50 protein-coding genes and 1 tRNA gene (1 of these 51 only partly in view) are annotated in these 57,671 nt (G+C 45.0%); 30 read left to right on the forward strand and 21 right to left on the reverse strand.

Annotation, left to right across the window (positions count from 1 at the left end; genetic code table 11):
* From DN53_RS14820 to rimP, 9 genes are all read right to left on the reverse strand, one after another.
* Positions 1 to 436 carry the 5' portion of a hypothetical protein gene (locus DN53_RS14820; protein WP_129655482.1) on the reverse strand. The gene continues 260 nt to the left of window position 1, outside the view, so 436 of the gene's 696 nt are visible here — the first part of the coding sequence; its start codon is at positions 434 to 436; its stop codon lies beyond the left edge, outside the window.
* A gap of 12 nt (positions 437 to 448) precedes the next feature.
* Positions 449 to 880, reverse strand: coding sequence for a hypothetical protein (locus DN53_RS14825; RefSeq protein ID WP_129655484.1), 432 nt, complete (start codon positions 878 to 880; stop codon positions 449 to 451).
* Positions 881 to 895: 15 nt separating this feature from the next.
* Positions 896 to 1,318, reverse strand: coding sequence for a hypothetical protein (locus tag DN53_RS14830; RefSeq protein ID WP_129655486.1), 423 nt, complete (start codon positions 1,316 to 1,318; stop codon positions 896 to 898).
* Positions 1,319 to 1,332: 14 nt separating this feature from the next.
* On the reverse strand, positions 1,333 to 1,764 hold the full coding sequence (locus tag DN53_RS14835) for a hypothetical protein (RefSeq protein ID WP_129655488.1): 432 nt from the start codon (positions 1,762 to 1,764) through the stop codon (positions 1,333 to 1,335).
* Between the two features lie 15 nt (positions 1,765 to 1,779).
* Positions 1,780 to 2,211 (reverse strand): hypothetical protein, encoded by a 432-nt coding sequence (locus DN53_RS14840; protein ID WP_129655490.1) that lies wholly within the window; start codon positions 2,209 to 2,211, stop codon positions 1,780 to 1,782.
* Complete coding sequence (locus DN53_RS14845) at positions 2,202 to 4,082, reverse strand: hypothetical protein (RefSeq protein ID WP_129655492.1); 1,881 nt, start codon at positions 4,080 to 4,082, stop codon at positions 2,202 to 2,204. The genes DN53_RS14840 and DN53_RS14845 overlap by 10 nt, the downstream gene beginning before the upstream one ends.
* A gap of 239 nt (positions 4,083 to 4,321) precedes the next feature.
* Complete coding sequence (infB, locus tag DN53_RS14850) at positions 4,322 to 7,030, reverse strand: translation initiation factor IF-2 (RefSeq protein ID WP_129655494.1); 2,709 nt, start codon at positions 7,028 to 7,030, stop codon at positions 4,322 to 4,324.
* A gap of 42 nt (positions 7,031 to 7,072) precedes the next feature.
* Positions 7,073 to 8,305: a transcription termination factor NusA gene (gene nusA, locus DN53_RS14855; protein WP_129655496.1), complete on the reverse strand. Its 1,233-nt coding sequence runs from the start codon at positions 8,303 to 8,305 to the stop codon at positions 7,073 to 7,075.
* 13 nt (positions 8,306 to 8,318) lie between these two features.
* Positions 8,319 to 8,780: a ribosome assembly cofactor RimP gene (gene rimP, locus DN53_RS14860; protein ID WP_129655498.1), complete on the reverse strand. Its 462-nt coding sequence runs from the start codon at positions 8,778 to 8,780 to the stop codon at positions 8,319 to 8,321.
* A 410-nt stretch (positions 8,781 to 9,190) separates the two neighbouring features.
* Between rimP and DN53_RS14865 the strand changes: the two genes are divergently transcribed.
* The 5 genes from DN53_RS14865 (at position 9,191) to DN53_RS14885 (ending at position 19,110) form a co-directional block, all read left to right on the forward strand.
* A complete protein-coding gene (locus DN53_RS14865) occupies positions 9,191 to 12,613 on the forward strand; it encodes a PA14 domain-containing protein (RefSeq protein ID WP_129655500.1) in 3,423 nt (1,140 codons plus the stop codon).
* 92 nt (positions 12,614 to 12,705) lie between these two features.
* A complete protein-coding gene (locus DN53_RS14870) occupies positions 12,706 to 13,803 on the forward strand; it encodes an adenylate/guanylate cyclase domain-containing protein (protein WP_242502163.1) in 1,098 nt (365 codons plus the stop codon).
* A gap of 271 nt (positions 13,804 to 14,074) precedes the next feature.
* Complete coding sequence (locus DN53_RS14875) at positions 14,075 to 14,533, forward strand: (2Fe-2S)-binding protein (protein WP_129655502.1); 459 nt, start codon at positions 14,075 to 14,077, stop codon at positions 14,531 to 14,533.
* A 26-nt stretch (positions 14,534 to 14,559) separates the two neighbouring features.
* On the forward strand, positions 14,560 to 16,821 hold the full coding sequence (locus DN53_RS14880) for a xanthine dehydrogenase family protein molybdopterin-binding subunit (protein WP_129655504.1): 2,262 nt from the start codon (positions 14,560 to 14,562) through the stop codon (positions 16,819 to 16,821).
* A gap of 33 nt (positions 16,822 to 16,854) precedes the next feature.
* Entirely contained in the window at positions 16,855 to 19,110 is a 2,256-nt protein-coding gene (locus DN53_RS14885; protein WP_129655506.1) for a xanthine dehydrogenase family protein molybdopterin-binding subunit, read from the forward strand.
* Positions 19,111 to 19,238: 128 nt separating this feature from the next.
* On the opposite strand, the gene DN53_RS14890 is transcribed toward DN53_RS14885, so the two are convergent.
* From DN53_RS14890 to DN53_RS14905, 4 genes are read right to left on the reverse strand one after another with little or no spacing between them, the layout of a single operon-like run.
* Positions 19,239 to 19,964, reverse strand: coding sequence for a LytR/AlgR family response regulator transcription factor (locus tag DN53_RS14890; RefSeq protein WP_129655508.1), 726 nt, complete (start codon positions 19,962 to 19,964; stop codon positions 19,239 to 19,241).
* A 14-nt stretch (positions 19,965 to 19,978) separates the two neighbouring features.
* Positions 19,979 to 20,986 carry a sensor histidine kinase gene (locus DN53_RS14895; RefSeq protein WP_242502164.1) on the reverse strand — a complete coding sequence of 336 codons (1,008 nt, stop codon included), beginning with the start codon at positions 20,984 to 20,986 and terminating at the stop codon, positions 19,979 to 19,981.
* A gap of 37 nt (positions 20,987 to 21,023) precedes the next feature.
* Complete coding sequence (locus tag DN53_RS14900; protein WP_165357451.1) at positions 21,024 to 21,389, reverse strand: DUF4907 domain-containing protein; 366 nt, start codon at positions 21,387 to 21,389, stop codon at positions 21,024 to 21,026.
* A gap of 50 nt (positions 21,390 to 21,439) precedes the next feature.
* On the reverse strand, positions 21,440 to 22,435 hold the full coding sequence (locus DN53_RS14905; protein WP_129655514.1) for a Kelch repeat-containing protein: 996 nt from the start codon (positions 22,433 to 22,435) through the stop codon (positions 21,440 to 21,442).
* A 223-nt stretch (positions 22,436 to 22,658) separates the two neighbouring features.
* Between DN53_RS14905 and DN53_RS14910 the strand changes: the two genes are divergently transcribed.
* Positions 22,659 to 23,990, forward strand: a complete 1,332-nt coding sequence (locus tag DN53_RS14910; protein WP_129655516.1) for a DUF4270 family protein — start codon at positions 22,659 to 22,661, stop codon at positions 23,988 to 23,990.
* Positions 23,980 to 25,227, forward strand: coding sequence for a BamG family beta-barrel-assembly machinery protein (locus DN53_RS14915; protein ID WP_242502165.1), 1,248 nt, complete (start codon positions 23,980 to 23,982; stop codon positions 25,225 to 25,227). The genes DN53_RS14910 and DN53_RS14915 overlap by 11 nt, the downstream gene beginning before the upstream one ends.
* 56 nt (positions 25,228 to 25,283) lie before the next feature.
* Here the strand turns inward: DN53_RS14915 and DN53_RS14920 are convergent.
* Positions 25,284 to 25,355, reverse strand: a tRNA-Gln gene (locus tag DN53_RS14920).
* Between the two features lie 192 nt (positions 25,356 to 25,547).
* On the opposite strand from DN53_RS14920, the gene DN53_RS14925 reads away from it, so the two are divergent.
* On the forward strand, positions 25,548 to 28,880 hold the full coding sequence (locus DN53_RS14925; RefSeq protein WP_129655520.1) for a glycosyltransferase family 117 protein: 3,333 nt from the start codon (positions 25,548 to 25,550) through the stop codon (positions 28,878 to 28,880).
* 37 nt (positions 28,881 to 28,917) lie between these two features.
* Here DN53_RS14925 and DN53_RS14930 read toward each other — a convergent pair whose 3' ends face one another.
* The 4 genes from DN53_RS14930 to DN53_RS14945 form a co-directional block, all read right to left on the reverse strand.
* A complete protein-coding gene (locus DN53_RS14930; protein ID WP_129655522.1) occupies positions 28,918 to 29,214 on the reverse strand; it encodes a thioredoxin family protein in 297 nt (98 codons plus the stop codon).
* Positions 29,215 to 29,349: 135 nt separating this feature from the next.
* Positions 29,350 to 30,141: a glycoside hydrolase family 16 protein gene (locus DN53_RS14935; protein WP_129655524.1), complete on the reverse strand. Its 792-nt coding sequence runs from the start codon at positions 30,139 to 30,141 to the stop codon at positions 29,350 to 29,352.
* 103 nt (positions 30,142 to 30,244) lie between these two features.
* Entirely contained in the window at positions 30,245 to 31,477 is a 1,233-nt protein-coding gene (locus tag DN53_RS14940; protein WP_129655526.1) for a metallophosphoesterase, read from the reverse strand.
* A 54-nt stretch (positions 31,478 to 31,531) separates the two neighbouring features.
* Positions 31,532 to 32,251: a copper homeostasis protein CutC gene (locus DN53_RS14945; protein ID WP_129655528.1), complete on the reverse strand. Its 720-nt coding sequence runs from the start codon at positions 32,249 to 32,251 to the stop codon at positions 31,532 to 31,534.
* A 38-nt stretch (positions 32,252 to 32,289) separates the two neighbouring features.
* Between DN53_RS14945 and DN53_RS14950 the strand changes: the two genes are divergently transcribed.
* From DN53_RS14950 to DN53_RS15005, 12 genes are all read left to right on the forward strand, one after another.
* Positions 32,290 to 33,285 (forward strand): isoaspartyl peptidase/L-asparaginase family protein, encoded by a 996-nt coding sequence (locus DN53_RS14950; RefSeq protein WP_129655530.1) that lies wholly within the window; start codon positions 32,290 to 32,292, stop codon positions 33,283 to 33,285.
* Between the two features lie 190 nt (positions 33,286 to 33,475).
* On the forward strand, positions 33,476 to 36,310 hold the full coding sequence (gene polA / locus DN53_RS14955) for a DNA polymerase I (RefSeq protein ID WP_129655532.1): 2,835 nt from the start codon (positions 33,476 to 33,478) through the stop codon (positions 36,308 to 36,310).
* Positions 36,311 to 36,399: 89 nt separating this feature from the next.
* Positions 36,400 to 37,575, forward strand: coding sequence for an XRE family transcriptional regulator (locus DN53_RS14960; RefSeq protein WP_129655534.1), 1,176 nt, complete (start codon positions 36,400 to 36,402; stop codon positions 37,573 to 37,575).
* Positions 37,575 to 38,084, forward strand: a complete 510-nt coding sequence (locus DN53_RS14965) for a DUF4411 family protein (protein WP_129655536.1) — start codon at positions 37,575 to 37,577, stop codon at positions 38,082 to 38,084. Before DN53_RS14960 ends, DN53_RS14965 begins: the two co-directional genes overlap by 1 nt.
* A 51-nt stretch (positions 38,085 to 38,135) precedes the next feature.
* Positions 38,136 to 38,759: a JAB domain-containing protein gene (locus DN53_RS14970; RefSeq protein ID WP_129655538.1), complete on the forward strand. Its 624-nt coding sequence runs from the start codon at positions 38,136 to 38,138 to the stop codon at positions 38,757 to 38,759.
* Between the two features lie 410 nt (positions 38,760 to 39,169).
* Complete coding sequence (locus DN53_RS14975; protein ID WP_129655540.1) at positions 39,170 to 39,922, forward strand: hypothetical protein; 753 nt, start codon at positions 39,170 to 39,172, stop codon at positions 39,920 to 39,922.
* Positions 39,903 to 40,184 carry a thioredoxin domain-containing protein gene (locus tag DN53_RS14980; protein ID WP_129655541.1) on the forward strand — a complete coding sequence of 94 codons (282 nt, stop codon included), beginning with the start codon at positions 39,903 to 39,905 and terminating at the stop codon, positions 40,182 to 40,184. The genes DN53_RS14975 and DN53_RS14980 overlap by 20 nt, the downstream gene beginning before the upstream one ends.
* A 204-nt stretch (positions 40,185 to 40,388) precedes the next feature.
* Positions 40,389 to 40,715, forward strand: a complete 327-nt coding sequence (locus tag DN53_RS14985; protein WP_129655543.1) for a DMT family transporter — start codon at positions 40,389 to 40,391, stop codon at positions 40,713 to 40,715.
* Between the two features lie 144 nt (positions 40,716 to 40,859).
* A complete protein-coding gene (locus DN53_RS14990) occupies positions 40,860 to 41,453 on the forward strand; it encodes an SET domain-containing protein (protein ID WP_129655545.1) in 594 nt (197 codons plus the stop codon).
* Positions 41,454 to 41,564: 111 nt separating this feature from the next.
* Positions 41,565 to 42,227 carry a DUF2306 domain-containing protein gene (locus DN53_RS14995; protein WP_129655547.1) on the forward strand — a complete coding sequence of 221 codons (663 nt, stop codon included), beginning with the start codon at positions 41,565 to 41,567 and terminating at the stop codon, positions 42,225 to 42,227.
* Between the two features lie 40 nt (positions 42,228 to 42,267).
* On the forward strand, positions 42,268 to 42,825 hold the full coding sequence (locus DN53_RS15000) for a Crp/Fnr family transcriptional regulator (protein WP_129655549.1): 558 nt from the start codon (positions 42,268 to 42,270) through the stop codon (positions 42,823 to 42,825).
* A gap of 68 nt (positions 42,826 to 42,893) precedes the next feature.
* Positions 42,894 to 43,640 (forward strand): SDR family oxidoreductase, encoded by a 747-nt coding sequence (locus tag DN53_RS15005; RefSeq protein ID WP_129655551.1) that lies wholly within the window; start codon positions 42,894 to 42,896, stop codon positions 43,638 to 43,640.
* A gap of 74 nt (positions 43,641 to 43,714) precedes the next feature.
* On the opposite strand, the gene DN53_RS15010 is transcribed toward DN53_RS15005, so the two are convergent.
* On the reverse strand, positions 43,715 to 44,278 hold the full coding sequence (locus DN53_RS15010) for a hypothetical protein (protein WP_129655553.1): 564 nt from the start codon (positions 44,276 to 44,278) through the stop codon (positions 43,715 to 43,717).
* A 176-nt stretch (positions 44,279 to 44,454) separates the two neighbouring features.
* Between DN53_RS15010 and DN53_RS15015 the strand changes: the two genes are divergently transcribed.
* A complete protein-coding gene (locus tag DN53_RS15015; protein WP_129655555.1) occupies positions 44,455 to 45,186 on the forward strand; it encodes a sulfite exporter TauE/SafE family protein in 732 nt (243 codons plus the stop codon).
* 2 nt (positions 45,187 to 45,188) lie between these two features.
* Here DN53_RS15015 and DN53_RS15020 read toward each other — a convergent pair whose 3' ends face one another.
* Positions 45,189 to 45,635 carry a MarR family winged helix-turn-helix transcriptional regulator gene (locus DN53_RS15020; RefSeq protein ID WP_129655557.1) on the reverse strand — a complete coding sequence of 149 codons (447 nt, stop codon included), beginning with the start codon at positions 45,633 to 45,635 and terminating at the stop codon, positions 45,189 to 45,191.
* A gap of 177 nt (positions 45,636 to 45,812) precedes the next feature.
* On the opposite strand from DN53_RS15020, the gene hppD reads away from it, so the two are divergent.
* The 5 genes from hppD to hisC all read left to right on the forward strand — a co-directional run bounded on the left by hppD (position 45,813) and on the right by hisC (position 51,496).
* The gene (hppD, locus tag DN53_RS15025) at positions 45,813 to 46,946 is read left to right on the forward strand and encodes a 4-hydroxyphenylpyruvate dioxygenase (protein WP_129655559.1); all 1,134 of its coding nucleotides are present in this window, start codon (positions 45,813 to 45,815) and stop codon (positions 46,944 to 46,946) included.
* Positions 46,947 to 47,032: 86 nt separating this feature from the next.
* Positions 47,033 to 48,190: a homogentisate 1,2-dioxygenase gene (locus DN53_RS15030; RefSeq protein WP_129655561.1), complete on the forward strand. Its 1,158-nt coding sequence runs from the start codon at positions 47,033 to 47,035 to the stop codon at positions 48,188 to 48,190.
* A 115-nt stretch (positions 48,191 to 48,305) separates the two neighbouring features.
* Positions 48,306 to 49,526, forward strand: a complete 1,221-nt coding sequence (gene fahA, locus DN53_RS15035) for a fumarylacetoacetase (protein WP_129655563.1) — start codon at positions 48,306 to 48,308, stop codon at positions 49,524 to 49,526.
* On the forward strand, positions 49,523 to 50,392 hold the full coding sequence (locus DN53_RS15040; RefSeq protein WP_129655564.1) for a flavin reductase family protein: 870 nt from the start codon (positions 49,523 to 49,525) through the stop codon (positions 50,390 to 50,392). The genes fahA and DN53_RS15040 overlap by 4 nt, the downstream gene beginning before the upstream one ends.
* A gap of 3 nt (positions 50,393 to 50,395) precedes the next feature.
* Positions 50,396 to 51,496 (forward strand): histidinol-phosphate transaminase, encoded by a 1,101-nt coding sequence (gene hisC, locus DN53_RS15045; protein WP_129655566.1) that lies wholly within the window; start codon positions 50,396 to 50,398, stop codon positions 51,494 to 51,496.
* Positions 51,497 to 51,696: 200 nt separating this feature from the next.
* Here hisC and DN53_RS15050 read toward each other — a convergent pair whose 3' ends face one another.
* The gene (locus tag DN53_RS15050) at positions 51,697 to 54,348 is read right to left on the reverse strand and encodes a DUF5916 domain-containing protein (protein ID WP_242502166.1); all 2,652 of its coding nucleotides are present in this window, start codon (positions 54,346 to 54,348) and stop codon (positions 51,697 to 51,699) included.
* Positions 54,349 to 54,590: 242 nt separating this feature from the next.
* Between DN53_RS15050 and rplM the strand changes: the two genes are divergently transcribed.
* From rplM to tsf, 4 genes are all read left to right on the forward strand, one after another.
* Positions 54,591 to 55,046, forward strand: a complete 456-nt coding sequence (rplM, locus tag DN53_RS15055) for a 50S ribosomal protein L13 (protein ID WP_129655568.1) — start codon at positions 54,591 to 54,593, stop codon at positions 55,044 to 55,046.
* Positions 55,046 to 55,432: a 30S ribosomal protein S9 gene (rpsI, locus tag DN53_RS15060; protein WP_116217179.1), complete on the forward strand. Its 387-nt coding sequence runs from the start codon at positions 55,046 to 55,048 to the stop codon at positions 55,430 to 55,432. The genes rplM and rpsI overlap by 1 nt, the downstream gene beginning before the upstream one ends.
* A 207-nt stretch (positions 55,433 to 55,639) precedes the next feature.
* A complete protein-coding gene (gene rpsB, locus DN53_RS15065; RefSeq protein WP_129655570.1) occupies positions 55,640 to 56,695 on the forward strand; it encodes a 30S ribosomal protein S2 in 1,056 nt (351 codons plus the stop codon).
* Positions 56,696 to 56,779: 84 nt separating this feature from the next.
* The gene (gene tsf / locus DN53_RS15070) at positions 56,780 to 57,604 is read left to right on the forward strand and encodes a translation elongation factor Ts (RefSeq protein ID WP_129655572.1); all 825 of its coding nucleotides are present in this window, start codon (positions 56,780 to 56,782) and stop codon (positions 57,602 to 57,604) included.
* Positions 57,605 to 57,671: the final 67 nt, after the last annotated feature.

Genomic DNA, 57,671 nt, shown 5'->3' on the forward strand with positions numbered 1-57,671 from the left:
CAAATCTTACATTTCCTATTCCCTGAACATAGACAGAATCGTAATAGAGTGTCTCTGTATGAATCAGGTAAAAGGGTTGCGCGGAGAAATAGACCTGGGTCCTGCTGCCCAATTGTAGCAAATACTGTAGCTCCGGGGTAAGCTCATATAATCTGTAATAATCCCCCTCCATCCGAAGGGCTATAATATTATTGCCATATCCAAGATCGGCACCTATGGCCCAACGCTCATTTAGTTGGTGACGATAGCCAAGCCGCCAACGTGTCAGATTAGAAGGACCAGTGCTAAAATATACGGAGTAACTGGTATAGGCAGGGGACAACAAATCAAACGTAATGGCCTTGAACGGCTTTTTAATTTCAAGAGTTGTTTGTTCTTGCGCCTTTAAAGAGAACCAAAAGACAAAACAACCCATAGCAATACATATTCTTTTCATAGGTTACCGTATTTATTCTGGCAATTCAAAAGCATCCTCCAAAAGTTCGGGGGTCAGCACATATTCATAGGTTCGGGGAGCAATTTCGGTAAAGATGGTCCCTTCAAGTTTTGTAAATAACCCCATACCCCCCTCAAAACACAAACCAGTATCACCTGAACCACCATAACACTGATACCCTTTATTGATCTGAGGAAAAAAAATAAAAACATAATCCTCACAAATCCCTACCGCTGTGCCCGATATTGAAGTATATCCACAAGAAAAAGACTGGCCATTTTGAAGTTCTTCAACTCTTTCAGGAGAATCTCCTGTTATAACAACAGTGGCGCCTGTTTCATTTATTAAAATGAAGGTATAGAAATAAACTTCTTCCTCACCATCCAGTCCACTACCACATGAAACTATGATAAAAAGACCTAAAAATGTTGCTGTTTTCCTCATCCTATCTTTGTTCTACTACTTTGGCAGTTCAAAAGCATTTTCAAAGTCTTGTTGGGTAACGATAAACTCATAAATATTTCCATTTGCTTTGAATCCGCCGTTTGGCAACAACGGATTTCTTTTATTGGAAAAATTGAAATCACCTGAGTTATTCTTAGTTGAAATATAACCTTTGCCGTTGTTGAATTTTATTGCTACTGAATCTATCCCACAGTAATTAACAAACATTCCTCTGAAGTTTTCGTCAACATAGCTGCATATCGGACTATTCTCATCATTGTTCAAATCAACTTGGTATACCATTACATCATTATTGAAAGATTCAATTTTCAAAACTTGACTAGAGTCATTATTTAAACCGACAAACAAATTTGTTTTAACAGGCTCATCGGTACATGAAACAAAAAAGGCCCAACATACCAAGACTATCTTTTTCATAGCATCGTGTCGAATCAAGGCAACTCAAAAGCTCCCTCTAAAAGTTCGGAGGTCAGTACATATTCATAGGTTCGGGGAGCAATTTCAGTGAAAATGGTATTACCAATCCTTGTGAACACTCTTGCGTCCTCAACAAAACAAAATCCCTCTATTTGCGAAGCCTTTCCGAAACAACGATAACCCTTAACTTTTTCAATATCTACTATTTCTAAAAAGCTTGAGCAAAAACCGCCAGCATCGCTAACCGACCCTACATATGCACAGGTAAATATCTCACCTGTCGCCACCACTTCATTTCTTGGCCCAAAATCTCCGGTAATACTTAAATCTTGACCAGTCTCATTTCTCAAAATAAAAGTATATGTAAACATTTTCTCTTCTCCATCCAGACCACTGCCGCATGAAACTGCAGTTAATAGAGCAAAAAATGTTGCTGTTTTTCTCATCCTATCTTTGTTCTACTACTTTGGCAGTTCAAAAGCGTTTTCGAAATCCTGTTGAGTGATTGAAAATTCATACTCGTTACCTACATTTTGGAAGCCATTTCCTTGAATAAATATGGATTTATTGTCCAAAAAACGGTATTCGTTTAGATTGTTGCCTAAGCGTATATCAATGTACCCTTTTGAATTATTGAATTCCACTACCACAGAATCTTTTTGGCATCCGGCAAGTCCAATAAAGAATTCTGAAGTGTAGGTGCAAATATTTTTAGCTTCACCCTGACTCAGACTTTTTTGAACCTGTAGTTTACCTTGACTAAAACACCGTATTTCAAATGTTTTATCAGTGCTATTTTTGATACTTACTGAGAATTGAATTAAATCTGGTTCGTCTGTACATGCATTAAGCATTACAATCAGCATCAATGATAATAATAGTCTTATTTGCATTTTTTGGGATTGTTATTGTTAAGAACTCCTTTCACATAACCAAAGAGTTCATTTAAATACTGTTCACTTGAATTATGATAGTAACTCTTAAGATTACTTCTCCAACAATCTAGGGTTCTACAATTATCCAATGCTTTTTGTATTTGTTGTAGATTATAGTTTTTAACTCGATCTGTCGGGTAGATATTCGAAAAAACTTCATTTTGGTCTAGGTTATCTATCAAATCTGCTACAATTGGAGTGTATTCTGTCATTTCATCCACCGTATTTCTTTGTCTTTGATAATTCCACCCTATATTGTCGTTAGTGGGATTAATATAGGTTGAGCTTAGACGTTTATACCTATCATTCGTCACAATGGTCTCTACCCCTTCGGCCCAGCTTTCACGCAGCATCAACCGCTCGCAGTTCTTGCTATGCAATACACTGAACATCCCCGGGTCCAGTTCGCGGTGGCCCGCATGGGTAAGCTCATGTACGGTGGTAGCATAAATACCATCTGTGCCCCGGTAGATGCAATTCTTGTTCTCATCCTTACCATTTCTCGTTACCCTAATGTCCGATGTTGGCAAAAGGGTCAATATATCGGACCTGTGCTCAGAACTGCCACAAAGGTCATATTTTGCACTGATCCTACATTTCCTTGGCTTCTTCAGTCCATATGTAGGTACCACCCTAGTATAATAATCATAGGCGGCGTTGTGCACCAATGCATAAAACTGGCCCCTGCCCGAAGAAAAATGTTGGCTCCATGACTGCTTTTTATAGGTTCTTGTCCCCCGGTGCCTTGCCTCCATAAAAACAGTCCCCGCCATAACCTTGAATTTCCATGGACTGTTAAAATACACGGCATACTTTACCCGTTTGGTGCTGGTGCTACTGGTACGGAACTCGCCTTTGTGGTTGGTACGCACACGTTTGATCACTACCAAACCCCATTTGCGCACCTTCACCTCGGCACCCACAACACCCACCGTCTTTTTCACCACATCTTCCCGAACGGTAATGGTTCCCTTGGGGTTCCATTTGTTCCGGTTGGCCAAGGTCTCCTGCTCCAATAGGGCATCTATGGAGTTCAGGTCCAAGATCAGTTGTTTTTGCTCGTACCCCAATTGGGCGGCTTGATCATAACTGTACAGGGTGGCCGTAGTATCGTTGGGCAGGTAAAACCGCAATACGGCCAGCTCGTCCTCGTCCAGGTTGTTGGTCAACTTCAGTGCCTCGAGTTCCAAGTATTCAAAAACCTCCCCATTTTCATCAACATTGAGAATGTCCTTGGTGGTCTTGTTCACAGGCTGTTTCACCGCTACTTCACCCTCCACCGGCTCCTCTTTGGACTGTTCCGGGGCAAAATAATGGGTGTCCAACAGTTCTTTGTGTACGTTTTCGGGAACGGGATGGTCGTAGGGTACCACGGCATAGAGGTAAGCGAGGTCTCCCGGGTTTTCATCCCCCTCTAGGTCCGGGTCGTCGTAATAATCCCCTTCCTCCACCACCTTTAGGTGCAAGGGTATGTTGGACACTTGGAGGATGGTATCATTGACCAACCGATCGTGTTCCAGACTGTCCTTGGGCAAAAAACGATAATAGTAGTGGGATGGGAGTATCTCAATATCATCCCCATCTTTAAAGGTCTTTGCCAGCTTACTGGTCTTGGAGTTCTTCTTTAGATTGAAGATAAGATTGTCAAAGGCCGTTTGCATATTGGCGACCGTATAGGGGATCTCCAAGGTATCTCCCATAATGACCTTGGCATTGTCCGTATCCACCGTTTGGTCTTTTTCTTGAAGCGGGGGATTCTCTTTTTCGCAGGATTGGACCATGATTCCCAATACGATCACGATCAGGGTTGGAATGTAGTTTTTGTTCATAGGTCAATGGATTTAGGGCGAAGTGATTTCATCCATCAAAAAGTACTTTCATTCCTTGAAAGAAATTATTTATAATTGATGGGTGGCCCTTACCAATTGACGGATGGGTATTTTCAATTGATGGATTGGAGAATTGTGGGTATCCGGATGCCGTGCTCCTTGCACCGAACTGAACGGCCCCAAATGAAAAAATCCCGTACAAGACGGGATTTTTTATTTATCTATTTATCGGTAAACCTCTAGAGTTTTTTCTTCACGGCCACCTCTTGGAAGGCTTCTACAATATCACCCTCCCGGATATCATTGTAGTTTTTGATCTGCAGACCACAATCGTAGCCTTTGGAAACTTCCTTCACATCGTCCTTGAATCGTTTCAAGGATGCCAGTTCGCCTGTAAAGACGACCACTCCGTCACGGATAAGTCTAATCTGTGAGTTTCTGAAGATCTTTCCACTGGTGACCATACAACCTGCAATGGTCCCGATCTTGGAAATCTTGAAGGTTTCCCTGATCTCGGCGTTTCCGGTCACCTCTTCTTTCATCACTGGTGAAAGCATACCCTCCATGGCGTCTTTCAGATCATTGATGGCATCATAGATGATGGAATAGGTCCTGATATCGATTTCTTCTTTCTCCGCCACGATACGGGCGTTGCCCATTGGCCTAACGTTGAATCCAATAATGATCGCATCAGAGGCACTGGCCAACAACACATCGGATTCCGTGATGGCACCCACACCTTTGTGGATGATATTCACTTGGATCTCGTCCGTTGACAGTTTTTGGAAGGAATCCGTCAAGGCCTCCACAGAACCATCCACATCCCCTTTAAGGATAATGTTGAGCTCTTTGAAATCACCCAATGCGATTCGTCTTCCAATTTCGTCCAAGGTAATGTGTCGCTGTGTCCTAACGGATTGCTCACGCTGCAACTGGGAACGTTTGGCCGCAATTTGCTTTGCTTCCCGTTCATCTTCCAACACATTGAATCGGTCCCCTGCCTGCGGCGCCCCATCCAATCCCAAGATTGAAATAGGTGTGGCAGGTCCAGCCTTTTTCACATTTTTACCACGTTCATCCTGCATGGCCCTTACTTTACCACTACAGGTTCCGGCCAATACATAATCCCCGATCTTTAAGGTACCGGTTTGGACCAAAATGGTGGAAACATATCCTCGTCCTTTGTCCAAAAAGGCCTCCACTACGGTACCTGAGGCCAATCTATCCGGATTGGCTTTGAGTTCCAGCAATTCTGCTTCCAACAATACTTTTTCCAACAACTCCTTGACACCCTGACCTGTTTTGGCCGATATATCATGGGATTGGATCTTACCTCCCCAATCTTCCACCAAAAGGTTCATTTGGGCAAGGCCTTCTTTGATCTTATCTGGGTTGGCGGTAGGTTTATCCACTTTGTTTATGGCAAACACAATGGGCACCCCAGCCGCTTGGGCATGGCTAATGGCCTCCTTGGTCTGTGGCATGATATCGTCATCCGCAGCAATTACAATGATGGCAATATCGGTAACCTGGGCTCCACGTGCCCGCATTGCGGTAAACGCCTCGTGACCCGGTGTATCCAAAAAGGTGATCCGTTGTCCGTTTTCCAGTGTTACCCCGTAAGCACCAATGTGCTGGGTGATACCCCCACTTTCACCGGCAATCACGTTTTCTTCCCTGACATAATCCAACAACGAGGTTTTACCGTGGTCCACGTGACCCATTACGGTAACAATGGGAGCTCTTGGCACCATATCTTCCGGTGCATCTTCCACCTCCTCAATGGTCTCCTCGATTTCCGCAGTGACAAACTCCACTTCGTACCCAAATTCATCGGCAACGATGGAAAGGGTCTCGGCATCCAAACGCTGGTTCATGGTCACCATGATCCCCAAGGACATACAAGCGGAGATGATCTTGGTGGTGGACACATCCATCATGGTGGCCACCTCGTTCACGGTAACAAACTCCGTTACCTTGAGAATCTTGCTCTCCAGTTCTTGTTGTTCGAGGTCCTTTTCAGTCTGTTGACGGTGTTGGTCCCTTTTCTCCCTTCTATATTTGGCACCTTTGCCCTTGCTGGATTTCCCTTGGAGTTTTTCCAAGGTTTCCCGCACTTGTTTTTGTACTTCTTCCTCGGTAGGCTCCACTTTGGGAACAGCTCCTCTTGGAGCACCTCTTCTACCGGGTCCATTACCCCTATTCGGACGTCCTCCGCCAGATTGGGAATCGTTTTTTACAATCCGTTTCCTTCGCTTTCTTCTATCGGCACTGTTATCAGATCCGTTGGCATCGGATTTTTTCTGATCTTCCTTCTTCTTTTTGGGCTTGTTGAATTGCGAAAGGTCTATCTTATCTCCCGTAATTTTGGGGCCGGATAGTTTCTTGTATTGGGTCTTAATGGTACCGGACTCCGCTGGCGCTTCTTCCTTCTCCTCTTTTACCTCTACCTTTTTGACCTCCTTGACCTCTTTGACAGGAGCGGTCTCCTCTTTTTTGGGAGCTTCCACTTCCACTTTGGGCGCTTCCGCCACCACTTTGGTTTCCTCTTCCTTTTCCTTTTCTTTGGGCGTTTCCGGCTTTTGGTCCAAATCTATCTTGCCCACGGTCTTTGGACCTGCAAGTTCCGCTTTGGCCTTGATCACCTGCTGTTCTGCCTCTCTTTTCTCCCTAGCCAGTCTGCGTTCTTCCTGTTCCTGTTCCATCTGGACCCTGATGGCTTCCTTCTCCTTGCGCTTTTCTTCACCGACCTCCTTGGAAGCTACCTTTTTACTCTTATCCGTTTGGAACTCATCCAACAGTACTTGATACACTTCGTCCGTGATCTTTGTAGTGGGACGCGCCTCTACCTCATGACCTTTTGAGGAAAGGTAGTCCACTGCTCGATCAAGCGAAATGTTCAATTCCCTGAGAACTTTGTTAAGTCGTATTGTTGGGTTTCCTGCCATAAATTGTTTTGCTTGCCCTAAAATTCGCTGCTAATATATAGTTTAATCTTCAAATTCTTCCCTGAGGATACGAACGACTTCCTGTACAGTTTCCTCTTCCAGGTCGGTTCGCTTCACCAAGTCACTTACATCTTGTTCCAAAACGCTTCGGGCGGTATCCAATCCAATTTTCTTGAATTCCTCTATCACCCAGCTTTCTATCTCATCCGAGAATTCGGTCAATTCCACATCTTCCTCAACTCCTTCACGGAACACATCAATCTCATAACCAGTCAATTGACCCGCCAATCGAATGTTATGACCTCCTCTACCGATAGCTTTGGACACTTCCTCAGGCTTTAAGTAAACCTGAGCTGTCTTTTTCTCATCGTTCAACTTAACGGACGATACCCTTGCCGGGCTCAATGCCCTAGTGACCATCAATTGTGCATTGTTGGTCCAGTTGATCACATCAATATTTTCATTGCCCAATTCACGGACAATTCCATGGATTCGACTACCTTTCATTCCCACACAAGCTCCTACGGGATCAATCCTATCGTCATACGAATCCACAGCAACTTTTGCTTTTTCGCCCGGGATACGAACGGCTTTTTTAATGGTGATCAAACCATCGAACACTTCTGGGATTTCCTGGAAGAACAATTGCTCCAAGAAAATAGGTGAGGTCCGTGACATAATGATGGTAGGCTTGTTTCCTTTCAATTCCACGCTCTCGATGATACCCCTTACGTTATCGCCCTTGCGGAAAAAGTCAGATGGAATCTGCTTTTCCTTTGGAAGAATGATCTCGTTCCCTTCATCATCCAACAAAATAATGGCCTTGTGACGAATGTGGTGTACCTCAGCGGTGTAAATCTCACCCTCCAAGTCTTTAAATTGCTTGTAGATGGTGGTATTATCGTGCTCATGGATCTTGGAGATAAGGTTTTGGCGCAAGGCCAAAATGGCCCTTCTCCCAAGGTCGATCAACTTTACTTCTTCGGAAACATCTTCCCCAACCTCAAAATCGGGCTCGATTTTTCTAGCTTCCGTAAGGGAGATTTCCTCGTTGGGGTCTTCCACTTCACCGTCCTCTACCACAACTCGGTTTCTCCAAATCTCCAAATCCCCTTTATCTGGGTTGATGATGATATCAAAGTTATCATCGGAACCAAATTTTTTCTTGAGTGCATTTCGGAACACATCTTCCAAAATGGCCATAAGGGTCACCCTGTCAATAAACTTATCGTCCTTAAACTCCGAAAAGGATTCGATGAGCGCTAGGTTTTCCATTTTTAAACTACAATTAAAATTTTAAAATAACTTTTGCTTCCTGTATGTCAGAAAATGCAATTTCCTGCTTTTTCTGTACGGTAACTTTTCCTTTACCCACGGGTTTGGGCTCACGTGCCTTCCACTCCAAGGTAATACTATTTTCCGAGGTCTGGACCAAGGTGCCTTCCAACTCTTCACCACCTGTCCTGACCTTTATTTTTCTACCAATATTCTTTGTATACTGACGTGGCAACCGTAATGGGGATGTAGCTCCCGCCGAGGTGACCTCCAAAGAAAAATCCTCTTCTTCACGATCCAAGTTGTGCTCTATGGCACGACTCACATTCATGCAATCCTGAAGATCGACCCCGTTATCTCCGTCCAAAACCACCCTTATGGTGTTATCCCCTCCTACGGTAAAATCAATCAAAAACAAAGATGGATGTTCCTCCAAAGCCTTGTTCAACAACGATTCCACTTTTTCTTTCAACATGAGCACATCAAATAAAGGTTGTCCCTTTCCAAAAACTGAAGCGGCAATACTAGGTTTTCTTGGTGATCAAAAAGGATTTTGCCAATAAAAGAGGGGACTCTAAGTCCCCTCATGAATACTTTTATATCCGTTCAGCTGCGCAAATATACGATAATTATATCAGTATGTGCAAACTAAGGTCACAAAACTGTTTTTGCGATTTGAATCCAAGAAAGCATCCCGTCCCACACCCTATTTGCTTCCTCTACCTTTCCAAACAAAAAGATGTCCAGAATCCCTCCATTATCCGGGAATAGGCGGCCAGAATCATATATATCCCCAATAAACATCCGTATTCCCCCATTTCACAACAAATATTTTCAACAGAACTTCCCGCGGTTAGTTTTGCACTCTTAAACACAAAAGTGGTAATGGGCTTGATCATACATGGCAGACAGACAGCAAAAAGAAAATCACTAAGGAACTATCTTGTCCTTATCCTTTTCTTGCAGTGCAGTTTATCCCTATTCTCCCAAACCACCATTTGGAACGAGAACTTCAGTTATGGCAATGGTACTGAAACCGGAACTGCCACAGGTCCTTCCGCTTCAGACTGGAGCACTAATAGAGGGGGAAGGCTATCCGTTCGAAACAATACACTAAGGGGAAGAAATTTGGACTCAGAAGGTACCTGGCAAACTGATCCGATTGATATCACGGGATACGGTTTCATTAGTTTCAGCATGGAAACCTGGGTGGATGATGAAGATGAAATGGACAATGGCAATGATTATTTCAGAGGAGCATACCGTATTGACGGAGGATCTTGGCAGCAATTCGTAAATGCCTCTGGATCGGATTCGGACCCACTGGACCCTTCTTATACGGTAAACCTATCCACTACCGGGAATTCCACCCTCGAAATCAGGGTACAAATGCTCAACCATGACAATGATGAGCAATATTATATTGATGATGTTTCGGTTGTTGGATATTCTGGAATATGCAACGGCGAGCTTGATTTTGAATTTTATGATAGTGTCCCATCAGGTTACACCACAGACAATATCCCAACTTCCGGAGCCTTGGGAACAGGCGTGTTCTCCAGTTTTGATGTGGATGCCCTCCAAAATCAGGAAGACCCGGGGGATGCGGAAACTTTCAGTATCCGATATTCAGGGTATATCCAAATCAGCACTGCAGGTTCTTATACTTTTTACACCTCATCAGACGACGGTTCCAAGCTGTTCATTGATGGAACCCAAGTGGTGGACAACGATGGCCTACACGGCACGCAAGAAAGGTCGGGCTCCATATCCCTCACTGCTGGCTTGCATCCCATCACTGTCCTGTTTTTTGAAAACAGCGGTGGAGAGACCCTGACGGTTCAATACCAAGGCCCTTCCATTTCCAAACAAAACGTACCTTTTTCCATATTGTATTCCAATTGCAGTGTAGCCATAGCAGATTTGGACGGCGATGGCATTGAGGACAGTGTTGACGTTGATGACGACAACGATGGTATATTGGATACTGATGAATGTGGCGGGTTGAGTGTAAATTATGCCATATCAGCTACCAATATCAGACACTTTAGCAATGACTCCAACGCCCAAGGAAATCCCGGGACAACATATGCCTCCAACTCGGCCACCACATATCCCGGAGCAAGCTCCATCCTACTTCTTCAGTTCCCAACCGCATTGCCGGTAGGCACCAATGTAAGTGTATTTTTAGGGGCAGATCCCGCAGTGACCGATACAGATATGCAATTACAACGTTCGGATGCCGCAGGAAACAGCAATGGCTGGATTGCCAATGCCGACAATACTGCACCGGGCTCCATACGGGAAGTTACCTTTACCGTAAACACAAATCCCTTGGAGTACCTTCGCATTGAGGCCTACCAAATTGGAGCAAGAATCTATGGGGCCAGCTACAATGGGACTGTGGATTGTACAACCGTTGATACCGATGGGGACGGCATCCCCAATTACCAAGATCTTGACAGCGACGGTGACGGAATCCCCGATAATGTGGAAGCCCAAACCTCCTCTGGATATACCGCGCCCACTGGTAACGATTCGGACAATGATGGACTGGACAACGCCTATGAAACCAGCGGAATTTCCTACGTGGACACCGACGGGGATGGCACACCGGATTTTTTGGATACGGACAGTGACAATGACGGAACAAATGACACCACGGAAGCCGCCCTTTCCCTCTCAGGAACGGATAGCGACAATGATGGTCTGGATGATAGTATAGACACCTCAACCGATTACAGTGACCCAGGTGGAACCATTGATGACCCCACAACAACCAGTGGAGGTAGCATTATGCTGCCAGATTCCGATGGGGACACTGCATCCGGTGGTGATTTGGATTTTAGGGACGATACCAATGATGGCAATCAACCCCCATCCATTACTGCCTCTGGAGACCAGATCTTCTGCCCTGGCAGTCCAATGGCCATTGTTGAAAGTGTATCCATTTCAGACCCGGACACCGCTACTTTGGATGCGGTCTACATACAGATCACTTCCAATTATGACAACTCGGGCGACCTCTTGAGCTTAACGGGCACACATCCCAATATTACCGCCAGTTGGAGCTCTTCGGAAGGAAGACTGACCTTGACCGGTCCGGCCACACTGGCTGAGTTTGAAACCGCAGTGGCAGCCGTTACTTTTCAAACCACCGCAACCGTTGCCTCTGGGGATACCCGAAGTTTCTCCATCGTATTGAACGAGGCCAATTACCTGGCCTCTACCGGACACTATTACGAATATGTACCCGCATTGGGCATTACTTGGACCTCTGCCAGGGATGCCGCCGCCCTGCGAACATTCTATGGGCTCCAAGGATATTTGGCCACCATTTCCATTCAGGATGAATCTGACCTTTTGGGATCCCAAGCTCCCGGAGCCGGATGGATCGGAGCCAGTGATGCTGCCTTGGAAGGGGATTGGTACTGGGTAACAGGCCCTGAAGCCGGAACTTTGTTCTGGAGAGGAAACTCCTCCGGAACGGCTTATGCCTATGAATTTTGGAATGGCGGTGAACCGAACAATTCAGGCGACGAAGATTATGCACATATCACCGCCCCAGGAGTCGGCCTTCCCGGTTCTTGGAATGACCTCTCCAACACAGGAGCTGCAAGCGGGGATTATCAACCCAAAGGATATTTAGTGGAATATGGAGGCATGCCCGGCGACCCGGCCGCACCCAACATAGCTGCCACGTCCACCATTACCGTGGACAATGTTGCGCCAACAGCCAGTAATCCAGCACCCTTATCAGTGTATTGCACAGATGACATTCCCGTACCCGATGTCACCGTTGTCAACGACGAAGCCGATAACTGCGACCCAAACCCTACCGTAACTTTTATCAGTGATGTGAGTGATGGCGGGTCCAATCCAGAAATCATTACTCGTACGTATAGGATAACCGATGCTTCCGGCAATTCTCTGGACGTACAACAGACCATCACCGTTTCACCATTCGCTATTTCAAGTCAACCCACTGACCAAAATGTGGTTGCAGGAAATGCTGCCAACTTCTCCGTAACCGCTAGCAATGTGGACACCTACCAATGGGAAGTGAGCACCGACGGGGGCAGCAATTTTGTATCCCTTACCGATGGTTCGGAATATACCGGGACCCAAACAGCCAATCTTTCCGTTATCGGAGCAGGCACGGACAAAAACGGGTACATCTTCCGCGTATGGGTTTCCAACTCCTCGGGGTCTTGCAATGCCCTTGCTTCGGATGAAGCCACCCTAACGGTAAAAGTGGGGACCGTAATCACCAATCGTAGGGTTACTTACCGAGTGAACAAAGATTAACCCTGAACTAAAAAAACCACCCCATTTTGGACCAAACCCTTGGCTAAGACCCAATAGGTTTTTTCATTCCAAATTCCTGTTACCTTTACGGCATGAGGCTTTTTCAAAATCCGAAGACTGTATTCTATTTTAAGCGGATTCTTCCTTTTGGCATCATTTGGTTGGTACTCAGTTGGTTTATTTTGCTCATTGAATCCATGGCCACCGAATATAAAAATGTCCGTCCCGAAACGGACATTACGGTTACCTGGGATGTTTTTCTATTCGCCTCCCTTGCGGTTTTTATAGTAGGTTTGGCCGTAGGGACCCTAGAGGTGTTTTGGTTGGGCAAACTATTTAAATCCAAAGGTTTTGGACAAAAGATTCTATATAAAATGGGATTTTACCTCTTGTTCATGTTGGTCATCAACCTGATTGCCTATCCCATTGCGGCGAGTCTTGAGCTCAATACTTCATTGGGAAATCCTGAAGTATGGCAAAAATTTTCAAATTATGTGGTCAGTCGAACTTTTTTAAGCACCTTGATCTCATTGGCCTTTAGCATTTTTGTCTCGTTGCTATATTCAGGCATCAGTGAACATCTGGGACATGATGTACTGATTAACTTTTTCTCGGGCAAGTACCATCAACCTAAAGAGGAGTCCCGCATTTTCATGTTTCTGGACATGAAATCCTCCACATCCTTGGCAGAGCAATTGGGACATCAACAATACTTCCGCTTTTTAAGGGACTACTACAACCAACTTTCCAACGCAATCATTGCACACCATGGTGAAGTGTACCAATACATTGGAGATGAAATTGTAATTACCTGGAAACAGGACAAGGGCTTAACCCAACAAAATTGCGTGCAGTGTTTTTACAGCATGAAAGAAGCCCTTGAAAAAAAATCAGCTTTTTTCATTAAAACCTATGGTGTGACCCCCTCATTTAGGGCTGGACTTCATATGGGCCATGTGACCACCGGGGAAATCGGGGCCCTCAAAAAAGAAATATTTTTTACAGGGGATGTCCTGAACGTTACTGCCCGAATACAAAAATTATGCAAATCACTTGATCAGGAACTCCTTCTCTCCGGGGAATTAAAAACCCTATTGGAGCCAACAGCCCCATTTGGATTTGAAGCCTTGGGAACCATGGAACTGGAAGGTCGGAAAGCACAAGTGTCGATTTTTGCTCCCTTGATGTAAAAACATACCTTATAAAGATGAATTGATTCTTTATGGATTTTATCTTCTATCCGCCATCTGCTCTTTTTACAATATCGTTAACACCCCTGCGGGCCATTCGTTAAATCTCACAAAAGTGCACCAAAAAGTGACGGACCTTTCTGGTGGTGGCCAAAGAGACCCATCACCCACCATAAAATCCCCAAAAGAGTGTTAAATCCTTTGAATGTGTTTGAATTTTGTAAGCCTTTTTCCATCAAATAGTGATATTTTCATGCCAAGCATTACAATTATGGCAAAACTGAATTTAAAAATCAACGGAGAAGTAAAAGAGGTAGACGTAGATCCATCCACACCCATACTGTGGGTATTGCGGGATCATTTGAACCTTGTAGGGACCAAATATGGCTGTGGCATTGCACAATGCGGGGCCTGTACCGTTCATTTGGACGGCACGGCCACCCGATCTTGTATGCTTACCGTATCCATGGTGGGGAATTCTGAAATCACCACCATCGAAGGACTATCCGAAAATGGTGACCATCCCGTACAAAAGGCATGGTTGGATGTGGACGTGCCCCAATGCGGCTATTGCCAAGCAGGCCAGATCATGACTGCGGCAGCCTTGTTGGACAAGAACCCCAACCCAAGCGACGAAGAAATAGAAATGGCCATGAATGGAAACATTTGTAGATGTGGAACTTATTTGCGGATTAAAAAGGCCGTGAAAATAGCGTCCGAAAACAGCTAGGTCAAACCAATACTAAAACAAAAATCATGAACCAGATAGACAAACATATCGGGCGAAGAGCCTTTATACGAAATACCGGCCTTGCCGGTGGAGGATTGATTATTGGGTTTAGTTGGCTGAACTCCTGCAAACCCAAAAACATTTCCACTGAGCAAGCTCTTGAAATGCCCAAAGAGTGGTTTGAAATCAATGCATATATCAAAATAGGTGATAATGGGGTGGCCACCATTTTCTGCCCAAACCCCGAATTTGGTCAAGGCGTCATGACCGCTATGCCCATGATCGTTGCCGAGGAACTGGACATCTCCTGGAAAGATGTTTTGGTGAAACAGGCTCCGTTCAACACTGAATTATACGAACGGCAATTCACTGGAGGAAGCCAAGGTATTCGCCGTAGTTGGGAAGGCCTTCGCATGGCCGGGGCAACCGCCAAACAAATGCTAAAGCAAGCTGCTGCGGAAGCATGGCAAGTCCCTGTTTCCGAGATTTTGGTTTCCGATGGGGTATTGAGTCATGAAGCCACCGGAAAAACCGCTGGGTTTGGTGAAATGGCCGCTGCCGCATCAAACATGGAGGTTCCCGAAAATGTGGAAACCAAGGCCGTAAAAGATTTTAAGATCATCAGTCACTCAAAGAAAAATGTAGAGGGCAAACAGATTGTGACCGGTGAGCCCATGTTCGGCTTGGATTATCAATACGAAGGCACCTTGATCGCCATGGTGGAACATCCACCTGCCTTTGGCCTGAAACTGAAATCATTTGATGATTCCGAAGTGCGCAACATGCCCGGTATTGTGGATGTATTCCAAATCAATACCTACGACGACAATTTTGTCCGAAATTTTTTCGACACCAACGCATTTCCAGATTTGGTGGCCATTGTGGGCAAAACCACTTGGGAGGTCATGAACGCCAAAAAGAAACTCAAGGCAGAATGGGAGCCCATCACTGAGAAAAAACTCACCTTCGACCGTTTTGGAAGTATCAGTGAGGTGACCGTTCCCAGCGGATTGGAAAGTACCAAAAAGCATGACGAGCTCATGGAGAAGATGGCTTCCCAACCTGGGGAAATTGCCAGAAAGGATGGAGACCCGGAATCCGCGTTCAAAAATGCAGCTAAGGTATTGGAAAGGTCCTATAGCTGCCCGTTTTTGGCACACAACTGTATGGAACCCATGAACTTCTTTGCCCATGTGACCGAGGAAGGCATCAAACTGGCAGGTCCATCACAGGCCCCCAGTATCATTGAATCCACTTTGGCATCCCGTTTGGATGTACCCGCGGAAAAAATTGAGATAGAAATGACGCGAATGGGAGGCGGTTTTGGACGTAGGGCCTATGGCCATTATGCCATTGAGGCTGCCCTGATCTCTAAACAGGCCAAGACGCCCATCAAGTTGGTGTACAGCAGGGAAGATGATATGACTTTTGGAATTTATCGTCCATCCTACCAAGCCACCTACCGCGCCGCATTGGATGAAAACAACAACCTGATAGCCTTCCACGTAAAATCTGGAGGCGTTCCTGAAAGTCCGCTCTTCGCCAACCGTTTTCCAGCGGGGGCGGTCGATAATTATTTAGCGGAACAATGGGTCATCAATTCAAACATTACCATTGGTGCGTTCCGAGCACCCCGATCCAATTTTACTGCTGGCGTAGAACAGGCCTTCTTGGATGAAGTGGCCGAGGCAGCAGGCAAAGACCCTATCGATTTTAGGTTGGAATTGCTCAAACGGGTCAAGGAAAACCCAGTGGGGGAAGAAAATGATTATGACCCGGACCGTATTGCCGGCGTATTGAAGCTGGTCAAGGAAAAATCCAATTGGGGACAAACCCCACCAGGAGTCCATCGAGGTGTTTCCGCATATTTCTGCCATAATAGCTATGCCGCCCATGTAGTGGATGTGGTGATGGATGGGGACCAACCACGGGTTGAAAAGGTGACATGCGCCATTGATTGCGGCATTGTCATAAATCCGGATGCAGCTTCCCTTATGGCCGAAGGAGCTATTGTTGATGGCATTGGAAATGCCATGTACGGCAACATGTCCTTTACCGATGGAAAGCCGGACCATTCCAATTTTGACACCTATAAAATGATACGACAAAATGAGGCCCCAAAAGAAATTGAGGTTCATTTCGTGCAAAACGAAATTGATCCGACCGGATTGGGCGAACCACCATTTCCGCCCGTATTTGGAGCTTTGGCCAATGCGCTGTACAAAGCCACTGGCAGAAGATTTACCAAACAACCTTTTAGCACCGACAAACCACCTTTGGTGGGTTAACCATAAAAAACATACGTCCCAAGGGCATACTAAATGACATCCATAAAAACCAAAATCGGAAGACGAGCGTTTATCAAAAATACCAGCCTGGCCAGTGGTGGACTTGTTCTGGGCTTTAGCTGGCTGAATTCCTGCAAGCCAAAAGTAGGCTTGGACATGGCAGCCAAAGAACTGCCCAAAGAATGGTTTGAACTGAACGGCTACTTAAAAATTGGAGAAAACGGATTGGTCACCATCCTGTCCCCCAACCCCGAAGCAGGTCAGAATGTAAAGACGTCCATGCCCATGATCATTGCCGATGAATTGGATGTGGACTGGAAAGATGTCATGGTTGAACAAGCCCCGTTGGACACAGGAGCCTTTACGCGACAATTTATTGGCGGAAGTCAAGCTTTACGTCAAGGATGGACCGGCTTACGGATGGCAGGAGCATCGGCACGGCAAATGCTGAAAGAGGCAGCAGCCCAAGCCTGGAAGGTGCCTGCGGACGAAATAAAAACTTCCGGAGGAATGCTGAGCCATGAAGGTTCCGGCAATTCTGCAACCTACGGTGACATGGCCTCCGTGGCCGCATCAATGCAGGTCCCCGAAGAAGTACAGCTCAAGGAGAAGAACGATTTCACCATCATTGGCACCTCCCAAAAGAATGTGGACGGCATGAATATCGTGACCGGCAAACCACTTTTTGGCATCGACACCCATCAAGAAGGTATGCTCATCGCCATGATCGTGCATCCACCGGCCTTTGGATTACAACTTAAATCCATAGACGACTCAGAGGTTAGGTCTATGCCGGGCATCCGGGATGTCTTTAAAGTCAAAGTATTCAATGATGATTATATCAAGACCTTCTTTGATACCCGCACTTATAATGAAGTAGCGGTAATCGTAGGAGATTCCACTTGGCAGGTAATGCAAGCCAAAAAAGCCTTGAAAATAGAATGTGAACCCATCCAAAGCGCAACAGAAACCAGGGATAGATTTGGAACTACTTGGGAGCAACATACCCCAAAGGGTCTTGAAAACACGGAGGACCATTATGCCCAGATGCGTAGTAGGGCCGAAAAAGGAGGGGAAGTCCGTCGTAGGGATGGAAATCCGGAACAAGCTTTCGCAACGGCCACCAAAGTGATTGAACGCACTTATACCGCCCCGTTTTTGGCACACAACTGTATGGAGCCCATGAACTTTTTTGCGAATGTGAAAGACGGCAAAGCAGAATTGATAGGCCCTCTGCAAAAACCGGAATTTACGGAGCAGACCCTTTCGGCCCGCACAGGCATTCCCTTGGAGAACATAGATATTAAAATGACACGCTTGGGCGGTGGTTACGGTAGGCGTTCCTATGCCCATTGGCTCGTGGAAGCCGCTCTGATTTCACAAAGGATGGAAGCCCCCATAAAACTGATCTATACCCGTGAGGATGATATGACAGATGGCATCTATAGGCCAACCTACCATGCCAAACTGAGGGCTGCGTTGGATGCCAACAACAACCTTATCGCCTACCATGTAAATGCCGGAGGTGTTCCCGAATGTCCGCTTTATGAAAACCGATTCCCAGCTGGGGCGGTAGATCATTATTTGGCAGAGGGCTGGACCATTGACAGCAACATTACCGTAGGCTCCTTTAGGGCTCCAAGTTCCAATTTCATGGCCTGCGCCGAACAATCCTTTTTGGACGAGGTAGCCGAAGTCGCCGGAAAAGACCCCATTGATTTTCGACTGGAACTGTTAGATAGGGCTATCAATAAACCTATGGAAGGCGTGACCAATGATTATGACCCGGCACGCTATGCCGGAGTTTTAAAGCTGGTCAAGGAAAAATCCGAATGGGGAAATCAAGATGCAAAGACAAGTCGTGGTGTGGCCGCCTATTTTTGCCATAATTCCTACGCAGCCCAAGTCTTGGATATGGTCATGGAGGAAGGGAAACCCAAAGTACAGAAAGTGACCTGTGCGGTTGACTGCGGCATAGTGGTGAATCCCGATGCAGCTACAAATTTGGCGGAAGGTGGTATTGTGGACGGGATTGGAAATGCACTTTTTGGCGAACTTACCTTCAAAGAGGGCATGCCAACCAAAAAGAATTTCGACACCTACCGAATGATCCGCATGCAAGAAGCCCCAAAGGAAATCGAGGTACATTTTGTAAAGAGCGATATAGACCCGACCGGATTGGGAGAGCCCACTTTTCCACCCATATTCCCAGCCTTGGCCAACGCCATCTATCAAGCAACAGGAAAACGTCTCTATAAACAACCTTTTTTTAAGAACGGAGCCATATAGTTTTAAAGCTATGGCAAGATGGATTGGGGAGAGCTAAAAGAGCTAGCATCTCTTTTCTCGACCACAAAATCACCAAAGCTTAAGCTTGAAAGGGTTTATGTTTTCCCATACTGGAGAAATCCCCTCAATTATAAATTCAAGATGTCGAAGAAATTGGCCTTGTAGCTTTCCCCTATCGGAATTCGGACATCATTGATCACGATTCTGTTCCTCTGCACCGTTTTGATGCATGAAATATTGACCACAAAGGATTTATGTACTCTTAAAAACTGGTGGGCCGGCAGCTTTTCCATAATCTCCTTGAAACTCATCAAGGTCAGTATGGCCTTATTGGTACCCTGCACATGTATTTTAAGGTAATCTTTAAGTCCTTGGATATATTGCAAATCATTAAGATTGATCTTCACACTTTCATACTCCGCCTTTACAAAGATGTATTCCGAGGATTTTGTTCCTTCCCCGTGGGACGGAAAAACATTCTGGGGCTCAACGGGTCTTTTGTAGCCCATAACTTCCTTGGCCCTTGAAATTGCCTTGATAAACCGATTGTAGGGTATGGGCTTTACCAGATAATCAATGGCATTCAAATTGAAGCCTTCAACCGCATATTGCGAATAGGCCGTGGTGAAAATGAACATAGGGGTATTGTCCAAAGAGGAAATGAAATCAATTCCGTTGATCTGGGGCATTTCGATATCACAGAAAATAAGGTCCACCTTTTTTTCCTTGATTATGGAAATAGCTTCCAGGGGATTGGTAAACGTACCTTCCAGTTCCACAAAGTCCAGCTTCTGGCAATATTCCATCAACAAATCTATTGCCAATGGTTCATCATCAATTATGATACATTTCATTCTTTACCAATTTACTATTCTTTAGGCCACAAGTCAAGAATAAGGGTCACTTCATAATTTTGGCCATCATTGACTATTTCCAGGGTATGCCTATTTGGATACAACAGGTTCAACCTATTTTTCACATTCTCCAGACCCACTCCCGAGCTACCCTGTTCTGCCCTGTGCGCACCTATTCTATTCCTGACCTTAAACACAATGGACTCATTTTCTATCTGAAGGTTTATTTCAACATGTGTTTTTCCTTTAAAATCCGTTCCGTACTTGAATGCATTTTCAATAAAGGAAATAAAGAGCAAAGGGGGCAACTCTTTCCCTTTTTCATCCCCGGACATCCGCAGCTTCACGTTGACACTATCGGACAAGCGCAACCTTTGTAGCTGAACATAATTTTTAATATAGTCCATTTCTTTGCCCAAGGGTACACTTTCCTTGTCGGCTTCATACAACATATATCGCATGAGCTCGGAAAGGGTGATGATCGCTTCGGAAGTTATACTGGAATTTTTTACTGAAAGTGAATAAATGGCATTCAGCGAATTAAATAGAAAATGGGGATTAAGCTGTGTTTTAAGGACCTGTAACTCCGAATGGACCTTTTCGTTTTCCACTTGGACCCTAAGCCCTTCGTTCCTTCTCCACTCCATATACAACCGAAGGAGTCCACTCACAAAAATCGGCGCACTCAAATTGAGCATAGTGAAAATCTGACGCACCCAAAAATCGGAAGCCCTTCCCCTATCTTCAATAAATCGGGCAGGACCGCGAGGTCCAAAATCAAAACTTAAATTAATGATAAGCCCAATACCCAAGACAATGGCCAAACAAGCAACAATGTAGTAGGCCGTATGCCTTTTCAACAAAATCCGGGGTACGAGCAGATAATAGTTTATGTAAAAAAGCGCCACCACAAAGGTAAGTCGCAAAGGAAGGTCCGGTGGAATCAATCGGAACTGAAACAGAAATGGCATTAAAAAAAGTCCGTACAACAGTATCCATAATGATAAATGGATAATGAACATTCTTATTTTTGGTCGCCCTGAAACCATACGATATTAGCTAAGGCCTTAAAATTACAACATCCAAGGCTTTAATGTCTTCCAGGGAAAGCTCAGGGGATTGTCTCTCCGCAATCTTTTCAACAACCAGTCCCGCCACGGAAGTGGCATCTTCTGGATTTTGAAATGGGACGTTTCCCCTGAGCACTGGAATACACTCTTGTTGGATAAGCAGTCTATCACCATAAAATATTTGATAGCCATACCCATTGCCAACTTTAATAACTTCTGTCCGAAATTGGGTTTTGTCTTCCTCTTCACTGCTCTCCTTAAAAAGGAAACCCAAACCAATAATCGTGGCGCCAATGAACATCAATAATACCATCATCATGGTTTTTGCCATAGTATTGGAACCCAATCCCTTCATTCCCGAAAAATTTTTCTTGGACAAACTTCCATTATCACTTCCCATCCGGATCAATCCTCGTCATCATATTCCTCAAATGGCAAGAACTCGTCCAAATCATCCAGATAAAGGGTTCCATTTCTACCCATCCCTACAAAAGCTCTGGTGGAATTGGAAAAGGCAATGGCATCTTGCCGAGTGGAGCCTTCAAAACTGGTCTTGGATTCCCAGGTATCGGAAGACGCATCGTACTCCCAAACGCTGATGGTGGCACCACTTCGTTCCCCACAGGCAATGTAACCATAGCCATTCAATTCAAAACCAACAGCATTGCTTCTAGTGATCGTATATTCATCCTCCTCGTCCAAATCTGTTTTTTTGGTCCAATCTTCGGTATCCGGGTCAAATGCCCAAAAGTCGTCCAGATATACCCCATTGGAAACCCCGGTCCCCATATATACAGTTCCATTTACCGTGAATGTAGTGGCAGCCCTTCTTTTGTCGCCACCAAATCCTTCCAGCTCGGTCCAGGTATCCGTAGAAGGATCATATTTCCAGAAATCCTTTCTATCGTTCTCTCCATCATATCCGGTACCAAAATATCCAAAGCCGTTGGCCGAAAATGCCACCGCACTCCTCCGCTTTATACCGGGAAGCGAATCAATTTGTGTCCAGCTATTGGTCGTTGGGTCATAAGAATAAAAATCACTCAGTTCGTCTACACCATCATAGCCAGAACCGATATAGCCTTTGCCTTCAATATCGAATCCTACCGCAGCATTTCTGGGCACCCCTGGAAAATCCGCTTTTTGGGACCAATAATCGCCTTCAATATCATAGGCCCAAAACGAGTTGAGATAGTCATCCCCGTCATAGCCAACTCCCATATACCCCATATTATCAATTACAAATGAGGCTGCCCCACTTCTTGGGCTTCCATCAAATACGGATCGATCTATCCAATTCCCCAAGTCCTCAACATCCTCATCGTTGGAACAACTTAAAAGAAACATCCCAGAAAGGATCACAACAAACGCTTTACTTGTCACTTGTACTATCTTGTCCATGTCAACCATTTAATTTTTGCCAAAAGTAATTTTAGGGCCTTTCTGGTTGAAAGGGAATATATGAACCCTGCGTTTTAACCTTTCAACCCCAAAAAAACATCGACGAACGCGGACCAAAGTTTTATAGAGAAAAAACAACGACTTTGTCCCATAATTATCCAAGTTGGTCTATTCCCATTTTTAAGGGCTTTTGCAGCTTATACTTTTGGTGAAAACTAAATTTATGAGAAGATTATTGGGAATGATCACCCCTTCCATTCTACTGTTGGCCTCCTGCACTTCCGAAAATTACAATTCTTCCGATTTCTTGGCAGGCGAGGCGTTTTCCGACAGCAATATGCGGGTTGTTTTAATCGACACCATGACGATAGAAACCTCCACCATGAAATTTGACAGCATCCAGACCAGTCAATCCAGTCGGATTTTGGTCGGACAATATTCCGACCCCATTTTTGGAAAGGTCAAAGCCTCCAGCTATATGGGGTTGATTCCAAACTCATTCTCAATAGACAGCGAGGCAGAATATGACAGCATTGTCCTTTTTCTGAAACTGGACAACTACTATTACAATGATACCCTTGAGACCAGCACCCTGCACATAAAGCGATTGACAAAGACCCTTAGACCCAATGAAGGTGATGCGCTCTATAACACGGCAGAGGCATCTTACCTTGACGAGGACCTGGGAGCACTTTCCTATCAACCAAGGCCCATGGAATCTGACACAATTGCCATTAAGATCTCCGATGAACTCGGCAGGGAACTCTTCAACGGGCTTCAAGAAAAATTGATCACCAATACCGACCAGTTCAAAGACTACTTTAAAGGTATTGGGATACTTCCCGGAGACAATGACAATGGCTCTGTAGTTGGTTTTTCCAAAGATACCGGTGCCAGTTTTATGCGTTTGTACTATGGCATTTCAGAAGAGGATGAACGGGTTCAGGACAACATCGACTTTGAGTTGGATCTTAGCACTACCCCTGTCCCCTTTTTCAACCAGATTTTGGCCGAAAATCCTATTGAACAACTCCAAATGTTACAGGATAAGGAGTCCGTACTTTCCAGTTCGGAAGCCGCCAATAGATGTTTTGTGCAATCCGGGGTTGGGGTAGCGGCCCGAATTCAGTTTCCGACCGTCAAGACCATTTACGATATAAGGGGGCAGGGCACCATATTGGACGCTGTTCTTAAAATAAAACCCGAACCGGGCAGCTTTGACGACAATCTCATACTTCGCGACACCCTATCCGTTTATGTGGTGGACCGCAACAATGACCTGATACAGCAATTGTTTTATCAAGAAGTATCCCCTGTACAAGCTATCCTCAACAGAGAAAAAGAAGAATTCAACGAAATCTATTATGAAATCCAACTGGGCAGCTACATAGAACAGCTGTTACTGGCCGAAAGGGAAACCAATGAGGCATTGATCCTATTACCCAATAACTACGACTCCACAGTGGACCGCTTTGTTCTAAACGGTATGGACAATTCAGATTTTCGAACCCTACTGGAACTAACCTACGCAATATATGATGAAGATGAAGAATAGATTTTGGATCCTTTTGCTCCCCGCCCTAATGGCCCAGATTACCTTCTCACAGTCGGAAGGTCTAACCAGTTCACCCTACTCCCTTTACGGTCTTGGAACCATAAACCAAAGCAGTATTGGTATCTCCAACGGTCTAGGGCATAGCGGAATTGGACTCAAACAGGAAACCGGGATAAGCAATCTCAACCCAGCAAACTTTGCATTGGTTCCGCAAAACTCCTTTTTTTATGACATTGGAATCAAGGGCGAACTAAACCACTATAACAACCGAGGAGACGGAGAATCCAAAACAACCCTTAATTTTTCCAACTTGGCATTCGCTTTCCGAATCACGGAGGGGCTTGGGGCCGGAGTCACCATGATTCCCTACAGTGATGTTGGATACTCCCTTCTGGGATTATCCTCCAATATTGAAGGCTCCAATGAATCTTTTGAGAGCAATGTGTATGGCCTTGGAGGGCTCAGTGACTTGAGTATAAATTTGGGGTATAGCCTTACAGAATCCTTACGGCTCGGATTTACGGGTTCATTCTTATTTGGAAATATAGAGGAAACCGAATCCTTTGTGATAAGCCGAAGCTACTTGGAACTCACCGAAACCACCAATTATAGTGGATTTCGAATCGGATTTGGCACCCATTGGGATATTGGCCAAAATATTACCTTGGGAGGTGTTTTGAAACTGCCCGTCACCCTGAATGGAAATCTCACACGGACGGTGGCCAAGATCCTCGATGGCGAGGAGATCGTTGTTGTGGATGCTGAAGCGGACAATGATGTTTCAGATTTTAAACTCCCCATGGAATTGGGGTTTGGAATAAGCGCCAAACTCAAAGATTCTTTTACCCTAACGGCCGATTATCGCAAAAGCTTTTGGGATGCCACCCATCAGTCCGAGCATATTGGAACCTACACGGACCAGGACACCTATGCCTTTGGCTTGCAATATCTCAATAACCAAAGGGCCTATAAATATTGGAAAAGGATTGGTTATCGCGCAGGGTTTAACTATGACAATGGGTATTTGGCACTTAACAACCAAAAGATAGATGGCTACACCTTTACGGCAGGACTGGGATTGCCTATTGGGGTGTTTTCCAACTCTATGATAAACTTATCGTATGGCTACAGTTCCAAAGGGTATGTGCAAAATATATTGGTAAGGGAAAAATACCATACACTAACGGTGAATTTAAGTCTTGAAGATCTTTGGTTCAAAAAAAGGAAAATTAATTAGCCCCCTCTTTCACCAAAACAAAAAAACCTGCATTACGTAAATGCAGGTTTTTTTTGTTGGCCTACTAGGACTCGAACCTAGAATGACTGAACCAAAATCAGTAGTGTTGCCAATTACACCATAGGCCAGTACCAATATTCAGCTGAACTTGATTCAGCTTTTGAGCGTGCAAATTTAAAACAAAGTTTTATTTCAACAAATATTTTGGGAAGATTACGAACTATTTTTCCATATCCTGCTGTTAAAGCTTTTCCAAAAATGGACAATCGTCTCTCCGATATTTACTAAATTCGCCCCAATCTGGTTAAGCACCATCCATTATGTTTGCAAAAGACTTCAAAAAATGGGACACCATCCTTGGGTGGGTTTCTTTCACCATAGCATTTATCGTATATGCCCTAACCGTTGAACCCACTGGAAGTTTTTGGGACGCCGGGGAATACATTTCCACTTCAGCAAAACTACAAGTGGGGCACCCTCCAGGGGCCCCATTGCTGCAAATGATCGGAGCCTTTTTTGCCATGTTCGCCTTTGGCGATACCTCTAAGGTTGCACTGATGGTCAATGCGGTATCCATTGTATCCAGTGCCTTTACCGTACTGTTCATGTTTTGGACCATCACCAATTTGGTGAAAAAGATGGTAGCCAAAGGCAAACCCATCACCAATAGCAAGGCCATTGCCATTTTGGGAAGTGGACTGGTAGGTGCCTTGGCCTTTACTTTTTCGGACAGTTTTTGGTTCAATGCGGTGGAAACCGAAGTATATGCCATGGCCAGTTTGATCATGGCCCTACTACTTTGGCTAGGATTAAAATGGACTGACAACTTGGACGATCCAAGAGGTCATCGTTGGTTATTGCTTATCTGCTTTTTGATCGGGTTAACCTTTGGAATCCAATTCATGGGCTTTTTGGCCATTCCGTCCATAGGATTGCTCTATTATTTCAAAAAATACAAGCAGACCAACGCAAAGAACTTTCTTTTGGCCAATATGGCCGTTATCGGAGTTTTGATACTGGTCTATAAATTCTCGCTCACCTATGTGCTCAAGCTCTTTGGATGGAGCGAGGTCTTTTTTATCAACGAAGTGGGCCTACCGTTCAATTCCGGGACTATCATCATGGCCATCCTTTTTATTGCGGCCTTCTATTTTGCGCTCCGATATACGCGAAAACACCATTTCTACGCAGGAAATATCATTGTACTATGCCTTATGTTCATGTTCCTTGGTTTTTCCTCTTGGTTGATGTTGCCCATTCGCGCCAACGCCAAAACGGTGGTAAACGAAAACAATCCAGCAGATGCCAGGGCACTTTTGGCCTATTACAACCGGGAGCAATACCCCGGTGTGGAAAGTCCGTTTTATGGAGCCTACTACTCCGACACGTTTGCCCCTGCGGGCGAAGACAAGGATGAAAGCCCCAAATATGAGAAAGATCTTAAATTGGGCAAGTATGTCATTGTAAACCATTACGAAAATGCCCTTCAGGGTCCCAATGAAAAGCATGTGGGCTTCTTGCCCAGGATGTGGAGCGATCAGCATGCCGAAAATTACATGCGCTATTTTGGCGCACTGGATTTCCGTATAAAGTCCGAATACATTTCCAACAATGACCTCCGCGAAGCGGTAGGTCAATTTAAAACGGCATATGGCCAGGGCGAACTGGATACCGAACAATACATTCGCTTTTTACGTGAATTTGGGGAGTATATAGAAGTAGAACCCCCAACTCTGGGCCAAAACCTACGATACCTTTTTGAATTCCAATTTGGATATATGTACATGCGCTATTTCATGTGGAACTTCGTGGGCAAACAAAATGATGTCCAAGGAAGATATGATGACAATGGACATTGGCTCAGTGGCATTGGCTTTTTGGACAGTCTTCAATTGGGAAGCCAGGACAATCTTCCCAGCGAATGGAAGAACAACAAGGCGCGGAACACCTACTTCTTCCTACCCCTGCTTTTGGGAATTATTGGTATTGTATTTCAGATTTCAAGAAACCCCAAACACTTTTGGGTCCTGTTCGTATTTTTTATGTTTACCGGACTGGCCATTCAGTTCTACACCAACCCATATATTTTTCAGCCTAGGGAACGGGACTATTCTCTCGTAGGTTCTTTCTACATTTTTTGCATTTGGATAGGTTTGGGCGTGTATGGGCTGTTCGAAGAATTCAAAAAAATGTTATCCGCCAAGATAGCGGCTCCTTTGATCACATCCCTGTGCTTATTGGGAGTACCCCTTTTGATGGCGGCGGAGAATTGGGACGATCATGACCGTTCAGGTCGATATACGGCACAATCCACGGCCAAGGCCTATTTGGATTCTTGTCAGGAAGATGCCGGGGCCATTCTGTTCACCATTGGCGACAACGACACTTTCCCTTTATGGTACGTACAGGAAATTGAGCAGTACCGAACCGATGTCCGGGTAGTGAACACCAGTCTTTTTGCCACCGATTGGTACATCGACCAGATGAAACGGAAAGCCTACGAAAGTGAGGCCATCCCTTCACAGCTCACCCATGATAAATACCGCTACGGATCCAGGGACGCCATCTACTACCAAAATGTCACCGATAGCCGTTGGAACATCAAGGATTTCATGAACTGGGTAGGTAGCGACAAACCCCAGACCAAGTACAGACATATTATGGAAAGTCGCGGAGCGGATATTAGCCAATACCCCGCAAGCACACTGGACATTGTATACTATCCCACCAACAAAATCCGTATCCCAGTCAACAAAAAGAACGTTTTGGAAAGCGGACTTGTCAAGGAAAAGGATTCTGCCCTGATTTTGGATTATATTGATATAGACCTTCCGCAAAGTGCCCTTCCCAAGAACAGGATATTAATGTTGGACCTAATCGCCAACAATGATTGGAAACGTCCCATCTATTTTTCCGGGGGTAGCTTTGACAGTGCCGAATATATCTGGATGAAGGATTATCTTCAACTGGACGGTCTGGTGTACAAATTGGTACCCATCAAGACCAAGAGTCGAAATTCCTTTGAAATGGGACGTATTGACACTGACTTGATGTTTGACATCGTAAAGAAATGGGATTGGGGCAATTCCGGCAGTGATAAAATCTACCACGACCCACAAACCCGTTCGCAAGGTCTTTCCTTTAGAGGGAATCTGGCCCGATTGATGGAAACCCTGATTGCGGAAAACAAAATAGACAAGGCCCGTGAGGTGATTGAAATCGCCATGACCAATATGCCCGTGGACAAATATGGTTTCTATGCCTTTGTGGAACCTTTTGTGGATGGGTATTACAAAGTGGGCGATACCGAAAAGGCAAGGGCCCTATTTGAAAAACTAAAAAAGATCTATCAAGAGCGATTGGAATACTATGCCGGAATTCCCTTGGATGAACAATATGGGAAAATGGATGATATCTTGGCCGATATGCAGGCCTACAGAAGGAACATTGACATCCTTATTGAAAACCAGGACAAGGAACTGGCCGAATCGGAAACTCTCATTTTTAATGAGTATATCGACAAGTTTTCCCAATTTGCGGGTGATGAAGAAGATGTTTTTGAGGAACCGACCCTAGAGCCTAATCCGGACATGGAAGACTCCATTCCGTTGGACACTTTGAATCCTGTAGAAGATTCCACAGGATTGGAATAACCATAAAAAAAGCGAGGTAAAAACCTCGCTTTTTTTATTAAATATATTCGTTGAGTATGCCGATGAGCGTATTGGCATCTTGTTCGCCGCTCTGTCGCCAGACCATCTCTCCTTTTTTGTAGATCATCAATGTGGGCAATCCCTTTATTCTAAGGGCTTGTGACAGTTCTTTGTTCTTGTCCACATCAATCTTGACTACTTTTCCCTTGTCGCCGAGGGCTGCCGCCACATCGCGCAATACAGGGTGCATGGAAGTGGATTGTTCGTTCCATTCTGCATAAAAGTCCAGTAGCACTGGAACCTTTAAATCTATGAGTTCACCAAATTTAGACATGTGTATTCTCTGGTTTACCAACCAAAAGTAAGAAAAATTGTTAAAGTTTTACATCAAGTCAAAGCTTTAGCCCGCTGACCTTCGTTAAATTCAAGTTAAACCTTTCTCAGCCATAGTATCAAGGAAAGTTCTGAGCTATTCAAAAGTATAGAACCGCACCCAATCTATTTCCATTTCAACAGGCAATTCGGAGGGTTCCACCTCACCGACCCAACTACCGCCCAATTGCATATCCAAAAGCAAATAATGGTCTCCATCCGCATAGGGAAATTGTTCCGGTTGGTCTGTATCAATCCTAGGATAGGCAAAGGTGCGTTCGTCGTTTACATAAAACACTACACTATCCTGGTACTTTTCAACCGCATAGGTATTATATCCATTTTTGTTGATGGGTGCGGTACCATAATGCTTTGGATTGTCTTTGATCTTTAAATCGATCGTATACGTGGAATGGACCGTTTGGTAAACCGTGTCATCAAAATTAAGGTGCTCCATGATATCAATCTCCCCACCACCGGGGTATTTCTTCCCTTGGCCCAATAGCCAAAATGCCGGCCAAGCCCCTGTGGCACTGTTCAATTTGGCTCGTATTTCCAGCCTCCCCAGACCAAACACTACCTTGTCTTTGGTATACACCCCTCCCGTAAGGTATTTGGAGGTATCAGAAACAACAGAGGCATTGTTGATTCCCTTTAGCACCAACTTCCCATCCCGAAGGGCATAACAACTGTCATAATCACTCATATGCCGATTCCAGTCCGCTCCTCCCCTCGGGATCTTGGACCATTTGGTAGTATCCAAGGATTTTTGGTCAAAGTTTTCTACCCAGACCAATTTGGAATTTTGGAATGGTTTGTACCCTAAAAACGACCCAAACAATACAATTAGAAATAAAATGGCAGCAATCCTGAAAATCTTTAATGGCATTTCTTTTGGTTTAGAGATTGCCTAAAGATAACCCATCAATTCCTCAATCGGATGTTTGGATAATACTATAAAAAATAAAGAATAGTGTTTTTAAAAAAAGCCTTTAGGATAATGCCTTTTTCTTCAAGGTGATAACGGAAATCTCGGGCCAAATACCAAAACGTCCGGGATAACCTATAAACCCAAAACCGCGGTTCACGTTGATAAACTGTCCCATTTCCTTGTACAGTCCTGCCCAATATTTGTAACGCCACTTCACCGGGCTCCACTTTATCCACCCGGGAATCTCCACACCAAACTGCATACCGTGGGTATGCCCGCTTAAGGTCAAATGATAATGATAGTCATCCTGCAAGGCCACATCTTCCCAATGGGAAGGGTCATGGCTCAACAGGATTTTAAAATCGTTCTTATCCACTCCTTCTTTGGCCATTTGGAGGTCTCCAGCCTTTTTAAAACCACCGCGCCCCCAGTTTTCTACACCCAATAGGGCTATTTTTTGGCCGTCCTTTTCCAAATAGCGGTTAGAATTCAGAATAAGATCAAAGCCCATTTCCTTTTGCATCACCTTAAGATCTTCCAAGTTTTGGGCTTTGGCCGCTTCGGATTCCCAAGAAGTATAATCCCCATAATCATGGTTACCCAAGATGGAAAACTTCCCATCCTTGGCTTCCAATCGGGAGAAGACCTCTTTCCAAGGTTCCATTTCAGAAGTCCTGTCGTTCACCAAATCACCTGTAAAGAAAATCACGTCACTTTGCTGGGCATTGATCAAGTCTATGCCATAGGAAACTTTCCTAAAATTATCGAAGCTACCGCTATGCACATCTGAAATCTGGGTAATCTGATATCCATCAAAAGCATCTGGGAGGTCATCAAACTCCACCTCGTATTTGAGTACTTGGTAATTATACTTGCCCCGGTACATGCCATAGAGCATAGCTCCAAACGGAATGGAAGCCAATCCCAAGGCCAATCCACTGAGAAACTTTCTACGGGACGGAAAGTGCCCTCCCTGTGACGTCACTTCACCTACCACTTTATTGTAGGCAAAGGCCACTAACCGTACCACATCCTCAACCAAAAGGAAAAATCCAAGAACCAATGCCAAGAGAAAAAACGCCAGAAAAATCCCGGCAGACATTGCTACAGCACCACGAATTCCATCACCGGGCACATAGGTGATGATCTTGATGGCCACGAACAACAGCGCGCCCAAAAAAAGAATTCCATAAGCCCAATGCATCCATGGACTCTTAAACAACGTCCTGAACGCTTGAAAGCCATACATGGCAAAGACTATATAAAGAACTCCCAATAGGATAAAACGAGACATGCAATTTTTTTTACAAAATTATCGCTAAACTTCTAAAAAATAGGGTTTTTGGATTTATTTAACGGCTTGAACAATACGACGAACAACTGCCTCATTTGTTACCGCCACCTCATCCTCAACTAAATGTTTGGAAGAATTCATGCTGATTTTCCCCTCAAGATCCACGGGGTTTCCAAAGGAAGTTCCCGAACAATGTATGGCGCTCAGCCCTATTGCTTTGAACATTGGCGCATTCTGTGGAGCTACTCCTCCCCCGGCCATGATGGTCATCGAGGTCTGTTGTTGCCATGCTTCAAGATGATTGATACCTTTTTCGGCCGATGTCTCTCCTCCCGAGGTCAAAACGGTATCCACGCCCATGGCTTCCAATTTAGCCAAAGCCACAAGCGGATCGGGTATCCATTCAAAGGCACGGTGAAACGTAAAATGTAGCGGTTTGGCCAAGTTTACCAGTTCTTGGGTCCGTTCCACATCCAAGGTACCATCTTTCAAAAGGACACCGGAGACTATCCCCTGTACTCCCGCTTTCTTGCATTGTACAATATCCGCCTTCATCACCTCAAACTCAGCATCGGAATAGGTAAAATGGGCACTTCGGGGACGGATGAGCACATGGATAGGTATCTGTAGATTTTGTTTGACCAGCTCAAGCAGACCGTGGGATGGGGTTACTCCGCCAACCCCTAGTTCCGAACAAAGTTCAATACGGTCCGCCCTTGCTTTTTGGGCATTCAATGCCGATTCCAACGAATTGGCACAAACTTCTACAAGCATATTCCTATCTTTAAAAGCTAAAAATAAACAACCCTTCAATGCAAAGACGAAAATTCCTTAAAAATTCAAGCCTTACCACTGCAGGATTGCTGTCAGTTCCCGTATTGGCCTCATGTAAAGACGAAAATAAGACCCCCGAAACCGTTCCTCCCATCCAAGCCGTAAAACCCATTGCGGTATGCACCTGGAACTTTGGCAATGCCACGGCCAAAGCCTGGGAAGTATTGAACAGCGGAGGCTCCGCTTTGGATGCCGTGGAGCAGGGTGTCATGATAGAAGAAGCCGATGTGACCAACGAAACGGTTGGAAAAGGAGGACGCCCCGATCGTGACGGCAATGTAACCTTGGATGCCTGTATCATGGACAAGGATGGCAATTGCGGTTCTGTGGTCTACCTCCAGAACATTGCACATCCCGTGTCCGTGGCCCGAAAAGTAATGGAAGAAACCCCCCATATTATTTTAGCGGGCAAGGGTGCCGAAAAGTTTGCCTACGAACAAGGTTTCAAAAAAGAGGATTTACTCACCGAAAGTACCCGAAAACAATATCAGGAATGGCTCAAAACTTCAAAGTACGAGACCACTATCAATATAGAAAATCACGATACCATTGGGATGTTGGCCATTGATGCCAACGGGGACATAGCCGGGGCCTGTACCACCAGTGGAATGGCCTACAAGGTGGCCGGTCGAGTGGGGGACTCCCCCATTATTGGTGCCGGATTGTATGTGGACAATGAAGTGGGTGGCGCCACGGCCACCGGGGTCGGTGAAGAGGTGATCCGTACCGTGGGCAGTTTTTTGATCGTGGAATTGATGCGACAAGGCATGAGCCCCCAAGAAGCCTGCGAGGTGGGTGTAAAACGCATCATGAAAAAAAATGAGGGCCGCAAGGATTTCCAGATCGGGTTCCTGGCCATCAACAAAAATGGGGAAACGGGAGGCTATTGCGTACATCCCGGGTTTACCTACCGCGAGTACAGTGAAAACGGCCACGAGAACAGGCAGGTGAGCAGTTTTTATTCCAAGACATAAGACCGCTGTGCTTTAGAAACAAGACCGCTGCGCTTTTAGATTCAAGATGTCTTGACTCTTGGCTCCAGTTTCTTGCTTCTATTAAACCGCAATTCGTACTTTTAAAAACTGCCTATTGCTAATTGATCATTGCATTATTGCTCATTGATAATTGCTTACTGAACATTGTTAATTGACCATTGAAAATAATATGTCCGAACAAAAACGACTTTTTCTACTTGACGCCTACGCCCTGATCTTTAGGGGTTATTACGCCCTCATCAAAAACCCGCGGATCAATTCCAAAGGAATGGACACCTCCGCCATCATGGGGTTTGTAAACTCCCTTTTTGATGTGATCAAACGTGAACAGCCCGATCATTTGGCCGTAGCTTTTGACAAGGGTGGCAGCGTGGAGCGCACCGAACTTTTTGAGGATTACAAGGCCAACCGGGACGAGACTCCGGACGCCATCCGCATTGCGGTGCCTTACATTCAGGATATCCTCAAGGCCATGAAGATTCCTATTGTGGAGTTGGAAGGATATGAGGCCGATGACCTTATCGGGACCATAGCCAAACAGGCCGAAAAAGAGAATTACAAGGTCTTTATGGTGACCCCGGACAAGGATTTTGGGCAATTGGTGAGCGAGAACATTTTTATGTACCGCCCAGCGCGAATGGGCAACGGCATAGAAATCTGGGGTATCCCCGAAGTGCAAAAACGCTTCGGCGTGAAACGTCCGGAACAGGTAATCGATTATCTGGGAATGATGGGTGATGCCAGTGACAATATTCCCGGACTGCCCGGTGTGGGCGACAAGACCGCCAAGAAGTTTTTGGAAGACTTTGATTCCTTGGAAGGATTGTTGGCCAACACGGATAAGCTCAAGGGCAAAATGAAAGAAAAAGTGGAGGAAAACGCCGAGCTCGGCCGTTTGTCACGCCAATTGGCCGAAATCAAAATTGATTGCGATGTGCAATTCCATGCCGAGGACTACGAAATGTGTCCGCCCGATTCCGAAAAAGTACAGGAAATCTTCGAGGAGCTTGAGTTCCGTAGGTTGAAGGAACAGTTCATCAAAATATTCTCCGGGGAAGTTGAGGCCAGCGCTCCCGTGACCAGCACCGAAACTGCCAAACAGGAGGCCAAAGTGGCCGGAAGTGGTCAATTTACCCTTTTTGGGGGCGATCCCGCCGAGGCAGCGGCCACCATCAAGGACCATAGCGGCCGAAAGACCGTTGCCGATGTGCCTCATTTTTATCAGACCGTGCAACATGGATTGGGCATGGAACTGTTCTTGGAAATGCTCCTGAAACAGCCCACCGTCTGTTTTGATACGGAGACCACCTCCATCAACCCCTTGGAGGCCGAACTGGTGGGGATTGCCTTTAGCTGGTCGCCCGGCAAGGGATTTTACGTCCCTTTTCCCGAAGGGAAAAACGATGCCATGCCCCTCATTGAAAAATTGCGTCCCTTCTTTGAATCGGAGAGCATTGAAAAGGTGGGGCAAAACCTCAAGTACGACATCAAAGTGATGCAGAATTATGGCGTGGAGGTCAAGGGCAAGTTGTTCGATACCATGCTGGCGCACTACCTCATCAACCCCGATATGCGGCACAACATGGACGTACTGGCAGAGACCTACCTCAACTACACGCCCGTTTCCATAACCGAGCTTATTGGCAAAAAGGGCAAGAACCAGCTCAGCATGCGACAGGTGCCTTTGGAAAAACAAACGGAATATGCCGTGGAGGATGCCGACATCACCTTTCAATTGGGACTTCACTTTGCCCCGGAACTGAAAGAGGCCCATACGGACAAACTGTTCGAAGACATTGAAGTGCCCCTGCTCCGCGTCTTGGCCGATATGGAACGGGAAGGCATCAATCTGGATGAGGACTACCTAAAAGACCTCTCCACTGCCCTCGAGACGGACATTGCAGAACTGGAAAAGAACATCTACGAGCAGGCCGGGGAGCAATTCAATATTGCCTCTCCCAAACAGTTGGGTGACATCCTTTTTGACAAGCTGAAACTGGTGGACAAACCCAAAAAGACCAAAACGGGACAGTACTCCACCGCGGAGGACGTGCTCTCCTATCTGGCCAAGGACCATGAGATCATCCAAAATGTGTTGGACTACCGCGGACTGGCCAAACTCAAAAGCACCTACGTGGACGCCCTGCCCAATGAAGTGCAAAAAGAAACGGGCCGCGTACACACGGACTATATGCAGACCGTGGCCGCCACAGGTCGATTGAGCAGCAACAACCCCAACCTGCAGAACATCCCCATCCGTACCGAACGGGGAAGGCAGGTGCGCAAGGCCTTTATCCCACGGGATGAAAACTACGTATTGCTCGCCGCGGATTACTCCCAGATAGAGTTACGCATCATTGCGGCCCTGAGCGAGGAGGACACCATGATCTCCGCCTTTAAGCATGGGGAGGATATCCACGCCTCCACGGCATCCAAGGTATTCAATGTGCCGATTGAGGAAGTGACCCGCGAACAGCGTAGCAACGCCAAAACGGTGAACTTTGGAATCATTTATGGGGTATCGGCCTTTGGGTTGAGCAACCAAACGGACCTGAGCCGTACCGAGGCCAAGGACCTCATAGACACCTATTACAAGACCTATCCCAAACTGCGCAACTACATCAGTGAGCAGATAGATTTTGCCCGTGACCACGGCTATGTGCAGACCATTTTGGGCCGAAGACGCTATTTAAAGGACATTAACGCCGGGAACCAGGTGGTGCGTGGCGCTGCGGAGCGAAACGCCGTGAACGCGCCCATTCAGGGGAGTGCGGCGGACATCATCAAGATTGCCATGATCAACATCCACAAAAAGCTTTCCGAAGGAAAGTACAAGACCAAGATGTTGTTGCAGGTGCACGATGAATTGGTGTTCGATTGCTACAAGCCCGAACTGGACGAGATGAAAAAACTCATCAAGGCCGAAATGGAAAACGCCTATAAACTCTCCGTGCCCTTGGATGTGGAAGTGGGTGTGGGCGAGAACTGGCTGGAGGCGCATTGATTTATAATAATTTGTATATTGGGTCTTAGTTGTCATTTATAACCTCATGGCAATCAGCTCCAAAAATTATTATTTTGCAATTATAAGCAATGGTAGAAAAAGCATTTATAACGGCTGATGTTTTAGTATGGGCTAGAGAGTCTGCAAAAATCTCTGTGGAAAATGCTGCCAAAAAATCTTCCGTATCGCCTGAAAGATACTTGACATGGGAAAAAGGAAATGATTTCCCTACCATAAGACAAGCAAAAATCTTAGCAAAGTATTTTAGAAGGCCATTTTCTCTTTTATTCCTACCAGAAGTTCCTAAAGATTTCCATCCTTTGGAAGATTATCGCAGAAATGATTCCCTAGAACTGGATACGGCATCCTTGTTCATTATTCGAGATATCCAAGAAAAACAGAGTTGGATCAGTGAGCTCTATGAGGAAATTGGAGAAGAAGTTCTGCCCTTTGTGGGCAAATACACAATGAACGATAACCCAGAAGTTATTGCGCAAAACATCTTGAACACTCTCAAGATCAATCCTGCCAACTATCAAAAAACACCTATAAACGAATGGATTGAGAAAGCAGAAATGGCAGGAATATTTGTTTCCCGTGCAGGTTATCTTCATTCAAAATTAACACTGAACAATGACTTAATACAAGGGTTTGCAATTGCAGACAAGTTTGCTCCTTTTGTTTTTGTCAACTCAAAAAATAATTGGAAGGCTCCTCAGCTTTTTACCTTAGTCCATGAATTAGCACATATATGGATAGCGAAATCAGGAATATCCAATGAGACTGATATGGATTTCACGGACAAACCAAAATCAAAATTCCATCCTGTGGAATTATTCTGCAATCAAGTTGCAGCCAGTGCTTTAATGCCTAGAGAAATTGTTCTGCATTTAGGCAAGGATACTTTCGAGTCTCAAAATAAAGTCTTCAAGCAGGCAAAAGAACTTGGTATCAGTTCTTTTGCTCTTTTGGTCAGAGCTTTGAACTTAAATCTAATCTCCAATACAGAATATCAAGAGTTAAAATTGGATGCCCAAAAGGAATTTGAAAAATTTTTAGAGAAGGAAAGAATCAAAAAAGAAAAACAAAAAGAAAGAAAAGGTGGGCCAGACACTTATTTACTTCGCTTAGCCAAGAACAGTAAATTATTCACAAGAATCGTTATGGACACTTTCAACAATGGCTCTTTGCAACCTTCAATTGCCAGCAACCTTCTGAACACACAAACAAACAAATTCTCAAAATTTGAAAAACTGCTTACGTGATGTTCGAAAACGAGAAAGCAGTATATTGTATAGATGCCAACATTCTTATTCAGGCATGGCAGAAATATTACTCTCCAGAAATTTGTCCATCCTATTGGGATGTACTTAACGAACTAGGACGAAGAGGTATAATTTTCATCCCCGAACTAGTTTATGAAGAAATCAAAAAAGGAGAAGACGATCTCTTTGAATGGCTCAAAAAGAGTGACATTCCAATCAAAAAAATTGATGGCCAGGTCACCCATTGCCTTAAACAAATTTATGAGTCAAACCCGAAACATAAATTCTTGGTATCCAGCAATGGAATTCACTCTTTAGCCGACCCTTGGGTAATTGCACACGCAATCAAAGAAAAAGCCATTGTGGTCACTAAGGAGACAAAGGACTTCTTTAAAAAGCAAACGAAGATCAAAATCCCTCACGTTTGCGAAAACATGAAGGTTGATTGGATTGACGATTTCGAGTTCATAAAGAAAATGAACATAAAATTTATTTGTCAATCTGGATAAAACACAAATCTTCCCCCAAACCCAAATCCTACAAAATGCTATCTTTAGAACATGGACATTAAACTCACCAAAGCCGAAAAGATCAAAATCCTCAACGCTTTCGATATTTATGGCATCATGCAGCGCATTCTGTTGCGTGAGGACAAGATAGACCAGGACCGCGAGCACTTTTGGGTGATCGGGCTGGCCAACAACAACCGCATCCTCTTTATAGAGCTGATCAGTCTGGGCACGGTGAACCGCGCCCTGGCCGAACCCATGGAGGTCTTTAGCCTGGCGCTCCAGAAAAGGGCCGTAAAGATCGTTCTGTGCCACAACCACCCATCGGGCGAGCTGGTGCCCACCGAGGTGGACAAGGACATTACCGACCGCCTTATACAAGTGGGCATTATTGTGAACACCGAGGTGCTGGACCACTTGATCATTACCACCGAGAGCTACGTGAGCTTTAAGAACATGGGGCTAATGGAAGAACTGGCCGAAAGCACCCAGTACGTGCCCAACTACGTGCTCAAGGAACGCTATAAAAAAGAGGCCGCAGCCATGGCCCAACGAAAACGGGAAATTGAGATAGCCCGGCAGATGAAGGCAAAGGGCATGGACGTGGAGACCATTTCCGAAATCACCGGCCTTACCGTGGAAGAAGTGAAAAAGTTGCGGGGGAAGCGGAAATAGTTAAAATTAAAGTCCCCAAAGAGACTTAAAACCAATAACATTGATCTAAAAACAATGGAAAGTGTCTTAAAATTTTTTCTTGGTGTTTTCTTGATAATAATCGCAATTATCTGGTTCAGATATGAAAGAAAACAATTCTTAAAGGAAAGGGAAAATAAAAGATATATTTCAGCCTCATTCACTTTAGAATTTTTAATTGGAGCTTTAGCTCTTTGTGGCATAGGCATTAGATTGATTTATGACTCATTCCAATAATAATACATCAATTTTATACCTTTTGTTGAACGCAAAAAGAGGCTGTAAGGTCATTTATGACTTAGGTTTTGGTCTCAACCAAAAACGTAATGGAAATAGAACGTTGGTAATACTGGACCAAAATCAGGAATCCATGACCCAATAATATCAATTCCTTGAAAAAAGATACCACCTCCATATCATTCCTATCCATATCCATAGCGTATACTATCGGATTGCTGTATTTTGCAGTTACAGAGACCATTAAAAACGGAGAGGTCGATGATTTTGGGGTCATCATATTTTGGTCCGCGATCTTTGAATTGGTTGCGTGGGCGGTTTTCTTGGTGTATCCCCTGAAAAAATTGAATCATAAAAGCGCCCTTTTCTCACCTCTGATCTTCCCTTTCCTGACCACCTTTTATTCGTTGGTGGTGTTCACTTTACTTATAGGTTGGGCCTTTTTTCCAAATCAATATTATAATGTTTTTGAGGTTGCTGCAGTAGTTGGATTCAGCTTCGGGTTGATTTATGTTATTCTTATAAAGAATGAACGATTTAGTGGATTTTTCAGCGGAAGGGTCCTCAACCGATTCTTTTTGCTTTATCCATTTATCTTTATCGTACTTTTTTTATGGGTTTTTCCAACGATAATGCCTTCTTGGGCATTTAGATTTATGCCGGACAAAACACGAAGTGAAATAATTGAACAAACCATACCCCAATTTAAAGTGGGTGATAAATTTGGAGCATTGCAAAGATCTTTGCCCGGTTATTTTGATTTTATTGAAAATGGTAACGGAAACCACTTTGCACAAGTAGGAGGTTTTTCTTTTGTCATTGAAGTAAAGAACAATAAAATAATACGACTAGAGCATTCCAAACAGGATAACCCTGACTTCACCATCTATGGAAACACAAAACATTGAACTTCTCTATTTTACGGGCAAAACCTGTGGGGTCTGCAAAGTGCTAAAACCAAAGTTGCTGGAAGCCGTTCAGGAAAATTTTCCCAAGGTGGCCATTCGTGTGGTGGATGTGGAGGAGGAAGTGGAGTTTACCGGGCAATCCATGGTCTTCACGCTGCCGGTCGTAATCCTCAAGGCAGACCACAAAGAAATGTACCGCTTTGCACGCAGTTTTTCAGTGTATGAAGTCTTACAAAAACTCAAGCGCCTGAGTGGGGAATAAGTTTTTTTGCCCTGAAAAAAACTACGCAGTCACACCCCTAAAATTTCCATCAACGGATTGAACAATGTATACCTTCGTTCCAAAATCCATCGAGTATAAAACGGGGCCACACAACCAAAGGAGAAACCCCAAGAAACCATACCTTTGCATGGTGCCAAAAAAACCTGTTGGAAACCGTATAAATGGTGTTAATGTCAGTATAGCATGAATTGGATCATCTTGATCGTTGCCGGATTGTTTGAAGTAGCTTTTGCATTCTGTTTGGGAAAGGCAAAAGAGACCACAGGAACCGATATGTATTTATGGTACGCAGGGTTTCTGATAGCACTTGCCATAAGCATGGGACTTCTTGTAAAAGCTACCCAGACCTTGCCCATAGGAACGGCCTACGCCGTTTGGACAGGGATTGGGGCCGTTGGTACGGTCTTGATCGGAATCTTGGTCTTCAAGGAGCCCACCACGTTTTTGCGACTTCTTTTCCTCACCACTTTGGTCATCTCCATCATTGGCCTTAAAATGGTGTCCCACTAAAGGGAATCACCTCATTTTCATGTCAATTCTGGGCGGCCATAAAGGGTTTGTACAGGTGTGGTTTCCATTATTTATTGGACCGCATTATTCCAAAAAACCGATCCAACAATTTTATACCTTCAACTAAAAATTCAAGAGTATAAAATGATTCATCCAGATACAGAATTAAAGTTTATAAGCAATGAGATCGGCTATGGCGTAGTGGCCACCAAGTTCATCTCCGCGGGCACCATCACATGGGTCTTGGACCGCTTGGACCGCGAGTTCACCCCTTTGGAACTCCAACAAATGGACCCCATCTACCAAAACATCTTGGATACCTACACCTTTCGCAACAACAAGGGCAATTACATCCTTTGTTGGGACAATGGGCGGTACGTGAACCACAGTTTCAACTCCAATTGCTTGACCACGGCCTACGATTTTGAAATCGCCATCCGTGACATACAGCCCGGGGAGCAACTGACGGACGATTATGGCTACCTTAACATTCCCCTGCCCTTTAGGGCAGCCGATGAGGGCACCCGCCGCAAGATCGTGTACCCGGACGACCTGCGGAAATACTACAAGGTCTGGGACAAAAAAATTGAAAAGGTGTTCGGCCACATCACCAAACGGCAACAACCCCTTCGCCCCTTGCTCCCCGAAGCACTGTGGGACAAAATTGAGGGCATTGTGGCCGGCAAGGAGGAACTGGAATCCATCCTTTCCAATTTTTACAACGGGGAAAACGCATAACCCTCCAAGGGTTTTGTACAATCCATCCCCAAAAAACAACAGTTGGGGTATTTACATTGCATAAACATGGTGGTGGGTTTTAGTTTTGAAGCATAAACTAAATCAACCAACATGGAACAGGCCATTACCATCTTGATCTACATCCATGCCTTTTTTGGCGGGGTGGGACTGCTCACCGGTATTGGGAGCATTATTGTAAAAAAGGGAAGCTCCCTGCACAAAAAGTTGGGCAGGGTGTTCTCCTATGCCATGATAACAAGTTCGTCCATGGCCATGTTCATTTCCCAAATGCCCAACCACAAAAACCTATTCCTGTTTCTTATTGGGCTGTTCACCATTTATATGGTGCTGGCCGGGAACAGGGCCCTCACCTTTAAGGACAGGACCAAGAAAAAGGCCGATTTTCGGGATAAATCCATTTCGGGCCTGATGTTGGCCGCATCTGTGGTTATGATCGTGATCGGAAGCATTGGGGTATTCCAACAACTGGACGGGGCCGTTCTCTATATTTTCTTTGGAGGGTTTGGCGCTTTTCTTTCGCTCAGTGATTTTTGGATGTTCCGAACCTTTTCCAAGAAGAAAAATGCTTGGCTCATCAGTCATTTAGGGCGAATGAATGGAGCTTTGATCGCATCCATAACGGCATTTCTGGTGGTGGGTACGGGCATACAATCGCTCATCGTCTGGATTGCTCCCACCGTGTTGGGCACCCTTTACACCACCTATTGGAACATAACGATCAGACGGCCCAAAGGCAAATCTGCGCAAGCGTAGGTCTTAGCAATCCCGATCATTAGTATCTTTAGGGCAGTTCATGAAAGAAGTGCTGCAACACATATTGCCCAAGGACAAAGTGGAACAACTGCTCGCCATAGGTCAGGTGAAAACCCTACAAAAGGGCGATTACTTTGTCCGGGCGGGGGAAATCCCCAAAGGCTTTGCCTTTGTAAAATCGGGACTGTTCAGATATGTGTACATCACCCCCAAGGGGAACGAGTTCACCAAGGGCATCATCATGGAGCATGATTTTATCAGCTCCTATTCGGCCATGACCTCCAATGCCCCCTCCCATTTTTTTATCGAGGCGATGGAGGATGCCGAGATATTGGTCATTCCCTACCCAAAATGGCTCGCTCTTTTTGAAACGGATGTGTTTTGGGTTAAATTTTTACTGAAATCCATTGAAAAAGGATTTTCCAAAAAAGAAAAAAGGGAACGGGACCTCTTGGTCTTGAATGCCGAAACCCGATATCTGGATTTTTTAGAGGAATATCCCAATATCGACAAAAGGATCAACCAGACCATTATTGCCTCCTATCTGGGCATACAGCCGGAAAGCCTCAGTCGAATCCGGAAAAATATGCAGACTTAACATACATCAATGCCGTGCCGGTTCCACCGATTTACTTTTGGTGCGTATCAACTGTAAATGCAAAAAACATGAAACTATCCGGCAACACCATTTTAATCACGGGCGGAAGTTCGGGCATTGGCCTTGAACTCAGCAAACGCCTGATCAACAACCAGAACAAGGTCATTATCTGTGGGCGTTCCCCACAAAAGTTGGAACGGGCCAAAGCGCAGCTTCCCCAACTGGAAACCATACAATGTGACCTCTCCCAAAAAGAGCAATGCAAAGCATTGGCCCTAGAAGTGATGGAGAAGTATCCCAAAATCAATGTACTCATCAACAATGCAGCCTTGGTCCATAAGGTTGATTTTTTAACCACGGACCACATTATGGAGATGGCTGAACAAGAAGTGGAAACAAATTTTTTGGCCCCGCTTCGCCTGATCCATTTTCTGTATCCGCAATTACAACAAAACGCAGATGCACACATCATCAATGTAACCACCGGCCTCATTTATACCCCACGCACCGATTACCCTTTTTACAATGCCACCAAAGCGGCCCTCCACTCCTTCACCCAAGTCTTCCGGAGCAAAACGAAAAAAGGCAAGGTACGGACCATTGAGGTCATGTTCCCTGCGGTGAACACCCCATGGCACAAGGGAAATCCGCCCAAGATTGCCATCTCCACGGAAAAAGCTGTTGATGGAATGCTGGCAGGGCTACAAAAAGGCCGTCCCGAGGTGAGGATTGCAGGGGTAAAACTGCTCTACAAAATTTCAAGGATTGCCCCAAAGTTCGCTTTCAACAAAATAAACGGACTGGCCGATGCTTGATTCCACATCCGCCCCAACCCCCAAAATCAAAAAAGGCACCCCGAGAGGTGCCTTTTCCATTTGCTCAAAACATGTTAGTTGCCAAAACTGTTGGCCAATCTTGGTTTGGGACTTTTGCTCCCTTTAAACAAATCCGACAGCGGTTTAAAGTGACGCTTCCACTGGTAGGGAGCAAAGTCAAACCATAATTTTGCTTCCGCCAATTCCTTTCCATCAATTTCAAAGCCATTTTCCACGGCAAAGTCCAAGCTGTCAAAAGAGTTGGCAGATTCTTCCACTCCATCCCTATAGATGAACTGGTTGCCCCATCCCGCCAAATAAAAGCGAAGGGCGGTATATTTTCCTTTGGGTAGGGCCAGCAGGCTCTTGGAGCGCAAGAAACATCCCGAAGGGATACCTTTAAGTACCACGGGGTTCTGTCCTGGGAAATCCACTACCTGGTGTTCTTTCCCATCCGCATCCACGGCTGCCAATTTTACAATGTTCAGGGTCATTTCAGAAACTTTGAGCGAGGTAGCGGCATTGTTTTTCATGATCAACTCCTTGCTTCCGTTCTGTGGTGCGTACCAATCGGCCATGATGCTGGGCGTAAAAGGTACTGTGCTCCATATTGTTGGATAAAATCTTGTCTTTTTCATAATCCTGTATATTAAAATTATACAAGGGCAAAGTTGCGGTGGATTTGAAATGCGTGCGTCCATAGAATTCACCAGTTTCTATGCTGTATTACCCATATGATGGATTTTAGGCTTATTTTAGGTTAAAATTTTGTAAACCATCCTTTCTTTGTGACCCAACAACCGCTCAAAACCTTATGAAAATCAACTACTTTTTCCTGCTTTTGGCCTTGGCTGCCGAAATCATCGGCACCATCGGTGGTTTTGGGTCTTCGGTCTTTTTTGTGCCCTTGGGCAATTTTTATTTTGATTTCTATTCGGTGTTGGGCATGACGGCCATTTTCCATCTGTCCAGCAACCTGAGCAAGATCTTTTTGTTCAAGAAAGGGTTGGACAAAAAACTGTTGCTGTACATTGGGGTTCCGTCCGTATTTTTTGTGATTGCCGGAGGATTTCTTTCAAAACTGGTGGATGGCTATGCCCTTACCGTGGTTCTGGGGGTTTTCTTGGTGGTCTTTAGCCTACTGTTCCTCATTAAAAGAGAGATCGTGGTGCTCCCCAACAAAAAAAATGCCGTAATCGGGGGAACACTTTCGGGCTTCTCCGCAGGGCTTTTGGGAACCGGTGGTGCCATACGGGGATTGACCATGGCCGCTTTCAATCTAGAAAAGCATGCGTTTATTGCCACTTCGGCCTTTATTGATTTTATGATTGATTTTTCCCGGACTTTTGTCTATTACAATAATGGCTATATTGGAAACCAAGAACTCACCTACCTGCCTTTTTTGTTTGCCATTGGATTGATTGGCACCTATTTGGGCAAAAGGATACTGGCCTACATCCCACAGGATAAATTTAGGAGCTTGAGCCTGCTGTTCATTCTCCTGATTGGTCTGGCAACCTTGATACAGGTGATGGTGGCGAAGTGATCTTAACTTTGCTCGTAGTTCTCCCCTATTTGGTCCAAGACCTTTAAAAAGGTCTCAAACTCGTTTGGCCCCAGATTTTTGACTGCCGATTTTCGTAAGACAAGTGCATGTGGCAATACTAAGTCAATGACCTCTTGGCCCTTTGGGGTAAACTCCAACTTATATCGCTTTTGGTCGCCATCAAAACGGGTCTTGGCAATCCAGCCCTTGCGTTCCAAGCCCCCAATGACCCGTGAAGTTGTGGCCCTGTTCCGGAAATTACTGCGGACAATATCCCGTTGGCTGGCTTCATCGCCCAACTCATAGATGCGGTGCAAGATTACCCATTGCTCAATGGTCATTTCCACCCCTAAACTCTCAAAAGCCCTTAAATAGGCATCCTGAATCTTGCGAAGGACCAAATCCAAATGCAATCCAATCCCCTGTATTTCATCTATGTGGTTAAGCATCTATTCTGTATTCCAACAAAAATAGGGATTCCCTTTTTATAGCTCCTGCCCTTCCCTTGGACAGGGCTCCCAATTTTAGCTTAAAAATTAACGAGGAAAACGTTTTCGTTCTTCAAAATTATTTATTTTTGTTGCATTGACAACAAAATTAATTGAGAACTCAAAATATTCATCATCATGGAAACATCAACACTTCACAAAACATCCGATCAAACAACGGACTTTATGCCCATCAATGGTACGGATTATATTGAGCTTTATGTGGGTAACTCCAAACAGGCCGCCCATTTCTATAAAACGGCTTTTGGTTTTCAATCCTTGGCCTATGCCGGTCTGGAAACCGGATTGAAAGATCGTGAAAGCTATGTGGTGGTACAGGATAAAATCCGATTGATCCTTACCTCCCCTTTAAAAAGTGGCACCAAGATCGGCGAGCACATAGACACGCATGGCGATGGGGTAAAAGTGGTGGCCCTTTGGGTTGATGACGCTACCTACGCCTACAACGCTGCCATGGAGCGTGGCGCCAAATCGTACATGGAGCCTAAAGTGGAAGAAGATGCCACCGGTAAGGTGGTACGCTCCGGCATATACACCTACGGGGAAACCGTTCATATTTTTGTAGAACGCAAAGATTACGATGGGGTATTCCTTCCTGGCTTCAAAAAGTGGGAAACCCCGGATTACAATCCCACTTCCACTGGCCTAAAATATGTTGATCATATGGTGGGCAATGTGGATTGGAACAAAATGAACCACTGGGTTGGTTTCTATGAAAACGTCTTGGGGTTCAAGAACATCCTTTCGTTTGACGACAAGGACATTTCCACCGAATATACCGCCTTGATGAGCAAGGTGATGAGCAACGGCAACGGCCGTATCAAGTTTCCCATCAACGAACCTGCCGAAGGGAAGAAAAAATCACAGGTAGAGGAGTACCTTGATTTTTATGAGGGGGAAGGGGTACAGCACATTGCCGTGGCCACGGATGATATCATCCAGACCGTTCGGGACCTTAGAAGCCGTGGGGTTGAATTCCTACGTGTGCCAGACACTTACTACGAGGCCGTGACTGACCGTGTGGGCAAAATAGATGAAGATATTGCTCCTTTGAAAGAGCTGGGTATTTTGGTGGACCGTGATGATGAGGGCTATTTGCTACAGATCTTCACCCGCCCCGTGGAACCCAGACCCACCATGTTCTTCGAAATCATTCAAAGAAAGGGCGCACAATCATTTGGAAAAGGTAACTTTAAGGCACTGTTCGAAGCCATTGAGCGCGAACAAGAGCTTCGGGGAACATTGCATTAATAGTTGTAAATTATAAATATTGAATTTTAAGTAGGGCAGTGTACCCACTATTCAACACTTAGCACTGATAACTTAAAACTTAAAAAATGCCTATCTATCATAAACTCGGGAAAATCCCACAAAAGCGGCACACCCAATTTGAGAAACCCAAGGGCGGGCTCTATTATGAGCAATTGTTCGGCACTATAGGTTTTGATGGGATGTCTTCCCTACTTTACCATATCCATCGCCCCACGCAGGTCAAGGAGATTGGCAAGGCCGTTGATGTACGTCCAAAGATTGCCGTGGACAAGAACATCACCAGCCGCAAGCTCATTGGTTTTGATGTAGCACCCAAGGACGATTTCTTGGAATCCCGGGAACCGCTTTTGGTCAACAATGATGTCCATATTGGACTGGCAGCTCCCAGAAAATCCCTTACGGAGTATTTCTATAAAAATGCCGATGCGGATGAGATGCTGTTCATTCACAAAGGTTCTGGGACCTTGAAGACCTTTTTGGGAAACATCCCTTTTGAATATGGGGACTACCTCATCATTCCCCGCGGAATGATTTATCAGATTGAGTTTGACACGGAGGACAATCGCATCCTCTATGCCGAATCCTTTCACCCCATGTATACCCCAAAGCGGTACCGGAATTGGTTCGGGCAGTTGTTGGAACATTCGCCTTTCTGCGAACGGGACTATAAATTGCCTCAAGATTTGGAGGCCCATGATGAGACCGGTGATTTTCTGATAAAGATCAAAAAGGAGGGCATGTTGCACCAATTGGTCTATGCCAGCCATCCTTTTGATGTTGTGGGTTGGGACGGGTACAATTATCCGTACGGTTTTTCCATTCATAATTTTGAACCCATTACGGGTCGGGTACACCAACCGCCCCCAGTACACCAGACTTTTGAGACCAGTGCCTTTGTGGTATGTTCCTTCTGTCCAAGGCTGTACGATTATCATCCAAAGGCCATTCCGGCACCCTACAACCACTCCAACATAGATTCTGATGAGGTATTGTACTACGTGGATGGTGATTTTATGAGTCGCACCGGAATCGGACCGGGATATATTTCACTGCATCCTGCCGGAATTCCACACGGACCACACCCTGGAACCTACGAAGCCAGTATTGGTAAAAAGGGCACCGAGGAACTCGCCGTGATGATAGACACCTTTAAACCCTTGAAGATAACCGAAAATGCGCTCAAGATTGACGATGGCAAGTATTACAAATCTTGGGTGGAGTAAAATTAAAGTACGGTCATTTCGAAATGAGTCCTGATGTCATTGGGACGATTGGGAATTCTGGAATTGAGATTTCTCACGTTCGTTCGAAATGACAACAATAAGAAAAAGAACATCAATGATCATAGATATCCCTGAAAATTCAGACTTTTCCATCCATAACATCCCTTTTGGGATTTTTTCCACCAAAGACCGAAGCCCACGGGCCGGGGTTGCCATAGGAGACCACATTTTGGACTTGGTCGCTGTGGGGGAATTGGATGTTTTCGATTTCAACGTGGCCGTTTTGGAGCGGGAAGACCTTAACGATTTTATTTCCTTGGGAAAAGAAATCACCTCAAGGGTCCGGAAAAAAATCCAATATTGGCTCAAGGACGATACTTCCCCATTGGCGGGAAAACCGGAGTTGTTCGTGAAACAATCCGAAGCACAAATGCACATGCCGGTCTGCGTTGGCGATTATACCGACTTTTACTCCAGTATTGAGCACGCCACCAATGTGGGCAAAATGTTCCGCGACCCCGAAAATGCCCTTCTGCCCAACTGGAAGCACATTCCTGTGGGCTATCATGGCCGGGCCAGTTCCATTGTGGTGAGCGGCCAACCCATTCACAGGCCCAAAGGGCAGACCTTACCGAAAGACTCGGACACTCCTGTTTTTGGACCCTCCCAACGACTGGACTTTGAACTGGAAATGGGGTTTGTAGTAGGTAAGAATACTGATTTAGGCGAGAGTGTATCCACCAAGGAGGCAGAAGACTACATTTTTGGACTGGTTTTGTTCAATGACTGGTCGGCACGGGATATCCAAAAATGGGAATATGTGCCGTTAGGGCCATTCTTGGCCAAAAACTTTGCCTCTTCCATTTCCCCTTGGATCGTTACTTTGGATGCTTTGGAACCGTTTCGATTAGCCGGTCCAGAACAAGAGCCCAAAGTGCTCCCTTATTTGGAGTATGAAGGAGAAAAAAACTACGACATCAACCTTGAAGTGGGCATCACCCCGGATGGAGGTGATGAAACCACTGTTTGCCATAGCAATTTCAAATACATGTATTGGAACATGGCCCAACAATTGGCACACCACACTGTGAATGGTTGCAACATTCATGTGGGCGATATGATGGCCTCCGGTACCATTTCCGGAAAAGATGAAAACTCCTATGGTTCTATGTTGGAGCTGGCCTGGATGGGTACCAAACCCGTAAAACTGAACGATGGTTCCGAGCGCAAGTTCATCAATGATGGGGATACCGTGACCCTTCGCGGTTATGCACAAAAAGAAGCCATACGGGTTGGTTTTGGAACCGTTTCCACTAAAGTATTGCCCGCAAAATGATCAAGACTGTAGACCCCAACCAAATTTCGCAACCTGAGCTCCACAGTATCATGCTCACTGCAGTGGCCCCAAGGCCCATTTGCTTTGCCAGTACCGTGGATAAGGAAGGCAATGTAAACCTGAGCCCGTTCAGTTTCTTCAATGTATTTAGTTCCAATCCGCCTGTGATGATATTTTCTCCCTCACGCAGCGGTAGGGACAATAGTTTAAAACACACCCACGAGAATGTCAAGGAAGTCCCCGAAGTGGTCATCAATATTGTCAACCATGATATGGTGGAACAGATGTCCTTGTCCAGTACCACCTATGACAAAGGGGTAAACGAGTTTGTAAAGGCCGGCTTCACCCAAGTACCCAGTGAAAAAGTAAAACCTCCCCGCGTGGGCGAAGCCCCTGTTTCGTTTGAATGTAGTGTGATGGAAGTCATTGAACTGGCCCAAACCCCTGGCGCAGGAAATCTGATTATGGCCAAGGTGGAACTCATCCATATCAACGAAGCCTATTTTACCAATGGTATTTTGGACACCGAAAAATTGGATTTGGTGGGCCGTATGGGAGGCAGTTGGTATATCAGGGCCTCGAAGGATGCCCTTTTTGAAATCCCCAAACCACTTCGAACCAAAGGTATGGGCGTAGATGCGCTGCCCAAGGGCATTCGGGAAAGTGAGGTACTGACGGGAAACAATTTGGGACGATTGGGGAATATGGAACAGCTACCTTCCAAAGAGGATGTGGTGGACATTATCCAAGACCCAGAAGTAAAAACATTGTCCAAGATTGAGTTGCACCGCTTGGCACAACGAATTTTGGAAGAAGGAAATGCCCAGAGGGCCATGTCCATTTTATTGTACGCAGAAACGTTATAGTTCATGAAAAACGGAATAGAATCCATTTTTAAGGCCCATTTGGTCCCCAAAGAAGTATATCAAGGAGGTAAGAACATCCCTCCTTCCGACAAAAAAATATATAAACTTTCCTCCAACGAAAACCCATTGGGAGCTTCGCCCAAAGCGGTCGAGGCCATAAAAAAAGCCGCTGATCGGATTGATTTATACCCCGACCAGACCGATATCCGTCTCAGACAGGCCCTTGCCCAAGATTTTGATGACAAACTGAACGAAAATCAATTTCTCTGCGGGAATGGTGGCTCCGAAATCATTGATATGATCCTAAGGGCTTTCATCAATGAAGGGGACGAGGTCATTTATTCCAATCCCTGCTTTTTGCCATACTCGGTCTTTTCAAGGTGGTATGGCGCCAAACTTATTGATATCCCCTTGCTCCAACCCAACTACACTTTGGATGTCGAGGGAATTCTCAATGCTATTTCAGAACGGACCAAGGTCATTTTCTTGACCAGTCCCAACAATCCCACAGGGACTTACATTCCAAAATCGGTGATGGATGATTTCATCTCCCGTGTCCCCAAAAATATTGTGGTGGTGTTTGATGAGGTGTATCGTCATTTTGCCGATGCCGAAGACTACGTGACCGCACTCCCTTATGTGTTGGACGGTCATAATGTGATAGGTCTGAACAGCTTTTCAAAAACCTATGGTTTGGCAGGCCAACGTGTAGGCTATTGCTATACCACTGCCACTATTGCCAATTACATCCGGTTGATCCACAAACCCTTTTTGTTGCCCCAGACCTCGTTGGAAGCAGCTCTGGGCGCTTTAAATGACCATGGTTTTATTGAAAAAACGGTCCAAACCGTACAGGAAGGCCGAAAGTTTTTAGCCAAAGCCTTTGATGAAATGGGAATTACCCATTGGCCCAGTCAAGCTAACTTTTTCATCATAGACCCCCCGCTTCCTGAAATGGAATTTACCGATAGGATGATGGATGAAGGCATCATGGTACGGCCGGTCTCCCAATTTGGGGCTCCGGGAAAGGTACGCATTACCATAGGTGATGCCGAAGCGAATGAAACTTTGGTGAATGCGATGCGGAAGATTATGAATAAATAGTGCTTCGGCCATCCTCAAGATTCAATATATTATGAGAACCTGAAACCAGTTCAGGTTGACGAAAGAATTAAATTCTTTGCTTTTCTCAGAATAATAGCTCTATGTGAAGAGTCGTCATGCTGAATTTATTTCAGCATCTCATCAGACCCTAATACCAGAACTTGATAGGATTCCGTATCAAGTACGGAATAACACTTCTCTTAAAGAACAAATCGATAGGTAGCCTTCAACAGGAAAATGTTCTGTGGTTTCTGTCCAAAAATGTTATCGTTCAAGCTGGGCAATAATCCGTTTGTGGGGTCTCCATCACGGGACACGTCTTGGGACCACACCAAGAACAACTCGGAGCCTGGGATGTATTCCCATCGGATCACCAAATTGGAACGGAACTGCACAAATGAAAAATCTGGATTGTCAAAGCTGAAATCTTCGGTGCCATCCAGATTTTCATCAACGGAGTAGACATCATCCACCAATATCACCTGATCTTGATCATAGGTCATAATCCTATCCTCAAACCTTTTGGCCGTGGCATCGGTCACATGTTTAAAGTTGGTATACCTGCCCCTGGAAATAAAAGGTTGCCCCCAATATTGAATGGTAAGGTTGGGGTTGATGGTATAGTTCAATCGGATGGACATGCTCAGTGTACGTTGGTCAATCTCGCCGTTCAGGTATCGTGGTGACCCGTTCACATCATCAAAATTATCAATGAACTGCAACTTGTCATGGTTGATACGCAACGAGGGAAAGGCCGAGACGCTCAAGGCATTAATCGGTTGGTAGGTTACCCCTCCTTCCATATAATAGGACTTGTACGAATTGTCCAGTGCCTTTTGTCCATTGTGGAAATAGAAAAACCGCATTTTCTTCCGGTTATCCGTCTCAATATTATTCCAAAAACTCACCCAAGGCGATAGCCGTAGTCTAGGACCTCCCCTCAAGGCAAAGTTGGAATATTCAAGAGGTGCATAATTCAATCCAATATTGCTGAACCAATTGCCTTTCCAGTTTTGCCAGCTGTTGGTATTGAATTGCAAATAATTGTGATTGCCCCCATAGTCCCAAGCTGTATAATGGTTGTAATTAATGCCCAATTGTCGAAACGTGTTGTCCGGTTTTAAGGTGCGGTAGCCTATCCAGGTGTAATGCCGAATATCATCGGACTGGCGCTGAAAGCCTATATCGTTGAGCTCGAGTTCCGGGGAACGCCAGGTTGCACCACTTTCAAATCTAAAATTACCCTTTCCAAGTTTTCCTATCTGAAGATTCCCGCCCGTACCGGTCAAGGAAGTCCGGGTGGAATCCAACTCCAAGTAATCGGCATCAACACGGTGAAACAGGTGGGTGATGGATTCTTGGGTATTCTTGATGGCAGCTTCACCCCCTTTTACATGGCTAAAGGTGATATTTCCTTCCAAATACCAATCCCTATTGTTCCATTGGTGCTTAAAATCAACTCCCCCCGTAAATGCCGATCTATGTAAAAAGTCAAGGGCTTGGGGCAATTCTTCCCGATGGGTAGCCGTGAAAATGCCTCCTATATATGAGTTCCGATCATTGAAGTCTTTCTGCAATCTTCCCACAAAATAATTGGTCATGGGCTCCACCATTTCCTTTCTACGATCACCGTTCACCCCCGAAATGGTGGCCCGTCTTTGGGCGGTGACACTTTCCAAAACCCCAATCGCCCAACCATTCTTGGTCTTACCACTAAACTTGGCCGCCCCTATGATCGGAGTATTGGCCGGTTGGTCCACAAACTCGCCATCTTCGGTGTCAGGGCTTCCCTGTGGACTTCTACCAATACGTCTTGAATAAAAAATATTGTCGGAACCAAAAGTGTTGCCAGCCTCGGATTGGGAAACATTAAAATCAAAAATGTTCTTGTTTTCCACAAAAAAGGGTCGCCTTTCCTGAAAGAAAATCTGAAATCCATCCAGTGCAATGGCGGAAGGGTCTGCTTCCACTTGTCCAAAATCTGGGTTGACGGTCAAATCCAAGGTAAGGTCATTGGTCACCCCAATCTTGGCATCCAGCCCTACGGTAATATTGCTATCACTGCCGTCTTCAAAGGGATTTCCTTCCTCTGCTTCAAAGGTTTCGGTCTTGGCAACTGTGTAGGGCTGTATTTCCACTTGCCTTTGGGGTTCAATGTTCTTAAGTCCATGTAGTTCCCCAAACTCACTGGTCCAACCAGCAACATCCCTGGGCAAGCGTTGCCACACGGAGCGCTCCTCATTCCTAAAATACCTTCGCATTACCTGAAATCCCCAGACCTGATCTTCGGAATGGCCAAACTTGATCTGACTGAGCGGTATCCGCATTTCGGCGGTCCATCCTTCGTCATCCGTTTGGGTCTTCACATACCAGATAGGATTCCAACTATCATCTTCATCAGCCCCATTGTTTGATCCAAAAACATCTCCTTTCACCCCTGCCGCCGTCACAATGAAACCAAAGGAGGTCCGCTTATCCAAATAACTATCTATAAAAACACCGATCCAATCCCCTTCAAAGCCATCCCTCCTGGACAAGCGCTTTACAATTTTATCGGGTTCGTCATCAAAACAACGAACTCCTATATATAAGGACTTGTCATCATAGAGTACTTTAAATGCGGTCTGTTGACCAGGGGGGGTGTTCTCATCTGGGCGTTGCTCTATAAAATTATCGCCCCACTGTACCAGATTCCATGAGGCATCATCCAAAACACCATCAATTATAGGCGCTCCTTCCATACCCAGTGCTTGGGTTCTATATCTCTTTTTAGGAACTACGGTAGTTGAATCTTGGGCTTGTAGAATTTGGACAAAGAAGATACATACAAGGAAAAGGCATGCTTGTTTCACTGGATTTATTTTTTGATTGATTAAGGTAAAGACCCACAAACAAAGCGCCAGTTACACTTTGGGTTGACTTTATATTTTTTTTAACAAAAGATGGTGCATTTAGCGGTTGTTTTGCCTCTTTCCGATAGAAAATGGAAAAAGCAAAAAAATATTCCCAATCAACCATTTGTAATTCAATCTAATAATTGTACATTTGCAGCCCGTTTATCGGGATAGGTTATTAAATCAATACTATTAGAGAAGTGGACACATTAAGTTATAAGACTATTTCCGCCAATAAATCTACCGTTGACAAGCAATGGTTATTGGTTGATGCTGAAGGACAGACATTGGGAAGATTGGCGTCAAAGGTAGCCAAATTGCTTAGGGGAAAATACAAGACCAACTTTACTCCCCATGTGGATTGTGGTGATAATGTCATTGTGATCAATGCCGAGAAAATCGTCATGACCGGCAATAAATTGGATGATAAAGTATATTTAAGATATACTGGATATCCTGGAGGACAGCGTTCTGCTTCCGCCAAAGAGGTATTGGAAAAGCATCCTGAGCGTATTATCGAAAATTCGGTAAAAGGAATGTTGCCCAAGAACAGACTTGGTGCCGACCTTTTCCGCAACCTTAAGGTATATGCCGGATCTGAGCATGGCCAAGAAGCACAAAAACCCAAAGCAATAAACTTAAACGACTACAAATAATGGAAGTGGTTCATAAGATTGGTAGAAGAAAGACTGCAGTAGCGAGAGTATATGTTTCTGAAGGAAAAGGAAACATCACCATCAATAAAAGAGATTTGAACGACTACTTCTCTACAGCTACATTGCAGTACAAAGTAAAACAACCTTTTGCTTTGACCGAAACTGAAGACACCTACGATGTAAAAGTAAACGTTTACGGTGGTGGAATCACTGGTCAAGCAGAGGCCGTTCGTTTGGCATTGTCCAGAGCCATGTGCGAAATCAACGAAGAAAACAGAACTGTTCTGAAACCAGAAGGACTCTTGACCAGAGACCCAAGAATGGTGGAAAGGAAGAAATTCGGTCAGAAGAAAGCCCGTAAGAAATTCCAGTTCTCCAAACGTTAATATTTCGGTGCAATTGCACCTATATATAAAGTTCATTGAAAACCCTGGAATCCATTTTTCAGGGTTAAATTTTTAACCAAGTTGTCGTTGTTCCAAAAGGAAAAAAATGGCTTTTTGGAATTTAGTTTAGCATCTAAATGGAGAGGGCGAACTTTTGTGACCACCTTTCTATTGCTACTACAACGGAACGTAAACTAAGTACAAAAAATGGCAAGTAAAATCGAAGTCAAAGACTTATTGGAAGCAGGTGTACACTTTGGACACCTTACCAGAAAGTGGAATCCCAACATGGCGCCCTACATCTACATGGAGCGTAACGGAATCCACGTCATCAACCTTTACAAAACAGTTGCAAAAATTGAAGAGGCCAACGAAGCCCTTAAGAAAATTGCAGCTTCTGGACGAAAAATCCTTTTCGTAGCCACAAAAAAACAAGCCAAGGACATTGTTGCGGACAAAGTATCCAAGGTAAACATGCCTTACATCACTGAAAGATGGCCCGGTGGTATGTTGACCAACTTTGTCACCATCCGTAAAGCTGTCAAGAAAATGGCTTCCATCGACCGCATGAAAAAGGACGGTACTTTCAACACCCTTTCCAAAAAAGAAAGATTGCAAGTAGACCGTTTGCGTGCCAAGTTGGAGAAAAACTTGGGTTCCATTGCAGACATGACCCGTTTGCCTGGTGCCATCTTCATCGTGGACACCATGCGTGAGCACATTGCGGTAAAGGAGGCCCAAAAATTGAACATCCCCATTTTTGCCATGGTGGATACCAATTCAGACCCAAGACCTATCGATTATGTAATCCCTGCCAACGATGATGCCGGGAAATCCATCGAAGCTATCTTGTCTCACGTAACCGATGCCGTAGCCGAAGGTTTGGCCGAGCGTAAGAACGACAAGCAAGACGACGAAGCCGAAGCTCCAAAAAAGGAGAAAAAAGCAGAATCCAAAAAAGAGGAAACTGCCGAAGCTCCAAAGAAAGAGAAAAAAGCTGCAGCCGTTGAAGCCGAAGATTTGACCAAAATTGAAGGTGTTGGACCTAAAGCTGCCGAAGCATTGGTAAACAGTGGTGTTGCCACTTATGCAGATTTGGCAAAGGCAGATCCCGAGAAAATCAAGGAGGTTTTGACTGAAGCTAGTTCCAACTTGGCCCATCTAGACCCAACCTCTTGGCCAAAACAGGCCAAAATGGCCGCTGATGGCAAGTGGGACGAACTAAAGGAATGGCAAGACAGCGTTAAAGGTGGGGTTGAATAATTCAAAACCTGATTTAACATTGAGCTAAAACGAAACACTTTTTTTGTGTTTTACTTTACATAAATTTTTAAAAAAGCAAAGAAAATGGCTAAGATTACCGCCGCAGAAGTAAATAAACTAAGACAGACCACCGGAGCTGGTATGATGGATTGTAAAAAAGCTTTGGTTGAAGCTGAAGGTGATTTTGAAAAAGCAATTGAAATCCTTAGAAAAAAAGGTCAGAAAGTTGCTGCCAACAGAGCCGACAGAGAGTCTTCTGAAGGTGCTGCCATCGCAAAAGTAAATGCCGATGCCACCGAAGGTGTTGTGATTTCATTGAACTGTGAGACCGACTTCGTTGCCAAAAACGAAAGTTTTGTCAAGCTTGCGACCGACTTGGCCGATTTGGCCTTGGGTTACGATAGCAAAGATGATTTCCTTGCCGCTTCTTTTGAAGGCATGACCGTTGCCGAAAAATTGACTGAGCAAACTGGTGTGATCGGTGAAAAAATCGAGATTGCAAGTTTCGAAAAATTGAGCGCTCCTTTCGTGGGATCATACATCCACGCAGGAAACAAAATCGCTACTTTGGTAGGACTTTCCGCCAATGTGGATGGTGCAGCGGAAGCCGCCAAGGACGTTGCCATGCAGGCAGCTGCCATGAACCCGGTTGCGCTTAACGAAGAAGGTGTTGACCAATCCGTTATCGACAAAGAAATCGAGATTGCAAAAGACCAATTGCGTCAAGAAGGAAAGCCTGAAGCCATGTTGGACAATATCGCCAAAGGTAAATTGAACCGTTTCTTCAAAGACAACACCTTGGTGAACCAAGATTTCATCAAAGACAGCAAGCAGAGTGTTGCCCAATATGTGAAATCGGTAAATGCTGATTTGCAGGTTACTGGATTTAAAAGGGTAGCCTTGGGTTAATACACCCAATACCATAATTGAAAAAACCGCTTCGTGAAGAAGCGGTTTTTTTGTTTATATCCTCTTT

The sequence above is a fragment of the Flagellimonas olearia genome, from assembly GCF_004150225.1.
Taxonomy (GTDB): Bacteria; Bacteroidota; Bacteroidia; order Flavobacteriales; family Flavobacteriaceae; genus Flagellimonas; species Flagellimonas olearia.

Coding starts and splice junctions, on each gene's coding strand:
- DN53_RS14825 (WP_129655484.1), bottom strand. CDS start 880: ATGAGGAAAACAGCAACATTTTTAGGTCTTTTTATCATAGTTTCATGT.
- DN53_RS14830 (WP_129655486.1), bottom strand. CDS start 1,318: ATGAAAAAGATAGTCTTGGTATGTTGGGCCTTTTTTGTTTCATGTACC.
- DN53_RS14835 (WP_129655488.1), bottom strand. CDS start 1,764: ATGAGAAAAACAGCAACATTTTTTGCTCTATTAACTGCAGTTTCATGC.
- DN53_RS14840 (WP_129655490.1), bottom strand. CDS start 2,211: ATGCAAATAAGACTATTATTATCATTGATGCTGATTGTAATGCTTAAT.
- DN53_RS14845 (WP_129655492.1), bottom strand. CDS start 4,082: ATGAACAAAAACTACATTCCAACCCTGATCGTGATCGTATTGGGAATC.
- infB (WP_129655494.1), bottom strand. CDS start 7,030: ATGGCAGGAAACCCAACAATACGACTTAACAAAGTTCTCAGGGAATTG.
- nusA (WP_129655496.1), bottom strand. CDS start 8,305: ATGGAAAACCTAGCGCTCATCGAATCCTTTTCGGAGTTTAAGGACGAT.
- rimP (WP_129655498.1), bottom strand. CDS start 8,780: ATGTTGAAAGAAAAAGTGGAATCGTTGTTGAACAAGGCTTTGGAGGAA.
- DN53_RS14865 (WP_129655500.1), top strand. CDS start 9,191: ATGGGCTTGATCATACATGGCAGACAGACAGCAAAAAGAAAATCACTA.
- DN53_RS14870 (WP_242502163.1), top strand. CDS start 12,706: ATGAGGCTTTTTCAAAATCCGAAGACTGTATTCTATTTTAAGCGGATT.
- DN53_RS14875 (WP_129655502.1), top strand. CDS start 14,075: ATGGCAAAACTGAATTTAAAAATCAACGGAGAAGTAAAAGAGGTAGAC.
- DN53_RS14880 (WP_129655504.1), top strand. CDS start 14,560: ATGAACCAGATAGACAAACATATCGGGCGAAGAGCCTTTATACGAAAT.
- DN53_RS14885 (WP_129655506.1), top strand. CDS start 16,855: ATGACATCCATAAAAACCAAAATCGGAAGACGAGCGTTTATCAAAAAT.
- DN53_RS14890 (WP_129655508.1), bottom strand. CDS start 19,964: ATGAAATGTATCATAATTGATGATGAACCATTGGCAATAGATTTGTTG.
- DN53_RS14895 (WP_242502164.1), bottom strand. CDS start 20,986: ATGTTCATTATCCATTTATCATTATGGATACTGTTGTACGGACTTTTT.
- DN53_RS14900 (WP_165357451.1), bottom strand. CDS start 21,389: ATGAAGGGATTGGGTTCCAATACTATGGCAAAAACCATGATGATGGTA.
- DN53_RS14905 (WP_129655514.1), bottom strand. CDS start 22,435: ATGGACAAGATAGTACAAGTGACAAGTAAAGCGTTTGTTGTGATCCTT.
- DN53_RS14910 (WP_129655516.1), top strand. CDS start 22,659: ATGAGAAGATTATTGGGAATGATCACCCCTTCCATTCTACTGTTGGCC.
- DN53_RS14915 (WP_242502165.1), top strand. CDS start 23,980: ATGAAGAATAGATTTTGGATCCTTTTGCTCCCCGCCCTAATGGCCCAG.
- DN53_RS14925 (WP_129655520.1), top strand. CDS start 25,548: ATGTTTGCAAAAGACTTCAAAAAATGGGACACCATCCTTGGGTGGGTT.
- DN53_RS14930 (WP_129655522.1), bottom strand. CDS start 29,214: ATGTCTAAATTTGGTGAACTCATAGATTTAAAGGTTCCAGTGCTACTG.
- DN53_RS14935 (WP_129655524.1), bottom strand. CDS start 30,141: ATGCCATTAAAGATTTTCAGGATTGCTGCCATTTTATTTCTAATTGTA.
- DN53_RS14940 (WP_129655526.1), bottom strand. CDS start 31,477: ATGTCTCGTTTTATCCTATTGGGAGTTCTTTATATAGTCTTTGCCATG.
- DN53_RS14945 (WP_129655528.1), bottom strand. CDS start 32,251: ATGCTTGTAGAAGTTTGTGCCAATTCGTTGGAATCGGCATTGAATGCC.
- DN53_RS14950 (WP_129655530.1), top strand. CDS start 32,290: ATGCAAAGACGAAAATTCCTTAAAAATTCAAGCCTTACCACTGCAGGA.
- polA (WP_129655532.1), top strand. CDS start 33,476: ATGTCCGAACAAAAACGACTTTTTCTACTTGACGCCTACGCCCTGATC.
- DN53_RS14960 (WP_129655534.1), top strand. CDS start 36,400: ATGGTAGAAAAAGCATTTATAACGGCTGATGTTTTAGTATGGGCTAGA.
- DN53_RS14965 (WP_129655536.1), top strand. CDS start 37,575: ATGTTCGAAAACGAGAAAGCAGTATATTGTATAGATGCCAACATTCTT.
- DN53_RS14970 (WP_129655538.1), top strand. CDS start 38,136: ATGGACATTAAACTCACCAAAGCCGAAAAGATCAAAATCCTCAACGCT.
- DN53_RS14980 (WP_129655541.1), top strand. CDS start 39,903: ATGGAAACACAAAACATTGAACTTCTCTATTTTACGGGCAAAACCTGT.
- DN53_RS14985 (WP_129655543.1), top strand. CDS start 40,389: ATGAATTGGATCATCTTGATCGTTGCCGGATTGTTTGAAGTAGCTTTT.
- DN53_RS14990 (WP_129655545.1), top strand. CDS start 40,860: ATGATTCATCCAGATACAGAATTAAAGTTTATAAGCAATGAGATCGGC.
- DN53_RS14995 (WP_129655547.1), top strand. CDS start 41,565: ATGGAACAGGCCATTACCATCTTGATCTACATCCATGCCTTTTTTGGC.
- DN53_RS15000 (WP_129655549.1), top strand. CDS start 42,268: ATGAAAGAAGTGCTGCAACACATATTGCCCAAGGACAAAGTGGAACAA.
- DN53_RS15005 (WP_129655551.1), top strand. CDS start 42,894: ATGAAACTATCCGGCAACACCATTTTAATCACGGGCGGAAGTTCGGGC.
- DN53_RS15010 (WP_129655553.1), bottom strand. CDS start 44,278: ATGAAAAAGACAAGATTTTATCCAACAATATGGAGCACAGTACCTTTT.
- DN53_RS15015 (WP_129655555.1), top strand. CDS start 44,455: ATGAAAATCAACTACTTTTTCCTGCTTTTGGCCTTGGCTGCCGAAATC.
- DN53_RS15020 (WP_129655557.1), bottom strand. CDS start 45,635: ATGCTTAACCACATAGATGAAATACAGGGGATTGGATTGCATTTGGAT.
- hppD (WP_129655559.1), top strand. CDS start 45,813: ATGGAAACATCAACACTTCACAAAACATCCGATCAAACAACGGACTTT.
- DN53_RS15030 (WP_129655561.1), top strand. CDS start 47,033: ATGCCTATCTATCATAAACTCGGGAAAATCCCACAAAAGCGGCACACC.
- fahA (WP_129655563.1), top strand. CDS start 48,306: ATGATCATAGATATCCCTGAAAATTCAGACTTTTCCATCCATAACATC.
- DN53_RS15040 (WP_129655564.1), top strand. CDS start 49,523: ATGATCAAGACTGTAGACCCCAACCAAATTTCGCAACCTGAGCTCCAC.
- hisC (WP_129655566.1), top strand. CDS start 50,396: ATGAAAAACGGAATAGAATCCATTTTTAAGGCCCATTTGGTCCCCAAA.
- rpsI (WP_116217179.1), top strand. CDS start 55,046: ATGGAAGTGGTTCATAAGATTGGTAGAAGAAAGACTGCAGTAGCGAGA.
- rpsB (WP_129655570.1), top strand. CDS start 55,640: ATGGCAAGTAAAATCGAAGTCAAAGACTTATTGGAAGCAGGTGTACAC.
- tsf (WP_129655572.1), top strand. CDS start 56,780: ATGGCTAAGATTACCGCCGCAGAAGTAAATAAACTAAGACAGACCACC.